We start from the raw sequence: 57,671 nt of genomic DNA on the forward strand, positions 1-57,671 counted from the left end.
TTCTTCGGGGGTCATGCCTATGGTTTAAGTAAGTATTGTGTTCTCCCCATACTACACTCATGAATCAGTATTTCTGCAAAAATGGGATGCTCCCTATGCAACGTCTCTACAGGAGTTTTTACAGATAGCGATCGCCCTATGCAATACCTTATACCAATTGTGTATGAAGATGCACAGAATATTAAACGAACTGCCAAGTACGCCTTCGCGTAGCGTCTCGTTAGAGAAGAGTGCTAAGAATAGAGACTTACTCATTTAGTGCAGCTTCACATTAAATTAGTATTAGATATATTGTATCGGGAGCGTATTATTCATAAAGATATTAAACCCGCTAATATTTTAATTAATCCCGAAACAAAAGAAGTTAAATTAATTGACTTTAGTATTGCATCTTTACTGCCACGGGAAACCCAAACACTAATCAATCCCAATGTCTTAGAAGGGACACTAGCTTATATTTCCCCAGAACAAACCGGCAGAATGAATCGCTTAATTGACTACCGGACTGACTTCTATTCATTAGGTGTGACTTTCTACGAATTACTTACTGGAGAGTTACCATTTCAATCAAACGAGCCAATGGAGTTGGTACATTCTCATATTGCTAAACTTCCACCATCCCTTCGGGAAGTCAAAAGTCAAAAGTCAAAAGGAGCCAGTGTGTTGGGCGGCTCTGCCGACTTGAAGCAACTGGCGTTCAAAAGTGAAGAGATTCCGCAAGTCTTGTCAGATATCGTCATGAAATTGATGACAAAAAATGCCGAATCCAGATATCAAAGTGCATTGGGACTGAAATTTGATTTACAAAATTGTTTACATCAGCTACAACTTTCTGGTATAATTAAAAATTTTGAAATTGCGAGTAGGGATGTGTGTGATCGCTTCATCATCCCCGAAAAACTCTACGGCAGAGAAACCGAAGTTAATCAACTATTAACCGCCTTTGAAAGAGTCAGCATAGGCAGCACAGAAATGATGCTAGTGGCAGGATTTTCAGGAATTGGAAAAACCGCAGTAGTCAATGAAGTTCATAAACCCATTGTCCGACAACGGGGTTACTTCATCAAAGGCAAATATGACCAATTTCAACGCAACATTCCCTTCAGTGCCTTTGTCCAAGCCTTCCGAAATTTGATGGGACAATTGCTCTGTGAAAGTGATGCCCAATTGCAAAGTTGGAAAACCCAGATATTAGCCGCCGTCGGAGACAACGGACAAGTTTTAATTGACGTAATTCCTGAATTAGAAAACATCATCGGCTCACAGCCAAGAGCCACGGAACTATCAGGAAGTGCCGCTCAAAATCGCTTCAATTTGCTCCTGCCAAAATTTGTGCAAATCTTCACAAGTATTGAACATCCCTTAGTGATGTTTTTAGATGACTTACAATGGGCAGATTCGGCATCGCTGAACTTATTGAAATTATTGATGTTAGAGACGGGACATCTGTTAATATTAGGCGCGTATCGAGACAATGAAGTGTCACCGGCTCACCCATTCATCCTCACCGTAGATGAACTTGTCAAAACGGGAGCGAGGGTAAATACAATTACTTTGTCACCGTTAAGCCTGGTGGATATGAATCAGTTAGTAGTAGATACACTCAATTGCAAATTATCCCAGGCTCAACCGTTGACAGAATTGGTGTACAAAAAAACCCAAGGCAACCCATTTTTTGCCACCCAGTTTCTCAAAGCATTGCATGATGACAAGTTAATTAGCTTTAATTGGGAAATTCAACATTGGCAGTGCGATCTGGCTCAAGTCGAAGCCTTGGCAATTACTGATGATGTAGTAGAATTCATGGCTTTGCAATTGGATAAATTGCCAACCCAGACTCAAGAAATGCTCAAACTAGCGGCCTGTATTGGAGCGCAGTTTGATTTGAATACCTTAGTAATTGTCAGTGAGAAATCAGCAGTAAATACGGCTACGGCTTTATGGAAAGCGTTGCAGGAAGGCTTAGTGATTCCTACTACCAAAATCTATAAATTCTTTACCCAATCTGACAGTGAAGAAGCATTGAATGCTTCAGCGAATCCCACTTATCGATTTTTGCACGATCGCGTTCAGCAAGCCGCCTATTCCTTGATTCCCGAACAGCAAAAAATAGCAACTCATCTCAAAATGGGACAGTTACTTCAGGAAAAATTCTCAAACATCGAACAAGAGGAAAAACTGTTTGATATTGTCGGGCATTTGAATCGAGGAATTGAGCTAATTACTCAACCAGAGGAACGGGAAGCCTTAGCACAACTTAACTTAAAAGCCGGAAGTAAAGCCAGAAGTTCTACCGCATACTCCTCTGCCAGAATTTATCTGCAAACCGGGATGGATTTACTGAGATCCGACTGCTGGCAAAGTCAGTATGAACTAACCCTAAATTTCTATGTTGCTGCTACCGAAGCTGCTTATTTGAATGGTAACTTTGACGGCATGGAAGAGATGGCAGCGCTGGTGTTGCAAGAAGCTCAGACAATTTTAGATAAAGTTAAAACTTATGAACTTTTAATCGCCGCACGGTCAGCCCAGAGTAAGCACTTGGAAGCGTTCACAGTGGGGATAAATGCACTGGGACAATTGGGATTAGAATTCCCCAGTGCGCCTGACGAAGCCTCGATTGATCGGGCACTACAAACTCTGGCTAACCTTATGAAAGGCAGAAAGATTGAAGAACTAGTTGACCTGCCTGTTATGACTGATGCCAAAACTCAGGCTACCATGCAATTGTTAAGTATTTTAGATACCCCCATTTTCCAAACAATGGCCGAATTGCTGCCCGTTCTTAGCTCAACGATGGTGAGTTTATCGCTTCAGTTTGGGAATGCACCTGCATCGACTGCGGGGTATAGTCTTCATGGAATGGTACTCTGTGCATTTTTTGGAGAGGTGGAAATAGGCTATAGCTTTGGGCAATTAGCATTAAACTTGCTGGAGCGGTTGAATGCACGCGAATTTAAGTGTTTAGTTCTGGCTCATTTTGGGACTTTTATTCAGCATCAGAAGGAAGCATTAAGAGCAACGATACCGACGCTGAAAGATGGCTACACGGCTGGCATGGAAACTGGCGACTTTCTAAATGGTAGTTATAGTATCCTCGCTTACAGCTATATGAAGTTTTTAGCTGGGGTAGAACTGGACACTTGGGAAATCGAATTAGCAGGTTACAACACTGCCTTGGCTCAGATGAAACAATACTCTGTCCAAGCTGCTTTGGAGATAACGCAGCAGACAGTGCAGAACTTACGGGAAACTGTAAGTCAACCGGATTGCTTAATCGGCCAAGCCTGTGATGAAATAGTGATGATTCCTAAGTATCGTCAGGACAATGAACTTAGTTCGCTCGCCCAAGTCTATATTCTAAAACTACTGCTTGCTTACATATGGGGGAATTACACGGCTGCCCTAGACAACATTACCCAAGCTAAACAGTATTTGATGGGGGTACCGGCAATGGTGTTTGTTCCCATTTTTCATTTCTATGCAGCCTTGACACACTTGGCACTTTTTCCCACGCAGCCAGAACAAGAGCAAGCAGAAATTATCGCCGAAGTAGAAACTCATCAAACCACTTTGCACCAATGGGCGCAAAATGCTCCGATGAATTATGTGCATAAATGCCATTTAGTGGAGGCCCAAAAGCAACGGGTTTTAGGAAATAAAGCAGAGGCAATAGATTTGTACGATCGCGCCATTGCCGGAGCCAAAGCCAACGGTTACATTCAAGAAGAAGCTCTCGCCAACGAACTCGCCGCTAAGTTTTACTTGGCATGGGGTAAACAGCGCATAGCTGAGGACTACATGATCGGAGCCTACTATGGCTATGCTCGTTGGGGTGCAAAAGCCAAAGTCGCCGATCTGGAAATTCGTTATCCCCAACTGCTTGCTCCCATCCTCCAACAAACCCGTTCTCCCCTATCAACTAACGAAACTATCTTCACATTGGGGAGTGTCACCTCCACCAGTGGAGAAACTTCCAGCAGTAGCAGCATCTCTGTGGCTTTAGATTTAGCCGCCATTCTTAAAGCTTCCCAAACTCTTTCCGGCGAAATCGAATTTGAAAAACTGCTTTCATCGTTGCTTTCGATCGTCATCAAAAATGCGGGGGCTGATAAATGCGTGTTCATGCTCTTGCGAGACTCACGCCTGTCGATCGAAGGGTCAATTACTGAGGGGTCAAAGCCAATCGTGTTGCAGCGTCTTCCCATTGAAGACAGTCAGGATATTCCCCTGAGACTAATTTACAAAGTCAAGCACGATCGGCAAACTGTTGTGCTGTTTGATGCGGCCACCGATCGGACTTTAGCCAATGACCCGTATATTATTCGTCAGCAGCCTCATAGTATCTTGTGTAGCCCGATTTTGCATCAAGGGAAGTTGCTGGGTATTTTATATCTGGAGAATAATTTAGCGACGGGGGCATTCACGAGCGATCGCGTTGAACTGCTAAACTTACTTTGCGCTCAAGCGGCAATTTCTTTAGAAAATGCCCGACTTTATGCCCAAGAACAGAAAAAATCACTCTTACTAGAACAAGCGCTAACTGATTTGCAAAACGCCCAATTACAAATGGTGCAAAGTGAGAAAATGTCTGCTTTGGGTAACTTAGTTGCTGGTGTAGCTCACGAAATGAATAATCCCCTTGGTTTTATTTCTGCCAGTCTCGAACAAGCTAAACCAACGTTTACTGATATTATCGAACACTTGAAATTATATCAAGAAATTTTCCCCAATAAGAGTAAGGAAATCAAAGACCACGAGTCAGAAATAGACTTGGAATATAGTTTAGAAGACTTGCCCAATATGCTTGATTCTATGTCTATGGCGTGCAACAGGCTCAAAAATATTAGTACTAGTCTTCGCACTTTCTCCCGTGCCGATAGAGATTACAAAGTTCGATTTGATATTCATGAAGGCATTGATAGCACAATTCTAATTTTAAAACATCGTCTCAAAGCCAATGACAGCCGTCCGGCAATTGAAATAGTGACGGACTACGGTAACTTACCCCAAATTAAGTGTTTTCCAGGACAATTAAATCAAGTATTTATGAATCTAATAGCAAATGCTATAGATGCCTTGGATGAATTAAATATAGGTCGGAGTTTTCAGGAGATTAAAGCAAATCCTAATTTGATTAAAATTACCACCTCATTGAAAGAGAAACAGGTAGAAGTGAAGATTGCTGACAATGGTCAAGGGATGAGTGAATCAGTTAGACAAAAAGTATTTGACCACTTGTTTACCACCAAAGGTGTTGGTAAAGGAACGGGATTAGGATTAGCGATCGCTCAGTCTATTGTTGTAGAAAAACATGGTGGAACTTTGAATGTGAATTCTACCCCAGGCGTTGGAACAGAATTTGTAATTACCTTATCGATTCTGGTTTAAGTAGGGCTTGCTGAAAAAGTCATATTTAAGGCAGATCGAGAATCTATAAACATTGCTTGTAAGTGGAAACAATAAATTATTATATGAATCATTTTGACTCATATAATATTTTCTAATCACCCAAGCCTGAAAATAGGGTAAATACAGTATTTCCTAAAATAAATACAAAAAAAGTCATAATAATCCGCCGTAGTAATGCGAAAAGATTCATGACTAGAAAAGTTATAGCAATGGCTGTTTCTGAAGTATTAGAAAGTTTGGTCATCATTCGGTCAAGACTATATCTTCTTTTAGCCTCTCCAAATTTTCCTTCAATACAATTACGGTCTCTCTCGTCTAATTGTGTCTGTTTTTTTGTTGATTTACTGATATTTTTTGGAGGTCGTCCTAATGGTATACCACTAATTCTAATTCCTCTTTCTTTACACCATTTTCTATTGTCTTTAGTTCGATAAATCTGGTCTACGTGTACAGATTCTGGGTAGTACCCTGTTGCTAGTTTAAAAGCTTCTATCTGCGCTTTTAAGTCACTTGATTCATTAAAATTATCCCAACTAATTCGGTCTAAAAATACATAACCTTCATAACAACTCGCTGATAATTTGGCTCCAAATTCTACTGATGAACCAGCTTTCCCTCTAACGATTGGACGGACGTGAGGTTGTGTTAAACTCACTATTCTATCGTCAACACGAGAAAGACTATTTTTAATTTACCTTGATTTCTTTGTTCATTTATTTTTTCTTCTCCTCCACTGCTAATAACTTTTTTTCATTTACTTCTTCACTTTCTTCCTCTCGACTATTTTTGACCATACTTCGATTCATTCTATTAACTAATTCCATATCTATTCTTTGTCTAAAATGGACGAGCATTGATGCTTCAAATGGGGCTTCGTTACTATACTTATTCAACCCTATAAATTACTGTAAATAAGGATTATCTCTGATTTGTTCTACTGTCTCTCTATCACTTAATCCCAATCTTTCCTTAATTATTAAAGCTCCGATAGCTGTCCGAAAGGACTTTGTAGGCGCCCCCATTTCAATCGTAAATTGTTGAGCATATTCATCTTCAAATTCTGACCAAGGAATTAAGTTAGCCATCATGACCCATCTATTATCCTCTGCCAATTTCCCCTCAAATGGCAGTTCAAACTTTTCTATTGGGGTGGGTGGGGTCTCAATTTTTCTATACATTTTTTCTACTGATGTTAGGGTTTTGAGCCATTTTACCTGATTTTCTTGCACTTTTACCCAACCTATAGAGCTCAATTAATGTTTGTACAAGGGTTTCAGCTTTAATCAGCAAGCCCTACTTAAAGCGCGATAACGGAAAATTAGAAAAACGCTTTGTTTTGTCTACTAGACCGATTAAAACTTCTACCCTCAAATGGTGGGGTAAACGTCGATGGCAGATTGAAGGATGGTTTAAAACTGCAAAGGATCGTTTTGGTTTGCATCGTTTTGGGCAGGGGACTCTGCTTGGGATGTATCACTGGCTGATCCTTTCTCTAGGCTTGTGGAGATTTGTCCACAAAGACGGCACACCGTACTAATTTTGTCAGAGCCAGTAGGGTGATATCAATATCTATGTAATACGGATCGTGCTGACTTCCTCAGTCAGTGCTTGGTTTGCGGTCTTCTATCACACGCTCTATGCTGCCAGCAAAGCAGCAGTTTCAGCAATGGTACTCAACTTGGCTCCTGAGTTAGGAGAACGTGGAATCACCATCAATGCGATCGCCCCTGGCGGCACAGCAACGGACATGGCGCAAGAGAATGCCAAGTGCTACACCCACCCGGCTCTACAAAACGTATCGCCCGATGCTTTGCTCAAGAGTCAGGTAATATTGCAGCGTCTGGCTCAACCAGAAGAGATCGCCGCTGCGGTGGCATTTCTAGTCTCCGATGACGCCTCATACATCACAGGCAGCACGCTCGCGGTTAATGGCGGCATGTTCTAAGGCTAATCCATCCGGACGCAGAAGGTGTCTTGTGCCAAATGCAGGCAAGGTGGCGATCAGCATTACCCCATCCCCAGTCCAGGGCGAACGCATCTAAATTATACCTGCTTATCACCGAGGTTAAGAATCAATCGATTTAATCAGCATTTCTCGTTTGATTTGTTTTCCAACCCTCGAAGCGATCGCTTAATCCTTTGTCAATAAACCAGGACTTACGCAACTGGCACATTTAGCTTCCAACTGTCACATTAAATTAATTTGGCTATAACGTTTATCAATCAATGCTTGCAAGCATTTACCTCAAATTGAAAGATATGTGCCAGTTGAGCTTATATTTTGGACTTTGGACAAAAAGTTTAAAACGCGACCCTTACGAGTCGTCTGCTGTGTTTGTGTTGTTTCGTCGGCCTCGTGCCAAGTTTCAGGATCAGCAAAATCAAACCGCTTACCGTATTTTTTTGGACAACCACGTTTTTTCTTTGACTCGTCAACAAGTAGAGATTGGTAGAGAATCCGATTACTACGAACTCTGGCTACCACTACTAAATTTTTGTGAATGGAAAAGCTCAAACATATTCATAACGTTGGCTATAAGCAGTATCTACTACTAATACGCAAAATTGTTCATGCCAATGAGGCGATGAATCACACATTACTGCTTTGATTTGTTCGCTTCCTACTTCAACGCCACTTTTATTAAGGGATACCCTTTCTCCTGATATTGGTATCGACCAAGGCGCAGCATTCTCTATCTCTTTTTCTGGTAAGATTGATAGAAGAAGCGTAAATTTATAAACAAGATTAATCATTCGTTTTGTTCGCATATTCTTAGTAATCACATATAAAGTTGCATAGGCATAATGTTATGCGATACATAAATTCCTAGAATGGACGGAAATAGCTTATAAATTTTCCCGAAAACTTGTCGAACTATTAGTAAATCGATAGATGAGATTCTCGGTTATTTTGAGCGCCGAACTACTCAAGGTATTGTTGAAGGAATTAATCAGAAAACTAAGTTCATTAAAAGAAGGGCTTATGGCTTATGTATGCTCAAACTCAGACATTTTGCACAATCATTCTGTCAATAGGGTTTGAGACGCGATAACCCTGGAATAATTTTATTATTAGTATTTTTTTATTTGCATTTTGGTTAAATGCTTAAATTCTAAAAATGTCAAGACTAGTGCAATTAAAAGAATTACAAAATTTGTTATTAAAATCCCGCAATATACACCCATAACACCCATCATTTTTGATAAAACTAGTACTATAGGAATGAATATAAATATACTATCTAAAAGAATTATACTTGTAACTATTTTACCTTTTCCTATAGATTGAAATAGGGTTGCTCCAAAAGCAGTAATGGGTATGACTAGTATTATTAAACTAAGAATACGAAAATTTAGGAAATCATTGTAATTAAAAATAACGTCTGGCAACAGCCAAACTAGAAATGTTTTTGGGGATAATTGTAGAGGTATCCAAAGTAATGTTAATAACGTAGTTCCACCAATAGCAAAAGTTAAATAAGCTTTTTTGAGTCTATCATAATTTTGAGATCCATAATTTATACCAATCACAGGTTGTAAGGCTTGCGTAAAACCATTTAAAGGAACGTGTGCCAATGAAGTTAATCTTAGTGTTGCTCCGTAAAAGGCTATATCATTATGTGTTCCGTAATGAGAAATTGATTTCAAAACCACAAAACTATCAACTAAACCCATAACTTGAGTAAGTAGCGCTGGTATTCCCACTGATAAAATAGCAGGTAGTAAATCTATTGCCAGAACAAACTTTTTGGGATCAACTGGGATAGAACTTTTACCAAAAAGAAAATAAGTTAAATTTATAATACTATAAATAACCATTGCAATAACACTAGCAAGGGCTAATCCTTGAATACCCCAGTGAAAGACACTGAGAAATATGATATCTAAGGTAATATTAACGATCACAAAAATGCCTGAAAAGATGGTGGCTAGTCTGATTTTGCCTTCTGATTTGATAATCTGACTAGAAGCTACCGCTAGGATAAAAAATCCTGAACCAAGCATATAAGTCTTAAAATATTTTGACCCCGCAGAGGCAACTTCACCATTTCCTCCCATGAATCTAATGAATTCTTCACCAAATGTGTAGCTAATAGTTGTGACAAAAAAACAGATAATCACACTCATGACGATTAAATTGCCAAAGATTTTGGACTGGGTTTTGATATCTCCAGAACCAATAGCTCGACTGAGAACAGAAGCAGAACCTACCCCAACTAACAGAGCAAATCCAATTAATATATTTGTGAGGGGTAATGCAAGCGAGATCCCTGCAACGGCAGTTTCACCAATAAATTGCCCTGCAAATAAAACATCGGTAAAAGTATTCAAGCCTAGTAGTAGCATTCCGAAAATACCAGGAAATGATAACTTGAACATCAGTTTAATGAGATTACCTTGGAGGATCTCATTTGTCAGTTGAGATTGTTTTTGTGCAGTCATTTTAAAGTTTTCAAATTGTTACTGTTTAATCAACCTTCACTAAACGGCTAACGCGATATTGCTTTACCGCTTCTAACTCCATTTCTTTCCCTGAGTTCAATGTACTCATAACCTCACCATTGACTTCAACTCTGGCTTCATAAGTACCTGATATGCTGCCATCGGCCGCGGCAAAATGAATGCGTACATCAGCCCAGTTAGCATGATCCTCTTCATGAACTTCCTCTTTTGCCAGCACTTCACCAGCTTTCAAATAATCGAGCCAAGTCCAACCCAACTGCATCCAAATTTCGCGTTCAGCAATTTGCTCAAACTTGGTTAAACCCGCCCATCCTCGGTAGAACTGACGCAGGTCAGAGACTGAACCATTCCGCAGTATCAGTAAATCCAGCACTTCTGGCACTAAGTGTCCCCATAAGCATCCTTGGGGTAAATCAACTAGAGTCGGGGCAAACTGATGACCGCCAAAATGGGTTGTTTGCCACACTCTTAACTTCCCGTTGGAAGCAGGAGCATATTCTTTACGTAATCGCCGATACATAGGAGTGCCAAATCTGCCACAAGCAAGGTCAACTTGAGCATGAGTGCAAACCATGAGTTCTCGGATGTGATTGGTTTGTTGCTGATACTGCTGAAACTTTGATAAATCGTTAGGCTGTTGCATCAACTGCTTCAGTATTGCCGTTACCAAAGCAGTTGTTTCCTCCTCTGGGACAACAAACTCTTGTTTTTCAAACCGAGAAAACATCTCCGTAGAACGATAGTAGTAGAGTAAGCGGCTGAAGCCAGGGTGGGAGTACTCGCGATCGGGAGCAATTAACATTGGTCGCAGCTTGACCCCATGTTTGACCACTAACTCTTGGAACAGACCCAACAGTGGTTTTATTCTCGGATGTTCCTCAAAGATGTTTTCCGGCCAAGGTTGTGGAAGTTCCATAATTAACCAATGGTCACAAGTCCCTGCTGTACCAATTGGATCTTCTCCGTTAGCTTGAGAAACCAGTGAGCAAAAACGACAATCTGTCAAGGGAAGTTGATCGGTTTGTTGGGTTTGCATATTTATGAGTTAGTTGCATATTTAAGTCAAATTATTAACCAGCTGTGGCGATCGCTCTTGAGATGCACGCCGACTGAGCATTAACATTTTCAAGCCACTAGCCGGGGGATAATTAACACCTCTAGCCCGGGGTTTTTCTACTTTTTCTGGATGCGCTAGGGCTAGTTGGTAGTGTGAGAGAATTGTTGCTAAAACTAGCTTCATTTCAAAAAGCGCTAATACCTCACCTGGACAGCGACGAGCGCCACCACCAAATGGTAAAAATTCATACTGAGAGTATTGTCGCTCCAGAAAGCGCTCTGGCTGGAATTGCTTCGGTTGTGGATATAAGTCCTCACGCTGATGCGTCAGATAAATACAGCCGATGACTACTGTCCCTGGACTCAATTCGTAGCCCATCACCTGAATTGGTGATTCTACTAATCGGGGAAATGTGACTACCTGAGTCGGATAAATTCGTAGTGCTTCATTACACACAGCACTGAGGTAGGGTAGTGCAACAATCTCCATCGGATCTGGGGATTCACCTAGCGTATCGAGTTCTTGAAGTAATCGATCGCGAACAGTAGGTAAACGGTGAATCCAGTACAATGACCAAGTTATGGCAGTGGCTGATGCATCCTGACCACCGAATAACAATGATGGGAATATATCGCGTATATCCCGATCAGTCATTGCTTCACCTGTTTCATCGTGAGCAAGTATTAGTTCAGAGAGGACATCGGTGCGGGAAGGGTCAGGTTGCGATCGCCGTTCTGCAATTTCAGTGTAGAGGAGTTTGTCAAATTGCCGTTGCAGGTCAAGCCAATATCCCCACGGACTCCACCGACCTAAATCCTGTCGGAGGAAGGGATATGACAGGGCTAATTTTAGCCAGCGAGAACGGGCGAAACTTAATAAATTAGAAAGGAGTTGCCTAAATTGTTCATAACGCTCTCCCTCATCCAAACCAAACAAAGCTTGTAATATTACCTCAAGGGTAATTTTTTGCACAGTCGGATAAGCGAACAAAGGTTTGCCGATAGCCAGATTGTTCATGACTTTATCTGTAACTTGACAGATACGCTGCCCGTATGCTTTTACCCTAGTTCCGTGCAGGGGAGGCATCAATAATTGACGCCGATGTTTATGGCGCAAGCCATCAAGCATAAGTAATCCGTTATTTCCCACGAGGAGAGCGCCACCTTGGTTCAACTTACCAGAAGCTGTAATTTCTTTGGCACTAGTAAAAATCTGCTTTATCCCCTGTGGGTTGCTGACATAAACTATTGGTGTAGAATCAGCCATAACAGTGAAAATATCACCATAGCGATCGCTCATAGCATCCATTAATCCGAGGGGATTAGTCTTAAATTGACGACTCAGCCACCGGGGGGAAGCTTTTGGCCCTTCAGGTAATTTCATTAGTATTTTTTAATTGTTTATTAAACTGAACTAACAACCGATGGCTGCGACTGTCCTTGATGCTGACGACGACCATGCATGAACATTTTTACGCCACTAGCCGGGTAACAAATCAGACCCCCAAATTGTGGTTTTTCTGGTCGCTTGTCAACCAGCGCTAATTGATAACGTGAAAGAATTGTCGCCAGTACAAGTTTCATTTCAAACAAAGCAAAAGCCCCACCAATACAATTACGCGCACCGCCGCCAAAGGGCAGAAATTCATAGGGAGAAAATTGTTTTTCGAGAAAACGCTCTGGCTGAAATTGCTTTGGTTGTGGATATAAATCTTCCCGCTGATGCGTCAAATAAATATTACCAATGAGTACTGTCCCCGGACTCAATTCATGGCCCATTACCTCAACTGGTGACTCTACCAAGCGGGGAAATGTAAATAACTGGGTTGGGTAAATTCGCAAAGCCTCGTTACAAACAGCACTGAGATAGGGCAATGCCACAATACTCATGGGATCTGGATCTTCACCAAGGGTATCAAGTTCCTCAAGAAGGCGATCGCGAACTGCTCTTAAACGGTGAATCCAGTACATTGCCCAAGCAATGGCAGTTGCTGAAGCATCCTGAGCTGCAAATATGGGCGATAGTAGGAGATCGCGCACTTCTTCATCACTTAATAATTCACCTGATTCATCATGAGCAAAGATCAGATCCGAGAGGATATCGTTGCCTGAAGCATCTGGTTGTTGGCGACGTTCTTGGACTTGGGCGTAGAGTAATTGGAAAATTTCCTCTCGCAGGTGCAGACGGTATCCCCACGGACTCCACCGACCTAAATCCTTTTGCCCAAAGGGTAATTTTGTGGCAAGTTTAAAAAGACGAGATTGGGATTGTTTGTTTGCACTAGCAAATAGATGGTTAACTTTGTCATAGTGTTCTCCCTCATCTAAGCCCAAGACGACCTCTACACCCACCCGCAGGGTGATATCTTCAATGATAGGGTAAGCAAGAAAACGTTTACCAACCACCTGTTGACTCATGATTTTTTTTGTGAGTTCGCAAATACGTCGCCCACAAGCTTGCATCCGCGCACCATGAAAGGCAGGCATTAAAAGTTTCCGCCGATGTTTGTGACGTGAGCCATCGAGTTGAAGTACTCCTTGGTTCCCTGTCATAAAGGCAAAACTTCGGTTCAACATACCCCTAGCTGTAATTTCTTTGGTGTTAGTAAAAATCTGCTTTATCCCCAAGGGATTGCTGACGTGTACCGTTGGTGTAAAACCAGACATGATGGTGATCGTGTCGCCATAACGTTGAGAAATTGCATCCATATAGCCAAAGGGGTCAGCTTGGAATTGCTGATTCAGCAGCCAATTGGGAGTTTTCGGCCCTGCTGGTAGTTTCATTAGTCTTATTTACTCGCGTTTTCTATACAAAAGTGAGCACGATCAATACAAATTCTCAACTGTCTGGTTAATACCTGAATATGAGGTTCAACTAACATCGAGAAATGATCTCCTGAAACTTCAATAACCTGAATAGGTTGGCTACAACATTTGCCCCAACCTAGGAAAGGGTCATCAGTATGGAATTCTGGACTTTCAAAATCATGAATAATTTTCTCAGTAGCTCGTAAAAGAGTCATGGAGTGAGGATAAATCTGCGGGACATAATCTCGCATGGCTTGGACGTGAACTTTAAAAAGTTTGTAATAACTGAGAAAATCCTGAATCTCTGTGTCGCTAAAAATGAAATTTGCTTTTTCATTCACCAAATGAAATTGCTCATCTACTGGTAAATTTTGCAGTTCCTCAAAAGGAAGAGAAAAGTCTATATTATTGCTAGTTTTTATCGATTCAGCCATCCGGAGTAAGAATTTGGCATCGTCGTCTTCTCCTGGTTTGATGGTGATTTCTGGCAATATAGCATCGATCACAACTAACAAACCTACAGTTTGACCTTGCCTTTGCAATTGTTGCGCCATTTCAAAGGCAATGACACCACCGTAACAATGACCACCCAAAAAATAAGGTCCATTCGGTTGTACCTGACGAATTTCTTGGAGATAGCGAGCGGCTGTTTCCTCCACTGAAATGATTTCGGGTTCTTCTTCTTTAGGGATATCTTCTAAAGCATAAAAGGGATAGTCTTCACCCAATCTTCGAGACAAGTTGAAATAATTACGAATTCCTCCACCAGCGCCATGCATACAAAAGAAAGGCGTTCTGGAACCGGAAGCCTGAATTGCGACTAGAGGAGAGTTCGATTTCTCACGGGACGGCTCACTAATAATAGTTGCTAGTTTTTCAATTGTCGGTTTTTCAAAAAGAGTAGATAGGGGAAGATTATGTCCAAATCGGTCATAAATTTGCGCCATTAAGCGAACAGCTAAAAAGGAGTGACCACCGATGTCAAAAAAGTTATCTGTAACCCCAATTGGGTGATTATTCAGGAGATTTTCCCAAATCTTCACCAAAGCCAATTCTGTAAAATTCCGGGGAGCAACAAAAGATAGAATGGCATTGGCTCGGATAACCTCAGTGGTTGGAAGCGATGACTTGTCCACTTTGCCATTGGGTGTTAGGGGTATTGCATCCAATACAACAAAAGCAGCCGGGATCATATAATTCGGCAGCTTTTGTTGTAAGTAGGGCAACAACTCTTGCCCTATCTCTTGCAGGGGAGTCACTATATATGCAATCAGACGCTTTGAGCCTTGAGCATCATCGTGGGCAATGACAACACATTCTCGCACATTTGGATGTTGAGCGATCGCTGCGGCAATTTCCCCCAGTTCTACTCGAAAGCCACGAATTTTTACTTGGTCATCACGGCGACCTAAATACTCAAGATTGCCATCGTTAAGATAACGTACCAAGTCGCCAGTTTTGTAAAGTTTGCTTTCTGGGACAAAGGGATTATTAATAAAACGTTCTTGAGTTAATTCAGCACGATGTAAATATCCCCTTGCTAATCCATCGCCACCAACATAAAGTTCACCAAAAACTCCTACAGGAGTTGGTTTTAAATAACTATCTAGTACATAAACTTGAGTATTATCAATAGGGCGACCAATAGGAACGCTAGTTAATTTTTCTGGCAATAAGCTGGCGTCGTAGGAAGTGACATTAGCAGAAATTTCTGATGAGCCATAAAGGTTAATTAATTTGGCAGATGGCAGCAGTTTTCGGAAATTTTTAGCCAAATCAACAGATAGTGCTTCACCACTGGTTATCCAAAGTTTTAGATGCGATAAATTTTTAATCAGATGACTGTAGTTATCTAGAAGTAAGCGCAGTAGTGAGGGTACTAGTACTATCCGCGTAACTTTTTGATGTGTCAAACTTTCTATAAACAATTGTGGGTCTTTGACAATTGCATCCGGAATAATTACAGTCGGAATTCCTTGAAGTAATGGTGCAAAAATCTCCCATACTGAATCTACAAAACTAATAGCTGTTTTCTGGCAACAAATCTCCCCTTTGGTGAAGAGATAAGTTTTCCATAGCCAGTGCAAGCCATTGACTGTACCACGATGAGTTCCAAGAACACCTTTAGGATTGCCAGTAGAACCAGAAGTATAGATAATATAAGCTAAGTTATCAGCTTTCGACGTGTTAATGGGGTTTTCCTGGCTTTCTTGAATAATTTCGCCTTTGTGGATGTCTAGGGAAAGAGTTTTGACTAAAGATGCAGGTAGCCTTTCTAATATCTTTTGTTGACTGATTAACAGCGATGCTTGAGAATCAAAAAGCATGAAACTAAGGCGTTCCACTGGATAACTTGGATCGAGGGGAATGTAAGCACCACCAGCTTTGAGAATAGCCAGAATCCCCACAACCATTTCTACAGATCGTTCTAGACAAATTGCAACAAGACTTTCTTGAGTTATCCCCTGTTTTTGTAAATAATGGGCTAGCTGATTAACCCGATGATTAAGTTGCCGATAAGTTAGTTGTTCTGATTGACTAATTAATGCTAATTCATCAGGTGTTAACTTTACTTGCTGCTCAAATAATTGATGGAGAGACGCATTTTGAGGATAATCTGTGTGAGTTTGATTCCACTCGAATAATAGTTGCGATCGCTCTTTAGCAGTTAATGGTGATAATTCGGAAATCCGCTGCTCTGGATTGGCAACAATGCTTTCTAATAAAGTTTGAAAATTACTGATAAATCGGGTGATTGTTACTGAATCAAAAATGTCCGTATTGTACTCCAAAAACCCTGTTAATCCCTGTTGGGATTCGGACATCGATACAAAAATATCCAACTGAGCCGTACCGCTATCGAACTGCAAAGTACGCAAGGTTAAACCAGAAACTTCCTGTACAGACATTGGTGTATTTTGCAGGACAAACATCACTTCATAAAGTGGATTCCGGCTTAAGTCGCGCTCTGGTTGCAATTCTTCTACAAGTTTCTCAAAAGGCAAATCTTGATGTGCATAAGCATTAAGAGTCACCTCACGGACTCGATGTAAGAATTCACGGAAGCTAGGATTACCACTAAGGTTATTACGCAACACCAAAGTATTGACAAATAAACCCAGCATTCCTTCTAATTCCGTTCGGTTGCGATTAGCAATTGGAGAACCAACTAGGATGTCTTTTTGATTTGTATAGCAGTACAGTAATGTATTAAATCCTGCCACCAAAGTCATAAATAAAGTTACATCTTCGCGCTGGCTGATTTGATTAAGCGCATCTGTTAAGGTTTTAGAAAACGTGAAGTATTGCTTGGCACCAGTAAAAGTAGCAACGGCAGGATGCGGACGATCTGTAGGCAATTGTAGTAAAGGTAATTCGCCGCTTAGTAGTTGTTTCCAGTAATTGAATTGGGTTTCTAGTAATTCACCTTGTAAGCGATCGCGCTGCCAAACTGCAAAATCTGCATACTGAATAGGAAGTTCAGGTAAAGGAGACGGCTGATTTGTGGAAAAAGCTGCATACAGCGTCGCCAACTCTTGTAAGAATACACCAACAGACCATCCATCCGTAATAATGTGGTGCATCGTCAAAAGGAAAATGTGTTCTTCCTTACCCAAGCGCAGTAAAGTTGCTCTGACTAAAGGCCCTTTAGCTAAATTGAAGGGTTTCTTGCTCTCAATAGCTGCAAGTTGTTTAACCTCTCCTTCCCAATCTTTGCCAGATAAATGCTCAAGGTTAATACTTGGCAAGTCCCAATTTAATTCCGGTGCAATCTCCTGCACTGGTTGTCCATTGACAGTTGTAAAATTTGTGCGCCAGACTTCATGACGCTTGAGGATTTCATTAAGACTTTGCTGAAGTGCTGTTATATTCAGTAGTCCCTTTAAATGAAATGCACTCGAAATGTTGTAGAAGGAACTACCTTGATAAAGTTGGTCAATAAACCACAATCTTTGTTGAGAGAAAGACAAGGGAATATTCTGGTAGGTTTGATGTCTAGGAATTGTATCACCTGAAAATTTTCCCTTCTTCCATTTCTCTAAGAGAGCTTTTTTTTTCGTTGATAAATTAGAGTATTGTTTATCCATTGTTAAGAGTCATTTAATATTTTTTCAGTTGATAGTTATGCTGTTTAATATCAAATTCTATGAAATGTAATGTAACGCCGAGTCGCAGATAATTATTAAAATTGATTAGGGAATATCATTACCTAAAAGAAGTGCCACCTCATCTTCTGATAATTCTTCGATTTTTTCAAAGAGAAGTTGCTCGATCATTTCTGCTTGTTTAGCTGGGATCATCGCTTGCAGTAAAAGGTCGCGTAGAGGTAACTCTACAGGAAACTTTGCTCGTAATCGAGAAACTAATTGGGTAGCGATGAGGGAATCTCCTCCCAATTCATAGAAATTGTCATAAATACCAACTTCTGTAATCGCCAAAACTTCTTGCCAGATTTCCACAATTTGTTTTTCTAACTCGTTAGTCGGAGCAACATAGGAATTACTGAGGTTAGGTCTAGAATAGCGTGAGGATGAGTCTAATTGATTGGAAAATTTTGCGTTTGTGATCGAGTCGCCGTTAAATGTGCGATCAGGAAGCATACGCGATGCGTATTCGTACCTGGCTTTAATATCTAAAGTAGAAACAACAACCTGAGTTCCCTCTGCTAAAGAAAATACCCTTTTAAAGACTTCTATACTTTCTGTCTCGGTGATTGCTAATTCTACCCCAGATGTCTGTGTGAGTATTTTTTCTTCTTGGGTTGCATTCAGTTGCAATTTATCCAAATTTATGATTTTCCAGGGCAAATAGCTAGTTTGGTTATGTCTTTGAGTAAAAGTATCTATTAGTTGGTTAACTCCTGAATATAATGCTAACCCGAATCCTCCAATAACGGAAGATAAAGAAGAAAGAATAATACAAAAATCTAATTTTTGATTTTGTAATACTTTTTCTAAAATAGTTATTTTATGAATTTGAGTGTCAAGTAACTTTTCTAACTCTGTTTTCTGAATTTGTGCTATTGAGCAAGATATATTTTCGCGCGTTATTCCAACTGAAGAGATTACTCCATGAATTTGACCAATATTGTCTAATCCTAAAATCCGGTGCATTTGTTCATAGTTAGTTGGATCTGTACGCATGACCACAACTTTTGCACCTAATTCTTCTAATGCTAATATTTTTTGAATTTTTCGACTTACTTCATCTTTCTGACCGTGAGTTTCAAGCCATTGCAAGTATTCATCATTTTCAGGGAAAGTAGAATCTTCAATGAATATAAGTTTCGCTTGGAGAGTTTTTGCCAAATACTCAGCCAGCACAACTGCAAAACTTTCGAGTCCACCTGGAAACAGGTAAACACCTTCTTTTCTCAATATATTTTTGTCTGCAACTGCTGATAAATGTACTGAATCAAATGTTTGTATCCAACGGTAGCGATCGCGATAAGCAACAACCAAATCAGGCGACAAAGCTATAAACTCATTTATAATCTGGTCTACAATATGACTATCAAAATCTCCTCCTCCTCTCTCTGCGTTCTCTGCGCCTCTGCGGTTCGTTAAAACAAAATCTAAATTTCGGCAACTAATATTAGGATATTCTTGAGGAATAACCTTACATAACCCTAACACCGTTGCTTTCTCTGGGTCGAGAGTTTCGTTACCGTTAACTTCTTGGATTTGGTTCGATATAACCCAGATTTGCAAGCGATGCTTTTGGCAAGCCGCTAAGGCGTCTACGCTAATTTTCTCCTTACCAATAGTTTGAGTTAAAAACAACAAACTTTGAAATACTAAATATTTACTTAATTGACGATTTCCAAAAGTATTCAGACTCCATAAATAAGCAATGTTTTGGGGAATCCTACCCAGTAAAATCAGTTCTTTAAATAAAACATCATAGTCATCGCGGTTTTGCGGATTAATAGTGTATACACCCTCACGCAATTTGCGAAACTCTTGTCCCTTCTCTACAACAATTACATTTTTGTCATGCTGTTCCAGTCTGTTAATTAACTGGACACCTACTCCACAGTCATCAACAAATAGTAGCCATTCCTTGTCAAAAGACTCTGCACGAGATGGGGAGGTTAAATGAGGTAGCAAAGAACGTTTCCATGAGGGGATATAAAACCAGTCAGCAATGTCTTGTTTTTTATCTAAAGTTATATTGCTACTTGAAGAAAGTGATGGTGATTTTGCATCAATCCAATATCGTTGACGTTCAAAAGGATAAGTAGGTAAAGGCAGACGATGGCGGCGTTCGTGAGTATAAAATCCTGACCAATCTATTTCTACACCAGCCAACCACACCCGACCTAATGTCTGCAACAAAAAGCTAACATCGGATTGTTGTTCTTTAGCATGGCGTAAACAAGTCAGCACAAGTTGTTTGGCATCAGGTTTGAGATGCTGGGTTGTTAATGTACTTAACGTTCGTCCCGGTCCCACCTCCAAGAAAACACCTTCAAATTGCTCTAAGAGTTGCGATATCCCAGCAGAAAATTGCACAGTTTGCCGCAGATGTTGACTCCAATAGTTAGGACTTGTGGCTTGTTGGTCAGTAATCCAACTACCAGTGACATTGGATATGAAGCGAATCTGCGGCGGGTTGAGTTTGACTTTGTTCACAGCCTGGACAAATGCTTCTAACATCGGTTGCATCATCAGAGAATGAAATCCATGAGATGTATGCAACAGGCGAGATTCTATTCCTTTGGAGGATAATTGGTTTTGGAATGTAGCGATCGCTTCTACACTACCAGAAACCACACACGCAGATGGACTGTTAATCGCTGCGAGTTCCACCAATGGCTGTGCATCTAAAAGAAATTGTACATCTGTTGCTGGTAACGCAATTGCCAGCATACTCCCTTGAGGCAACTGTTGCATCAGTTTTCCTCTAGCTGCCACCACTTCTATTGCATCTTTTAGGGAAAACACACCTGCAATTGTGGCTGCAACATATTCTCCGATGCTGTGACCAATCATCGCTATCGGTTGCACTCCCCATTCCATCCACAATTGGGCAAGAGCATACTCTATAACAAATAGTGCTGGTTGGGTAATTGCTGTTTGTTGCAGTTGTTGTGTAGCAACTTCAATTTCTTGTTCTTTAGGGAAGAGTATTTGGCGAATATCAAGATTGAGCAATGGTTGGAGAATCTGGGCACAGATATCAACATATTTCCGGAATGTCGGTTCTACCTCATACAGTTCTCGTCCCATATGCACATATTGCGCCCCTTGCCCCGAAAACATGAAGATGACAGACTGTTCTCTATGCTCTTGGTGTACAGTAAAAACCCGTTTTTGATCCTGTATTTCCAAGGTAGTTACTGCATCCATAATATCTCGACATACCAACATTCGGCGATAGTTAAAAGCCTTGCGACCTACTTGTAATGTGTGAGCCACATTAGCTAAATTTATATCCAAATGCTGTTTTAAATATGCGACCATATTTGTAGTTGCAGTTTCAAGTGCCGAACTAGTTTTAGCTGATAATAACAGCACTTGCCAAGGTCTAGATTCTTCAAAATGTTTAATTTCAGGGGCTTCTTCCAGAATTACGTGGGCATTAGTTCCACCAAATCCCAAAGAACTAACTCCAGCCCGACGTGGAGTGTTTTTAGTTTTCCATTCGGTAAGTTTAGTGTTGACATAGAAGGGACTGTTAACAAAATCAATCTGAGGATTCGGAACTTCAAAATTTATGCTCGGAGGTATTTTTTTGTATTTTAATGCTAAGACAGTCTTGATGAGACTTGCTACACCAGATGCTGTATCTATATGTCCGATATTTGGTTTTACTGAACCGATAGAGCAGAAGCCATTTTTGTTAGTGAAGTTACGAAAAGCCTTAGTTAGCGCTGCGATTTCTACCGGATCGCCAGTAGCTGTTCCTGTTCCATGAGTTTCTATATACGAGATATCATCAGCATCTATTCCAGCATTTGCTAAAGCCTCTACGACTACTTCTGCTTGACCATCTACACTAGGTGCTGTATAACTAACTTTTAAAGAACCGTCGTTGTTGATTGCTGAACCTTTAATAACTGCATAAATGTAGTCTCTATCTGCGATCGCATTTTTTAATCTTTTTAAAACGACAATTCCCACCCCACTGCCAAAAATAGTACCTTGCGCTTTAGCATCAAAAGCTCGACAATGACCATCAGGCGAAAAAATTCCCCCTTCTTGATAAAAATAGCCTGACTTTTGTGGAACTTTGACTGTTACCCCACCCGCTAAAGCAATATCACACTCTTCATCCAGTAAACTTTTGCAGGCTAAATGTACAGCAACTAATGAAGTAGAGCAGTAAGTTTGGATACCGATACTTGGCCCTTTGAGATTTAATTTATATGAAATATTTGTAGTCAAAAAATCTTTGTTAAGAGAATATAAATTTGTTAAATTCGTTAAATTATAATTTTGATAAATATTGTGTAAAAAATAAGAGTTTGTGCTTATACCAGCATAAACACCAATCAATCCTTGATAAATTTCTGAGTCATATCCAGCCTTTTCCAGAGCTTCCCAAGCACACTCCATGAAAAGCCGATGTTGGGGGTCCATTATTTCAGCTTCTTTAGGGCTAAAACCAAAGAATCTAGCATCAAAACTCTCAATATCTTCCAGTACAGGTGCGGCTTTAACATAATTTGGGTTATTTAAAACAGTCTCTTCAAGATTTAAATCTAGTAAATCGTCATTGGATAAAAATGAAACAGACTCAACTCCATTTTGTAAATTATGCCAAAAATCATCAATATTTTTTGCCCCAGGAAACCGACCTGACATTCCAACTAATGCTATGTCTAAATCTATATTTTGTTCAATCTTTGCATTAATAGTCATATTTTTGTTAAATTAATTTAAAATTTAAATTATTTTAATCTTCTAGATTATTTTGTAGTTTTATCTGTCTTCTTTTTTGCCCTCGATTTAGCCTTTGTTCAAAATTATTTTTCTGAGATTCTTCAGGAAATAAAGTTTTGGACATAGAGTAGATATTCGGACATTCATAAAGTTTGGTTATAGAAACATTTAAATTAAATGCTTTATTTAGGTGAGAAATAACTTTAATACCGATAAGTGAATCACCACCTAATTCAAAGAAATTATCATAGGTTCCTATGCGTTCAATTCCCAAAATTGCTTGCCAAATGTCAACAAGCTTTTTCTCAATTTTATTGCTGGGTGCAACATAATCATTACTCAAATCTGGTCGGGGATATTTTGAATTTGATTCACTGAGATTTTCTAAAAATTCTAGTCCGTGTGTTTTGCGATCAAAACTATCCTGTTCTAGTGAATTGAGAAAATCAGACGGAGATACTAAAACTTGGGGTATTGTACTTCCTAGAATACGTGTCAATGCATTTATGCCCTCATCAGGTAATATTCCTTGTTTAAGATGTTCTGTACGCAACTCTTGAATTCGTTGTCCTACTGTTGTATTCACTGCCATCCCAACTTCTTGCCAAGCACCCCAATTTATACTTGTGATTAATCTGCCATCTTTTGAAGTATTACATTGAGCAAAGGCATCAAGAAAAGCATTCGCTCCACAATAATCTACCTGTCCAAATCCTCCGAGAATTGAATTCATGGATGATGCTAGGATAAAGAAATCCAATTGGATATCTTTAATAACAGAATCAAGAATTAATGTACCTTTGACTTTAGGTGCCAGAATACTTTCAGCTTCTTTGTAAGTTTTTCGCTGAATCACACCGCCTCCAGGAACTCCAGCAGTGTGGATAACACCATTTAGCTGACCAAATTTTGAATGAGTTTGAGCGATTGCATTTTGCATTTGTTCACTGTTAGTCACATCAGCACTCACTACCAACACTTCAGCACCCAACTGTTCCAGTGCTTGCACTTTCTGAATCTTGCGGCTGGTATTATTATTTTCATCGTGAGTCAGCAACCATTGTTCCCAATCGTCTCGGTTAGGCAAACCTGAACGTCCTATTAACAAAAGTTTTGCTTGTACAGTTCGAGCCAAGTATTCTGCTATAACAAGTCCAATACCTCCAAGTCCACCTGTAATTAGATAAACTCCCCTTTGCTTTAATCGTGGTTTTCCTATCTTTGCTGCATCAAAGCGCACTGGTTCAAAAGTTTGCACCCACCGATTAATCCCTCGGTAGGCAATTATTTTGTCAGAGGTGGCAACTGTCAATTCTGTTAGTAATTGTTCTATGATTTTTTCGGCTTGCCAACTTTCACTGATAGGAAGAATAATATCAATACTACGACAACTAATATTTGAGTATTCTTGAGATATAACTTTAATCGGACCAAGTAAAGTTGCTTTCTCTGGACAAAGTATTTCAGTTCCTGTGACTGATTGTAAGTTGTTAGAAATGACTGTGATTTCTAATTGCTCGATAGTTTCCTGTCTTCCTAAAGCTTGGGCAAGAAATAACAGACTATAAAATCCTGTTATTTGAGCTTGCTCAACTTTTTCCATTTCTAATTTTTGTTCATATATAGGTGTGACATTCCATATATGAACAATATTTTTGGGTAACTTCTGTTGTCCGATTAATTCCTTGATTAATGCATCATAATTATCAGGTTTTTCAGGATTAAGGATATATTCATACTCGTTTAACTTTGTGAATTCTGCACCAATATTTACAGTTATGACATAATGGTTTTGTTGTTCCAGTTGTTTGACTAAGTTACTACCTAAACCACACTCATCGATAAACACCAAAGTCCAAGATTTGTTAACTGCTAATTCTTCATGTGAGAACTGTACTGGTGGTAAAGATGGTTTCCAGAAAGGGATGTAGAACCAGTCAGCAATATCGGTTTTTTTGCTAGGTGATATTGGAGTAGGATGATCGTCAATTACCTGTTTCTTGGGTTCAATCCAATATCGTTGACGTTCAAAAGGATAAGTAGGCAAAGGCAGACGATGGCGGCGTTCGTGAGTATAAAATCCTGACCAATCTATTTCTACACCAGCCAACCACACCCGACCTAATGTCTGCAACAAAAAGCTAACATCGGATTGTTGTTCTTTAGCATGGCGTAAACAAGTCAGCACAAGTTGTTTGGCATCAGGTTTGAGATGCTGGGTTGTTAATGTACTTAACGTTCGTCCCGGTCCCACCTCCAAGAAAACACCTTCAAATTGCTCTAAGAGTTGCGATATCCCAGCAGAAAATTGCACAGTTTGCCGCAGATGTTGACTCCAATAGTTAGGACTTGTGGCTTGTTGGTCAGTAATCCAACTACCAGTGACATTGGATATGAAGCGAATCTGCGGCGGGTTGAGTTTGACTTTGTTCACAGCCTGGACAAATGCTTCTAACATCGGTTGCATCATCAGAGAATGAAATCCATGAGATGTATGCAACAGGCGAGATTCTATTCCTTTGGAGGATAATTGGTTTTGGAATGTAGCGATCGCTTCTACACTACCAGAAACCACACACGCAGATGGACTGTTAATCGCTGCGAGTTCCACCAATGGCTGTGCATCTAAAAGAAATTGTACATCTGTTGCTGGTAACGCAATTGCCAGCATACTCCCTTGAGGCAACTGTTGCATCAGTTTTCCTCTAGCTGCCACCACTTCTATTGCATCTTTTAGGGAAAACACACCTGCAATTGTGGCTGCAACATATTCTCCGATGCTGTGACCAATCATCGCTATCGGTTGCACTCCCCATTCCATCCACAATTGGGCAAGAGCATACTCTATAACAAATAGTGCTGGTTGGGTAATTGCTGTTTGTTGCAGTTGTTGTGTAGCAACTTCAATTTCTTGTTCTTTAGGGAAGAGTATTTGGCGAATATCAAGATTAAGCAATGGTTGGAGAATCTCGGCACAGATATCAACATATTTCCGGAATGTCGGTTCTACCTCGTACAGTTCTCGTCCCATATGCACATATTGCGCCCCTTGCCCAGAAAACATGAAGATGACGGGACGACGATTAGGTTTTTGGTAATGGGTGAAAACTTTTTGTGGATCTAAAGTAGTCAGCGCTTTTACTGCATCATTTAAATCACGACAAACTATCATCCGCCTCTGGTCAAAATCTCGACGACCTACTTGTAAAGTGTAAGCGACATCTGGCAGGATAATATCAGGATGTTGCTGGAAATAAGCAGCAAGATTAGCTGTGGTAGTTTCCAGCGCTGTACTAGTTTTGGCTGAAAGCAGCAACAACTGCCAAGGGCGGGAATCGCTTGCGGGCGTAACAACTGGAGCTTCTTCTAGAACAACATGGGCATTAGTCCCACCAATACCAAAAGAACTCACACCTGCGCGGCGAGGAGTTCCGTTGCTATTCCACTCTGATAACTTAGTATTGACGTAGAAGGGGCTGTTGGCGAAATCTATTTGGGGATTAGGCTGCTGAAAGTGCAAACTGGGGGGTATTTGTTTATCCTTCAGGGCTTGGACGGTTTTTATTAAGCCAGTTACACCAGCAGCAGTATTCAAATGTCCAATGTTGGTTTTCACTGATGCGATCGCACAAAAGCCTTTTTTGTTTGTGCTAGCACGAAAAGCCTGTGTTAAAGCTGCAATCTCAATAGGATCTCCTAAGGGAGTTCCAGTCCCATGTGTTTCTATATATGTAATAGTTTCCGGTTCAACTCCAGCTAAGGCCAGCGCCTCTAAAATGACTTCTTTTTGACCTTCAAGACTGGGAGCTGTGTAACCAACCTTCAGAGAACCATCGTTATTGACAGCCGAACCTTTAATTACCGCATGAATAAAGTCGCGATCGGCTATAGCATCCTCTAGCCGCTTCAGCACTACCACACCTAAACCATTACCGAAAACAGTTCCCTGTGCATCAGCATCAAAAGCTCTACAATGCCCATCAGGAGAGTTAATCCCTCCTTGTTGATATTGATACCCAACTTTTTGTGGCACTTTTATTGCTACGCCACCAGCTAGAACAATATCACTTTCACCATTCAGCAAACTTTGACAAGCCAAATGAACAGCTACCAACGATGTAGAACAGGTAGTTTGCACATTGATGCTTGGCCCTTTAAGATTCAATTTGTAGGAAATTTGTGTAGATAGGTGATCTTTATCATTTCCAATAGAAATTTGAAAATTGTCAACTGATTCTGACAAATTGCTGTGAGAATATAAATTAGATAATAAATAAGTACTTACAGCGACACCACCGAAAAGACCAATTCGACCACTGTAACTTTCCGAGTCATAGCCGGCATTTTCTAGAGCTTCCCAAACACATTCTAAGAAAAGACGATGTTGGGGATCTGTGATTTCTACTTCTGTAGGAGTAAAGCCAAAGAATGCAGCATCAAATAATTCTATGTCTTCTATGACAGCGCTTGCTTTAATATAATTGGGATCATTCAACACCTTAGAGTCGATGCCAGCAGATACTAGTTCTTCATTAGTGAAAAAAGAAATAGACTCTACACCATTTCTGATGTTTTGCCAAAATACATCCACGTTTTTCGCTCCCGGAAAACGTCCTGCCATACCGATAATAGCTATTTCGTCTTGCTCATTTAAGCTGTTAAAATTATCTAGCATTTTTCGTCAGCCCTGAATCTAAAAAGCTACCAATTCAATTTCCTAAAACTGGTTTATTTTCTCAATCAAATCTCTAAATATTTACCGTTGATATTTCGGTAGCAATCTGAATTTGATCGCTTAAAACTGCGTCAATATCTTCTTTAGTAGTGAGCGGATTAGCGATGACTGCACGCAGAGCAATAATCGGAATTTCCCGATCAAAACAGATAGTAGTTTTTGTTGTCCGTGAGATAAAAGTTCGACCAATTTGCCGCTGAATCTTCTGGATTTTTTCATTAAATTGACTAATTAGCTGATTATCGGTTTCGGTCAAATTATTTTTAACTACGATATCTCTTAATGACTCTGGAATATAGCGATATATAAGTAAATTAGTATCAGGTTTTGCTAACAACTCAAATTCCGGCATAGTACAAATCCTATCTGCCATATATTGAGTTTTCCGAATTCCTTCATCAATCAAAAATTCATATCCCTTAAGTCCGATCAGATTTAGCCCAGCATGTAAGAATAAAGCCATACCTGGCCGAGAACCTTCTAAAGCACGTTTCCCTAAATCAAATGACCCTTTACGCATGGTGTAAGCTGCTTGCTTTTCGATTGCTTTCGCCAGATCGGGATCGCGGAAAAAAACCATCCCAATGCCCATCGGCAGATACATTTGTTTATGTCCATCAATGGTTACTGAATCAGCCCATTCGATACCAGCAAGTTTATGTCGATGTTGTTCAGAAAAAATGAGTGGCCCACCCCAGGCAGCATCTACATGAAAATGAACTTTAGCGGCTTGTGCAATCTCTGCAATCTCCGCGATCGAATCTACTCCACCTGAGTCTGTGGTGCCGGCAACGCCTATAATACCAATAATCAGCAATTTCTGAGCATGACATTTCACAACAGCTTCGCGTAGTGCTTGTATGTCAACTTGATTGTTAGAGTTAGTAGGAATTCTAATCAAACCTTGTATACCAATGCCCATCAAATCCGCAGCTTTATCAAAAGAGAAATGCATCAACTCAGAGCCAATAATTACTGCTCCTTTATAGCCGTAGAAATCTAGGGCTGCTGTTAAGCCTTCTTTTTCTACGCCACCAAACCCATCTTTTGCTCCTAAAGAATTGTTTCTGGCACACCAGAGGGCTGTAATGTTAGCAGTTGTACCACCAGAAAGCAAGATTCCTAAAGTACTCTGGCTATTTTGAATATGTTGAGCATAGAAATTATCAGAAAAGTTGTAAATCAGTCGATGCATCATTGCTAAAGCCTCTCGTTCACAGAAGCTGAGGGATTTAGCTGTCTCTATTTTAACGGCATTTTGATTCATTGCCGTCATCAGTTTGGCAAGAGGAAGTACAAAGCTGGGAAGTGCAGAGGTCATATGACCAATAAATCGAGGCGAAGATGTATGTATTGAATGATCAATAACATTGTTAGTTAAGTATTTGAGATAGCTTTGAATATTACCAGGTTTAACAGGTATTTTACTATTAGAAAACCTACCTAATAAAGAATCTATTTCAATATCCGTGTTGGCATCATTTGTGCTTAAAAAGTTTTGCGATATGTTATCAACCAAACCATCTATATCGTAAGGATTTGCTTTCCCAGAGGAAGTAAATAATTCGATTATTTCTTCTTCAATTCCAGGTTGCAAAGATTGCTCGGCTTCAAAAAAGTAATTTTGTTTTTGGATATCTTGTTTGCTTATTGTCATTATTTTAGTTAGATTATTTTGGTCTTTTATGGCATTTTTTAGGGAATACTGCCATTGATTTTTTTAACAATCAATTGTCTTTTGGCTTTGTAACTGTTCGATGTTGTTGCCTAACTTGTTTTCGGCGATGTATGGAAGCTTGCCTACTTTCAGGTCGATGAGAATGTTCTGCAAGAGACAGTTGTTCACTTGACTGCTGACTAAGATATTGAGCTAAGTAGCTAATGGTTGGATAGTGAAACATTTCAAACAAGGGAAATTCTTGCTGAAATATTTTTTGTAATTTGTTATGAACCTGAACTAAAAGTAATGAATGACCACCGAGTTCAAAGAAATTGTCATTAATTCCTACCTCCTCGATGTGAAGAACTTCTTGCCAAATACTAGCAATGCTTTGTTCAATCTCCGTTTGGGGTGGCTGATAAGTAGCTGCCAATTCGGGACGTATTTGGTCAGGTAATGGCAATCCCCGACGATTAATTTTACCATTTGGCAGTAGTGGTAAAGCTTCTAACATCACAAAGGATTTTGGCATCATATAATCAGGTAGTTTCTCTTTCAGCAAGTGATTAAGTTCACTAACGGTGAGTGTTTGCTGTAGATCAGAAACTATATATGCCACTAGTTGCTGGTTTCCGGGATCATCTTCCCTACATATAACTACGGCTTCTTGTACCCCTGGATGTTGACCGAGTACTGCTTCAATCTCTCCTAATTCAATGCGGAAACCACGAATCTTAACTTGGTCGTCGATTCGTCCTAGAAACTCAATGTTGCCATCGGGGAGATAACGAGCTAAATCCCCAGTCTTGTAAAGGCGAGAGTACTTTGTACACGCTTTGCGATCGCAATTCCAGGATTGGTCTTCTTTCGCCTTTGCGAAGGGATTGGCGATAAATCGCTGTGCTGTCATCTCTGGTTGGTTCAAATAACCTCTAGCTAGTCCAGCACCACTGATATACAATTCACCAGGCACTCCCATCGGCACAGGTTCTAGATATTGATCTAGCACATAGATTTTTGTATTAGCGATCGCCCGACCAATCGCAACACGCAAAGGTATTGGCGTTTGCGGCTCAATACAGTAGCAACTAACATCAGCAGCAACTTCTGACGAACCATAAAGATTTAACAAAGTACTTGTCGGCAAATTCTGACGGAATTGCTGCAACAGTTCAATCGAAAGTGCCTCGCCACTAGTTACCCACAGCTTTAACTTAGGTAGTCGTAGCTGTAAATCGTTGTACGTATCTAATAATATACGCAGCAATGAAGGTACAACTACCAACCTTGTGACGTGATTATTAGCAAGAGTGGTGACAAATTCTTTTGGGGCTTTGACGACTTGATCGGGGATAATTACTGTCTTTATTCCTTGCAGTAAGCCTCCAAAAATTTCCCACACTGAATCTACAAAGTTTAAGGATGTTTTCTGGCAACAAATATCTTCAGAGGTAAATGGATAAGTCTGCCACATCCAGTAAAAACGATTAATTGCACCTTGATGAGAAGCACAAACTCCTTTGGGTTTGCCAGTCGAACCAGAGGTGTAGATAATATATGCTAGGTCATTGGCTTGAGAGTTTACGACAGGGTTCTCTGGGCTATTTTGGGCAATATTATCCCAGTCAGTGTCCAAGCAAACGACTTGTGCTTGATGTTCTGGAAGTTTCTCTACCAAATGTTGTTGAGTCAGAATTATTGGTACTTGAGTATCCTGCAACATGAAAGCTAAACGCTCTTGGGGATAAACTGGGTCAAGGGGTATATATGCACCACCTGATTTTAGAATACCCAACAGTCCGATGATCGTGTGGAGCGATGCCTTCGGCAACGTCTTCGACGATCGCTCCACACAAATTCCCACCAACACTTCTGTTCCTACACCTAGCTTTTGCAGGTGATGTGCTAGTTGATTCGCTCTAGCGTTGAGTTCTTTGTAGGTTAACTGCTCATTTTCACACACTACTGCTACAGCTTCCGGTGTGCGCTTCACCTGAGTTGCAAACAACTGATGAATACATATTTGCGGATATTCAACCTCAGTATTATTCCACTCTACAAGTAATTTCTGTTGCTCTGTTGCTGTTAAGAGCGACAACTCTGAAACTCTATATTCTGGGTGAACGACAACGCCCTCCAGTAAAGTCTGAAAATGTTCCACCATCCGCATAATGGTGGCGATATCGAATAAATCAGTACTGTACTCAACTTTTCCCGTTAGTCCTTGATCTGTTTCCAACAAGTTGAAGCGTAGCTCAAACTTTGCTGTTCCATTGTTAAAATTCAAGGTACTCACAGTTAAATTTGAAAGCTCCAATGGTTCTACACGCGCCAGTTGCAGATCAAATTTGACTTGCAACAAAGGTACCATTTGGGCTATATTTCGCTCTGGATTTAGAATATCTACTAGCTTATCAAACGAGAGGTCTTGATGGTCATAAGCCCCCAGAGTTACCTCACGCACCCGATGGAGTAAAGAGCGAAAAGAAGGATTTCCCGATAAGTCAGTACGCAACACTAAAGTATTGATTAAAAAACCAATTAGCCCTTCTGTTTCAACTCGATTACGGTTAGCAATATCGGTGCCAACAACAACATCACTCTGATTAGTATACTTATGCAGTAAAACTTTAAATACTGCTAGTAGTAACATAAACAAAGTCACTCCTTCTTTCGCACTCATGGTTTTGAGTGCATCAGATAGAGTTTTAGATAACTCAAAGGACTGAATAGCACCTTGATAAGTTGGAATAGATGGCCGAGGTCTGTCGGTGGGTAGTTCTAACACAGCAAGATCAGCAAGCTGTTTTTTCCAGTAAGCTATTTGGGTTGCTAATACTTCTCCTTGCAAATATTCTTGCTGCCAAATTGCCCAGTCTGCGTACTGAATTGGTAGTTCTGCTAGTGGTGAAGGTTGCTCATTAGCAAAAGCCTCATAAAGAACTTTCATTTCCCGCACGAATACGCCGTCAGACCAACGATCAGAAATAATGTGATGCATTATAAAAAACAGCACATACTCTGTCTGTGCCAACTTGAGAAGAGTTATCCGCAATAATGGTTTAGTGAGGTCAAAGGGTTCCTGAATTTGTACACTAGCTAGTCTTTGAACTTCCTCTTCTTGATTAGGCACTCCCTGAAGATCAATTATTGGTAATATAATCGGCTGGGTGGAAGCAATTACCTGAATTGGTTGTCCTTGGGAATTGGTAATAAAAGTTGTCCTTAAAGTTTCATGGCGTCTGACAATTTCAGTAAACACTTTTTCTAACAGTGCCACATTCATCTGACCTTTAAGACCCAAGGCACTCATACCATTGTAAGCACTATTATCAGGGTTTAATTGCTGAAAAAACCATAGTCGCTGTTGAGCAAAGGACAAAGGCAACTCATTATAATCTTTTCTTTTAGATATTTCGATTTTAGATATTTCTGGATTTGTTAGAGGACTCAAACCTCTCTGCTTGAGCCGCTTCTCAAGTACTACTCTTTGTTCGGGAGAAAGAGCCGCAATTTGTTGATAAAAATTACTCATTAGTACATATCCACAATAACTAATACTCAATAAACCGACTATTTAGAACAATTAAGCATTTATCTCAACGATACCATTTTTTCTTGATTGCACATATCTTTTAACTCTTTCAGGTGAGGTAAACTCGCCATAACAGAGTCAAAATTTGGATTAAAGTCAATCAGACAAGCAACTTCATCAACACCAGCTTGCTCTATTTGTTTGATCATTTGCATACAGCTTGTTTTTGACCCAATTAGAGTTTTTCCTTTGAGTAGACCTTCATAAGCAAATCGTAAAAGGCTATTAATATCTGCTTCAGTAAACTTTTCTAAGTTGATTTGCAAACCAGCATTTTTGGCAAGATTTTCTAGCAGATCAATATGTACTTTCAAGTAATTGTAAAAATGTTCTCTCACTTCTTCTTTTACGATATTATAGTCTTCTCCTACAAAAGTATGTAACATCATTGCTACTTTCCCAGCTTGAGGATCGTGACCATGTTTAGCTAAAGATTGACGATATAAAGATATTTGTAGGGCTACTTCTTCTAAAGTCCCTTCCAACAAATAGGTTAATATGTTAGCACCTATTTTGCCAGCTTCAACAAATGTCGCCTTTGATTTACATACAATCCAAATAGGTAGCTTCTGCTGTATTGGTCGGGGAAATGTCTTCACTTTGAAAAGTTTGCCAGTAATATCTTTGAGTTCGACTTGTTCACCTTCCCAAAGCTGCTGGACTGTTTGAATTCCCCGCCACATTGCTTCTCTGCGGTTTGCATGGCTCTCACCAGAAAGCACAAAGTCGTCTACTGTCCAACCAGAAGCAAAACCAAGAGCAACTCTACCATTTGAAAGATTATCAACTACAGACCACTCTTCTGCAACTCGTGCTGGATTATGCAGTGGCATTACAAGACTACCAGAGCGTAATTGAATTCGCTTAGTAATCATTGCCAAAGCTGTACTGGTTAGTGAAGGGTTGGGGTAAAGTCCTCCAAATGAATGAAAATGACGTTCAGGAGTCCAAATTGCTGAAAACCCATTTTGATCTGCATATTTGGCACTTTCTATTAATAAGTTATATTTATTCTTTTGAGTGGTTAAACCATCACCAGAAAAATAAAATAAGCTAAAATCCATGATTGAAATCCTCAATTGATGTAAAAAAATTATTTAACTTTTGATTGTATTATTCAGTAATATTCAATATAGCAATCCTAAATGAGCAATAAATATTGGGTTTTAGTCATTGACAGTCAACAGACTCGACTAATTTATTACAACTCAAATAGGGTTGCTATACTAGATAATGCTAAAAGACAGAAAGGATACTGTTGATTTCATCAGCTTTTCAAGTTTATTCAACTGGATACCTATACTAATTCTTGTTGAATTTCTTCTGGTGATAGGCTTCTAACTTCTTGTAATAAAGCTGCCATTTCTGATAATTCTTCTTGTTGGGGTTGCTTTGTGGCAATGAGTACAGCGAGTCCAGCTACAGTTGGAGCATCAAAAAGAATACTTTGTAAGGGCAATTCTACTTGAAAAATTTCTCGCAAACGTGAAGTCACCTGAACCGCTAGTAAGGAATGTCCTCCCAATTCAAAAAAGTTATCGTTAACACCAACTTTTTCGATACCAAGTAGCTCTTGCCAAATACTAACAATCTTTTGCTCAATCTCGTTACTAGAATCTATGTATGCTGTTTGCAGATTTGGTCTTGAATGCTGCGATAGTATACCTTGGGAATTGTCTGAATGCTTTAGAGATTCTCGCTTCAGCCATGTGTTGAGCCTAATTTGTAAATCTCCTGGCGAAACAATGAATTGACCTGCTGAACCCATTGATAAAACGCGCAGAGAAACATCCCACGCTTCTTTGGGGGTCATTACCAATTCATTCAAATCTGCTCCAAATGCAATATTTGTTTCTGCTTTCTGTTCATACTTTACAGCATCCCAGTTGACACTGAACCACGGAACAAAGCTTTTCTGATTAAGTTTGTTAACAAAGGCATCTGTGAAGAGATTAGTAGCAGAGTAAGCAACAAGTCCTAGTCCTCCCACCACAGAAGATAATGAGGATTGCACTAGACAAAAATCTAGTTCTTTCCCTTGCAAAGCTTTTTCTAGTACATAGAGTGCGTCAACTTTAGAGTGAAATAGCGATTCAGTTTCAGTTTGACTAATCTCTTGAATAGAGAAAGTTGACTTTTCGTTCCCCATTGGTGTTACATAAAACACTCCATTAATTTGATTAAAGTAGTCATAAGATTGATTAATTGCTGCTTGCATTTTTTCAACATTGGCAACATCAGCCTCAACAATTAGCAATTCTGTACCTAACTCTTCTAACGCTAGGATTTTTTTGATGTAATTACTAATTGCATCTTCTTCATCGTGAGTTACTAACCACTCAGACCATTCATTTCTTTGGGGCAGCCCTATATTCCCAATCAGGATCAGTTTAGCTTGTACTGTTTGAGCTAGATACTCTGTAAAGGTTAACCCAAGATTTCCGGCGAAGTCACCCGCAATCAAGTAAATTCCTCCTGTTTTAAGTCTAGTTGTTTCTTCGACAACTTCTGGAATTTGGGTAGACTCAAAAATTTGTATCCATCGATGACTACTACGGTAAGCAACAACTAAGTCATTTGACTGGGCTGTGAACTCTACCATGAGTTGCTCTATGATTTGGTTTTCTTTGAAGTTTTTTGATTCAGGAATGATGATATCAATGTTACGACAGGTAAGATTTGGATACTCTTGGGGAATGACTTTACAAGGTCCTAGTACTGTCCCTTTTTCTGGAATCAATTTCTCTTGTCCGATGGTATCATACAGATTATTGGTCACGACCATGATTTCAACAGAGGTCGTAATGTTCTGTTTACTGAGTGCTTGTGCTATATATAGTAGACTGTAAAAACCGATTTGATGCTGTTCAAAGCTGGAAATTTCTAATTCAATGTTAGCGGTAATGCCCCAAAAATGAGCAATGGTTTGTGGAATTTTTTCTATTGCACGCAGTGCCTGAAATAAGGCATCATAGTTATGTCGGCATTGAGGATTAATTGCGAAGGCGCGATCGCTCAGTTGGCTAAATTCTTCTCCTACCGTTACAGTAATCACTTCTTGACCCTGTTGCTCTAACTGTTGGGCAATTTGTGAACCCAATTGACATGAGTCCATAAAAATTAGCCAGCACTGCTTTTGCTTTGTTGACTTTGTTTTGTGGAAAGGTTCAAGTAATTTTACTTGTTTCCAGGTAGGAAGATAGAACCAGTCGGAAATATTTGGTTTTTTGCTGAGTTTAGTTGGACGATGATTGATATCGTTGGTTTTGTTTGGCTCAATCCAATAACGTTGGCGTTCAAAAGGGTATGTCGGTAATGGAATTCGCTGCCTTTGCTCAAACGCATAAATCCTATCCCAATCTACCTGTACCCCTGCTAACCAAAGACGCCCCAAGGTGTTGAGTAAAAATGCCACATCTGATTGTTGGTCTTTTGGATGGCGCATTGAACTCAGGACAATTGACTGATGAGTTTGTTGTTTGGCAAAAGTATTTAAAGTTCTCCCAGGCCCAACTTCCAACAATATTTGCTCTGGTTCTTTAATTAACTCAGCAATGCCTGTAGCAAAGCGCACGGTGTATCGCAGATGTTTTGTCCAGTAGGTAGGATTGGTTGCTTCAGCAGCAGTAATCCAAGTTCCTGTCAGGTTTGAGATGAAAGGAATTTGCGGAGGATTTAAATTAACTTTATCCACAAGCTTGGTGAATGGTTCCACGATCGCATCCATCATTGGAGAATGAAAAGCGTGGGAAGTATGCAATGGACGACACTCTATAGCTTGTTGTGTTAAACGACTTTGCAATTTAGCGATCGCTTCTACACCACCTGATACAACACACAATGATGATGCGTTAATTCCGGCAAGAGTTAGTTCCTGATTCAGCCAAGGTTGTATTTCCTCCTCAGAAAGCGCAACGGAAAGCATAGCGCCAGGTGGAAGTTGTTGCATTAGTTGTCCACGAGCTGCAACCAGTGCCAAAGCATCTTCTAAAGAAAATACACCCGCCAGTGTTGCTGCTACATACTCGCCTATACTATGACCAATCATTCCCGCCGCAGATATACCCCAGTCTATCCACAATTGCGCTAGGGCATACTCAATAACAAATAACGCTGGCTGGGCAATATGAGTTTGTTGTAATTGCTGTGCAGCTACTCCAACCTGTTCTTTGTCTGGATATAAAATAGTACGTAAATCAACGCCTAAATGAGATTTGAGTATCTTACAGCACTCATCGATATGTTTCCGAAATACTGTTTCAGTCTCGTATAATTCTCGACCCATATCTACATACTGTGAACCTTGACCGGGAAACATAAATATAATCTGTCGGTTACAAGGTTCTTGATAGTGAGTAAACAGCCGTTGTGAATCTAAGGTTTCTAAAACTTCTACTGCATCATCAAAATTCTGACATATCAACATTCGGCGATGGTCAAATGCTCGCCGACCTACCTGAAGAGTATAGGCTACATCAGCTAGATTTAAATCAGGATGTTGCTTGAGGTGGCTAACAAGATTTGTCGTTGCAGTTTCCAGTGCCGAGCTGGTTTTCGCAGACAACAACAACAACTGCCAAGACGTAGAAGGAGTAGAAAATTCAGCTATTGGGGCTTCTTCCAGAATTACATGGGCATTCGTCCCACCAAAACCGAAAGAACTGACTCCTGCTCGACGAGGAGTGCCGTTGGTATCCCACTTAGACAGTTTTGTATTAACGTAAAAAGGACTGTTGGCAAAATCAATCTGAGGATTTGGTTGTTCAAAGTTCAAGCTAGGAGGTATCTGTTTATGCTTCAGCGCTAGGACAGTTTTAATCAGACCTGTCACCCCAGCCGCAGCATCTAAATGCCCAATATTAGTCTTGACCGAACCAATACCACAGAATCCTTTTTTCTGAGTACTAGCGCGAAAAGCCTGTGTTAGGGCGGCAATTTCAATGGGATCTCCCAAAGAAGTTCCAGTTCCATGAGCTTCAATATAGGTAATTGTCTCAGAATCAACCTCAGCCATAGCCTGAGCCGCTCTAATCACCTTTGCCTGACCATCTATGCTAGGAGCTGTATAGCTAACTTTTGACGAGCCATCGTTATTAATTGCAGAACCTTTAATGATTGCATGGATCGTATCTCGATCTGCGATCGCTTCCTCTAATCGCTTCAAAACTACAATACCTAGACCCTTACCTTTTAAAGTTCCCTGCGCCTTAGCATCAAAGGCACGGCAACGTCCATCAGGAGATTCAATCCCTCCCTCTTGATACAAATAACCACCAGCTTTTGATATTGAATTTCCTCCAGCTAGAGCAATATCACATTCACCACTCAACAAACTTTGGCAGGCCAAATGTACAGCAACTAAAGAACTTGAGCAAGTGGTTTGCACCGCATAACTTGGCCCTTGCAAGTTTAATTTGTAAGAAACAAATGTAGTGATATAGTCAGGAGAATTTCCTTTTTCTATTTGTTTATCACCCGCAGAGGCGACAATTTCGGAATTAGAATAAATGTTTAATAAATAACTACCTGCACTAGTACCAGCGTAAACTCCAATCGGCTTATTGTAGACCTCTGAGTTATAACCCGCATTTTCTAGAGCTTTCCACGCATACTCTAAAAAAAAGCGGTGTGAGGGACTCATGATTTCAGCTTCTCTAGGATTGATGCCAAAAAATGAGGCATCAAACAAGTCTATGTCTTCGACTATACACTCTGCCTTGACATAATTAGGATTGCTGATTAAATCTGGATCTACACCTAAATCTTTTAGTTCTTCATCATTATATAAATGAACTGACTCTATTCCGTCTCGAAGGTTTTGCCAAAATTGCTCAATATTTTGAGCATTTGGGAAACAACCACTCATGCCTATAATAGCTATTTCTAGCCCTGTTTCTTGACTCAACAAATTTACAGATTTATCCATTCTTTTTATCCTTTTATTAAAATAGTATTTTATGTATTCTGTTTTTTTCTTTGTGCTAGGCGTTGTTTTAAGCGACCTTTACCAGCTTCTAGTTTTTCCTTTTGTTCATTACTATCGTCAGCAAAAAAATCATCTTTTGCTTCTTGACTTAAATACTGTGATAAAGAACTGATGCTCGGATACTTAAACAGGTCAACTATTGCCAAATCCACTTTCAAGATTTCCCGTAATTTGCTCAAAACCTGAATCATAATTAAAGAATGACCACCAAGATCAAAGAAATTATCTTGGATACCTACCTTCTCTAGATTAAGTGCCTGCTGCCAAATACTAGCAATTAAACGTTCCGCCTCATTTCGAGGCATCACATAAGTAGTTTCTAATTCTGAGCGCATATCTGGTTTAGGCAACGCCTTACGGTCTACTTTGCCGCTAGGTGCTAATGGTAAATTTTCCAGAATCACCAAGGCAGAAGGTAGCATATAATCAGGTAACTTTTCTGTCAAAAAGCTACGTAATTCATTCATGGTCAGGGTAAGTCCTGTATTGGCAACTACGTAAGCAACTAATTGATGATTACCCCATTCTTCCTTGTAAGCTATAACCACTGCTTCCCGTACAGATGAATGTTGTGCGATTTGTGCCTCAATTTCTCCCAGTTCGATGCGGAAACCGCGAATTTTTACCTGGTGGTCAATACGTCCTAAAAACTCGATGTTGCCATCGGGTAGCCACCTTCCTAAATCTCCAGTTTTGTAGATTAAATCTTTGCGGTTTCCTGGCAATACCTTTATAGCAATTGCAAATGGATTGGGAACAAAGCTTAAGTTGGTTTTTTCTTCATTTTTCCAATATCCATCACCTACGCCAATTCCAGAGACGCAAATCTCACCAGGAATACCAATTGGCACTAAATTCATTTCTGAATCAACAATATAAATATTTAAATTTGCTAAGGGCTTACCAATAGAAACTGTTCTTTGATTATCCGGTAGAGGCTTGTCAACTATAAACTGAGTAATATCATCCGCAGCCTCAGTCGGGCCATAAGCATTAGCAACTCTGATTGATGGATACAAATTCAACCACTGATTTACCTGCCTGACTGGTACTGGTTCTCCAACTATCATCATCCACTTAAGGTCAGCTAATACTCTCTGATAATTCGACAATTGAGAAGTATAGTCTAATAATCCTTTAAATAAGGCTGGTACTAACTCAACAACAGTAATTTTTTGTTCTTGAAGCACTTTAAACAGTTTCTCAGGAAGCGCAACCGTTTCAATATCTACGATTACTGTCCTACCACCAATTAAAAGTGGTGCTAAAAATTGCCATACAGAAATATCTGTTGAAGAAGGGGCACTTTGTAGAAAAGCAAATTCTTCAGTTAATTCTAACTCATCGAATTGAGCATATATATGATTAATTGCTCCATCATGTCTCACAATTGCCCCTTTAGGAAATCCAGTTGAGCCGGAAGTATAGAGCATATAAGCTGGATCGGTTGCTACATTACTATCTCCTAAGTTTTCTTTCAATAAATCATCAAAATTGCGCCGATCAAAAATGTTAAATTTGACTTCCTTAACGAATTCTTGGTGCTGAAGTTTAATGTCTAAACAAATTAAACTTTCTAAGTGCGGACAATTTTCAATTAAACCTGCCAAACTGCTGAAACAGGAAGAGTCTGTTAAAACAACTCTGACTTCGCTGTTAGCTATCATGTATTCAATTCTATTTAGCGGATAAGTACTATCAATCGGAACATAGGCTCCACCAGCTTTATATATAGCAAGTATACCTATAACAAAATTGATATCCCGGTCTTTTAGAATTCCAATAAACTCTCCTTTTTTCACTCCTAAAGTTCGCAAAAATCTAGCAAGTTGATTGGCTTTTTCATTGAGTTGTCGATACGTGAATTGAGTGCGCTCAAAAACAACAGCAATATTATCAGGTGTTTGTTCTACTTGTTTTTCAAATAAAGTATGAATTGTCTGATTTACTGGGTAGTTTTTACCATTATCGTTAAAATGTTCTAATAGTTCTTGTCTGTCAAATTTATTTAAAATCGGGATCTCAGATATTTTTAGATATAAATTTTTAGCTGTGCTTTCAATTATATTGGTCAAATAATTTATAATTTTTCTAATATTATCTTCTCTAAACAACTCTGTATTATAATGCAATTGGCCTTTAATTAAATCTCCTTTAATTTCAAAAGCAAATGTTAAATCATTTTTTAACTCTGCTATGTTTTGGAAAGAATGTATATTTTTTAGTAAAACTACTATATCAAAAATAGGGCAGCGATTTTGATTATTTGGGATATTTAACAATTGCATTAAGTCATCTAAAGGATAATTTTGATGAATGTATGCTTCTATTGTTTTTTCTTTAACTTGGAGTAGACAATCTTTAAATAGAAGTTGATTAATCACATTCAAGCGCAGAGGAATCAGTTTATTAATTAAAGATTCATCACTAGCTTCTGGTTGATAAATCGGAGAGCCGACAATTACATCATTATTCCTGGTAGACTTTTGTAGCAATATACTAAGTGCCGTGAGCAATACTAAATAGGTAGAGAAATTAGAGTTTTTAGTCAAACTCAAAATGGCTTGAGACAAGTCACTTGATAATTCAAAACTGAGCGAATTTTTATTATCTGCGTAAATAGGAGGTCTGACATAATCTGTAATAAAATTTGTCTCTGGTAATTCTCCAGATAATTGATTTAACCAAAAAATCTTCTCAGCAAATAAATCTTCAGCTATCAAGTTCTCTCTAATTTGAGTTGAAATCATCACTTTATCACCTTAGACTTTTTGGAATTGCCACATCTAATTAGTTATCAAAAATTCATTTGGACAAACAGTCTTCAAAAGCTTGCTTAATGATTAAACATCCTTTTTGTAAGGTCGCCATTTCAATTGTCAAAGGTGGCAGAATTTTGATAACAGTATCATTCCTACCTACTGTCTCAATTATTAAACCTAGCTCAAAGCAACGTGATGTCAACTCTTTAGCAAAACTACAATCACCAAAATTAGCAACATCAATACCCCAAATCATTCCAATTCCTCGGATTTTTATATTTTCATTGATTGGTGCTATGTTCTCTATTAAAAAATGTTTTAAAAATGACTCTTTAACTTTGACATCCTGTTCAAGATTGCTACTTTCTCTATACTCTAAAGCTGCTGTTCCCCCCACAAATGCCAATTGATTGCCTCTAAAAGTGCCAGTGTGCTCACCAGGCTCCCAGATATCTAATTCTGGCTTAATTAATAATAGAGACATTGGAAACCCGTAACCACTGATAGATTTTGAAAGTACAATCATATCAGGGACTATATCTGCTCGTTCAAAAGAGAAGAAAGACCCAGTTCGACCACAGCCGACTTGAATATCATCACAAATTAATAAAATTTCATGTTTGTCACACAACCTTCTTAATCGTTGTATCCATTCAATTGGTGCGACAATAATTCCTCCCTCAGCTTGCACAGTTTCAAATATTATGGCTGCTGGTTTTTCAATCCCAGAGTTTACGTCATTCAATACCGATTCCATAAATTCTATGGTGTCAAAGCTTTCCATAAATCCATAAGGATAAGGCATAAACGTGACACTATTGGATGTACCAATTGCCCCAGAGCGAATGGCGGTATTGCCGGTAATCGATAAGCTACCTAATGTCATGCCATGATAAGCTCCCATAAAGGAGAAGATTCCTGGCCTTTTTTTGATTTTTCTAGCTAATTTTAAAGCAGCTTCAACGGCATTTGTTCCAGTCGGGCCACAGAACTGGATGCGATAATCTAGCTGTTTTGTATTTAGTATTATCTCGTTAAACTTAACTAAAAACTTCTCTTTAGCTGAAGTATACATATCTAAGCCATGAGCTATTCCATCAGCATCTAAATATGACATGACTTTTTGCTTTATATAGTCATGATTATGTCCATAGTTTAAAGCGCCAGCACCAGCGAAAAAATCTATGTATTCTTCACCTGATTCAGAATAAATAATAGAACCTTTAGCCCGATGCAGTACGGCTGGGAAATTACGGCAATAGCTTCTGACCTTTGATTCACACTTTTCAAAAATATTCATTGAATTAACGGAGTTACTTGGCGGCAATAATACCTTTGTTCTGATAATTTTCACATCTTGTGAGTATGGATGCGAAAATGATTGGAAAAGAATTCAGAAGTCAGAATTCAGGCGTCAGAATCAATCATTCACAGGTCTTAAACCCGATTATTCATCCGCCCTTATCTTATGGGAGAGGCTGCGCGAACAAGTCGAGAAACCTTCTGTTAGCGCTTGGCTCACCAGTCGTACAGAATACCTAGCTGAATTCTGACTCTTGAATTCTGTTCGATAAAATCGAGCTTATCTAATGAGTGGTTTCCGGCAAGAAAAAGCAATACCAGGTTGTCGTTCTTTTGAAGGTGTTAACTCTTTTTCATAGTCATAATAACTAATTTCTATAAAACCTACATTTTTCAAAGCAGACTGAATTTCTGCTATTGTAAAATGTTTGTTAGAAATAATATAATTTGAACGCTGCCATTCCCCATCTATCAATCTAAACAAACTAGTGTGATATTCAACTACTCTTTCTTCTGGGTGAGTAGATGCTATTGTAGCTCTGACATACTCATCTTTGATCTCAGCATGTTCTCCTATCCTTTTCTCGTAAGGATATGACTCTTCCACGAATACATTAAATACGAAAAGACCATTTTCTAGCAGTGCATTATACACATTCTGGAAGACGCTTGTTAGTTCTTTAACCGTTAATATCTGGTTTAATGACATCTGTGAAAAGACACCATCAAAGGTAGGTGGTAATTTAAATGACCGGGCATCCTCAAGGAGCAATTGACTATTAGGGGCGTTTTCGCGAGCGTAGTTTAATAGCGCTTCTATTACATCAATCCCAGTTGTTTTGTAACCTCTGGTTTCAAGCTCTTTTAAAAAGCATCCAGTTCCACAACAAAGATCAAGAATATGCGCTTTTTCTGGAAGATATTGGAGAAATAATTGTTCTAAAAACCTCATCGTTAATTGAATATCTTCTGGACTTTTACGCTGGTTTTGTATTGCAGCAAAAACATTATAAAAATCTGCTGGAGTAGGACTGACAAAAGACATAAAATATTTCTCCTGATTTCAAAAAAATTAAACTGAGGTGGTGACAAGCAAGCTAAAAACCTAGATGATTTTTAAGAAATATAATTAAGATAGCTTTTATAAAATTTAAAAACCATCTGAGGAGGTATTTTCATGACTAATCCCATCGCTAATAAAAAGTTATAATATGAATTTTGAATCGGCATACCCTTTCTAAAAGCGGCTAGAGCATTCAACGAGCTTTTGCTAGTGTGCCAATCAATATTAAAAGAAATTGATGTATCCAAACTTCTAACATGATGCAGTGTACCAGGAGGCATATATAAAATATCACCAGGATTGACGATAAATTTAATTGGTCTTGCATATTTGTATTGAGGATATTTATTATAATCTGGCTTTTCTGGATCAATCAGAAACCATCGCCAACCTTGACGATAACAATATTTTGCATCTTCAGGCTGTAATATAGTAAATTGTTTTCGTCCAACAATTTGAAAAAAAATATTGTTAGTCAGAAGGCAATCAAAATGTAGTGGGGTAATGCTTTGAGAGGAACCGATAAAAAATTGACAGTAACGCCACCATTTGTAATGATACCATTTTGGCAAATAATCTAGAGGAAACGGTTGAACATCTTCTATTAGTGCAGGTATTAAACTAAATAATGGCAGGTCATGACAATAAGGTGGTAAGTCATTATCATGAGGATTTTTTTCAAAGTCATTTATTATTTTTGCATATTCTTCGATAGTGACGCTAGATAATTGTATTCCTTGAGTACTACTAAACTTTTTAGCATAAATTTTAACATGGGAAGATAGATTTTTGAAATATTCTATTGACCATTTATCAAAACTATTCCAACTTGGAATGACACCTGAGATAATAACTGGTTTTCTCTTTTGGACATATTCTATTTGAAATTCATCGTTTGAAAGTTTATATCGACGTTCTATTTCGGTGGAAACGAGCATAATTTTATTTATCTTTTTTTGATTGATATATGTGCTTGCTTGCTTGTTTAGGCAGGCTAGGTACTTAATTATTCTAAACAAAGCTAAAGGTAATCTCTTTTTCTAACATTGACGCTAACTTCTGCTGATTTGCTGTCAATAAAGATAAGTCCTGAAGGCGTATATGAGGATTATTTGCTATACTTTGGAGTAATATTTCAATATCCTGAAGAATTCCGGTGATTGTGGCAGCATCGAAAAGCTGACAATCGTAATTAATTCCAATCACTAGTTCTGATCCTGGATACCCAATAACATTGAGGGGATAGTTTGTTTTGTAAAAACCAGTCAGTTCAAGCAACTCTAAATCTTCCTCATTGTTCTGTAAAACCTTAGTCATTGGGTAGTTTTCAAACACCACAATGCTCTTGAATAAGGGCATGCCTCGTGGCACTTCACTCCACCCTTGAATCTCTACTAGTGGACTGTACTCATACTGACGCATCTTAACCTGTTGAGCCTGAAGTTCCTTTAGAAATGCCAGTAAATACTGCTCAGAGTTAAACTTGACACAAACTGGCAAAGTGTTAATGAACACCCCTACCATCGACTCTACTCCCTCTAGCTCTACTGGACGACCAGAAACACCGCAGCCATAGACCACTTGGTTTTGACAACTGTAACGACTCAAGAGGATAGCCCAAGCTCCTTGAAATAGTGTGTTCAGCGTCAGTTGATGCTGCCGTGCCAAAGACTGTAGTATTTCTGTAGTTACTGCTGATATCTTGATTTGTTGCTCATCATATTTCTCTTCTTGGCTAGACAAGTTTTCGAGTTCTAGATAAGTAAGAGGAGTTGGAGCTTTTATACCATTGAGCATCTGCCGCCAGAACACTTCAGCTTTAGATAAGTTTTGTTTTCGTAACCAAGCAATGTAGTCTTTGAAGGGACGACAGGGTGCTAAAAATATATGTTGACTCTGAGAAAGCTTTTTGTATATTTGAAAGACTTCTTCAAGCAGCAACGAGCCTGACCACCCGTCCAATATCAAATGGTGTTTGCTCCACACAAATTGGTGAGTATCTTCTGCCAGACGAATCACAGTTAAACGCATCAGTGGGGCTTGAGAAATATCAAAACCCTTTTGGCGATCGTTTACAAGAAAACTACTTAAAGTCTTTTCTTGTTCTACTGGATCTATTCCCCGCCAATCGTACTGCTCTAGCGGCACTTTGACTTGTTGATGTACAACTTGTAGTGGTTTGTCAATTTCTTGCCAATAGAAGCTAGTACGTAAAATTGTATGTCTAGCTGTTACTTCTTGCCAAGCACGATCAAAAGCAACAATATCGAGATGACCACGCAGAGTAAAGCTAAACTGGATCAAATAAAGTCCTGTTTCAGGCGCGTACAAACTGTGGAATAGAATACCATTCTGCACCGGAGAGAGTTCGTAGATATCTTGAACATTTTCTGTTTTCATTTGCTTGTCTTCCCGCTCCCTCGGTTGATTTTTGTTAGGAACTGTTCCAGGTCTTTTTGACTCAAGTTTGCTTCTGGAAAGTCAGAAGGTGTGTAACCTCCCGCTTCAGGAGATTGACAATGGGTAATAAGCGATCGCAATGCCTTGATAAACTCTTGAGCTAGTTGTTCAATGGTAGTTCGTCGATGTATCTGTTCACAGTACGTCCACTCTAGTTGCAGCTGACCCCCAAGTACAAATCCGTTAATATCTATCAAATAGCGTCGGTTATCTTGCAGGCTGCGGCTAATACCTACAGTTTGGTTGACCAGCTTGAACTGTGATGATTTAGGTAGAACTTGATCAAACTGACCCAGGTAATTAAATCTCACCTCTGGTTGGGGAAGATTTTGCAATTGTGTAGTTATCGAAGAATCCATATTTAGATAACGCAGTACCCCATAGCCAATGCCATGATTTGGGATACTCCTGAGTTGTTCTTTGATAGCTTTTAGCGCTTCTCCTGGTTGAGAAATTCCTTCTAAGGTGAGTAGCACTGGGAAAATAGTGGTAAACCAGCCAACTGTTCGCGATAAGTTGATATTGTCAGTTATAGATTCTCTTCCATGTCCCTCTAAATCTATTAGCACCAAGCTGCTTCCGATCCATTGAGCAAAAGCTTGTACTAATGCTGTCAGCAGTACATCGTTGATTTGGGTGTGATAAACAGCTGGCACATCCTGCAATAATGCTTGAGTTTCTTCAATGCTAAGAGAGACTAATACACTACGACTCAATGCCACCGTGTTAGCACCGTCAGGAGCATCTACAGGTAGAGGTAAAATGGACTGATGGGATGTTTGTAACCAATAGCCTAACTCTTGCTGAAGTTGGGCTGTCTGGGCATACTCCTGAAGAAAATTAGACCACTGTTTGAAGGAAGTTGTTTTTGCGGGTAGCTTAACTTTTTCTCCCTGACTGAGCTGTTGATAGACTTGCTGAAAATCTTCCAGCAAAATTCGCCAAGAAATACCATCCACCGCTAGATGATGAATTACCCACAGCAGGCGTTGTGGCTGGTTGTCACCGAAATTAAACCGCGCCATACTCATGAGCAAACCTTCTGTGATGTTCAGGCTTGTCTGTAGTTGAGTAGCAGAGGTTTCAAAGGCGATCGCTTGTTGCGTGACTGACAATGCTGATAAGTCTGCATAGGAACAAGGTATGGCTTTAACATCCTCTCCCGCGTTCATTTGCTGCCAACCTGATTCTTCAGGGACAAACCTCAAGCGTAGGGCATCATGGTGCGATCGCAATTGCTGTATTGTTTGCTCCAGTATATCTGGGGCAATTTCTGATGCTACTTCCAGTAGTAATGCCTGGTTCCAGTGATGTGAATTGCCCAACTTTTGCTCAAAGAACCAGTGCTGAATTGGCGTCAGAGGGAATGAACCTGTTACAGCCTCTTGTTCAGCCTTTATAGTTAAAATAGTACCAGCTATTGCAGCCAATCCAGCAATAGTCGGGTTCTCAAATAACTGCTTCGGGGTTAGTTGTAAACCTGCTTGGTTAAGTCTGGCGATGATTTGAATACTAATAATCGAATCTCCACCCAGTTCAAAGAAGTTGTCATAAATTCCTACCCGCTCAAGTTCCAACACCCCAGACCAAATCTTCGCGATCATTTCTTCAATGGGATTGCGAGGAGCAACAAATTTCCCGGCTAACTCTGGTTTAACACTCTCAGGATTAGGTAATGCTTGACGGTCTACTTTACCGTTGGGGGTTAGAGGTAATGTTTTCATCTGCACAAAAGCAGCCGGTAGCATATATTCCGGCAGTTTCTCCTTGAGGAAGTTTCGCAGGTCGCTAACCACAGATTCAGATTGCTGCTTTGAGACAAAATAAGCGATGAGACGCTTATTACCAAGATTGTCTGGCCGTGCTAATACAATGCTTTCTTGGATGGCAGCATGTTGTCTTAATACTGACTCAATCTCGGCAAGTTCGATGCGGAAACCACGAATTTTAACTTGGTCGTCGATTCGTCCCAAGAATGCAATGTTGCCGTCGGGGAGATAACGAGCTAAATCTCCAGTCTTGTAGAGGCGAGAGTGCTTCGTACACGCTTCGCGATCGCAATTGTCTTCTTTGGCTCCTTTGCTTCTTTGGAAGGGGTTGGGAATAAACCGCTCCCTCGTCAGTTCTGGATGGTTAAGATAGCCCCGCACTAAACTATTTCCGCCAATATAAAGTTCTCCAGCCACTCCCAGAGGTACGGGTTGCAGATAATTGTCCAGAATGTAGACTTGAGTATTTGTGAGTGGACGACCGATGGGCACATAATCAGATTTATTTTCCATTGGCTCACCTTCAAACATGAAGGTTAAAACCCCCACAGTTGCTTCTGATGGCCCATAGTGGTTGAAGATTTGACACTCTGGTGCGTATTGCTGGAGTTTTACAGCTAATTTCCAATTTAGCGCCTCCCCACCTAGTATCAAGCGCTTTTTAGGTAGGATTTTTTCAGGTTGGGAGGCACTTAACAAAGCATCTAAGTGAGATGGAACAATTTTAAGACAGTCAATGGTGTGGCGATCGCTATAATCTGCTAAAGCCTCTGGACTAGTTGCTCGTTCCTGGGAGATGACGTGAAGACATCCCCCTGTACATAAAGCGGGAAATATCGCTGTATTACCTAAATCAGCAGCAAAGGTGGAAACGGTTGCAAAGCTAGCATTAGCAGGCAAATCTAATTTCTCTTGAATACTATATAAATAGTTGAGGAGTTGCTGATGCTCAACAGCCACACCCTTGGGCTTGCCGGTGGAGCCGGAAGTGTAAACTACATAAACCAAATTTTCTGGAGTTGCAACTTTTTGCAAATTCTCATCTGATTGTTGATTAATTACACCCCAATCGGTGTCTAGACAGATGATCGGTGCTTGTGTTTTAGAGAACAGTTGAGTTAAGTGCTGTTGGGTCAAAATTAAGCAGGAATCAGCATCTTGCAACATGAAAGCTAGACGCTCAGATGGGAGTAAAGGGTCTAAAGCAAGATAGGCTCCACCGGCTTTCAAAATTCCCAAAAGACCAACGATCATTTCCAGGGAGCGCTCAACACACAGTGCCACAACTGTTTCGCAACCAACGCCTACGGTTTGTAGATGGTGGGCAAGTTGATTGGCACGGGTATTAAGCTGGGCGTAAGTTAGTTGCTGATTTTCATAAACAACAGCTACCTGCTCTGGATAACGCTCTACCTGCTGTTCAAATAGCTCGTGGATGCATTGATGTAGGAAGGGCTTGGTTTGGGTTTTGTTAAATTCAAATAGAAGTTGCTGGCGCTCATCAGGGCTGAGAATGTCTAACTGGGCGATTTTATTTGTGGGATTATTAATCGCACTAGTTAACACAGAGTTGAATTGTACTGCCAAGTAATCGATATCTTGGCGAGTAAATAAGTTGGCATCATAGTGTAACTCTGCTGTTAGAGAATCATCGACCTGCAAACAGGAGAGTTTGACTTTGAATCGCTCAAGACAACCGTACTGCTTGTCAATAGAAAATGTGACATTATCAGCCAAATACTTCGTAGGCTGCGATCCAAAATCAAATGCAAATGGGAAAAATGACAATTCTTGACTCTTCCCATTACTAGGGACGATTTCTTCCCAACTAAAACTCTCTTGCCATTTATAAACATCGCTAATATTTTTCTCTATTTGTGGCAATATTTCCGCAAATATAGTATTTTCATCGAAATCGGCAGCTACAGGGAGATATTTCGCCAGTAATCCAATTGCTGGTTTTAATTCTTCATAATTTCTGCCGTCACAGCAAATTGCGATCGCCATCTCCGATTTATCGAGCAGACGCCAAATTAATATCTGCCAGCAAGACATTAAGACTGTCGCTACACTCACAGCATTTGTCTTTGCCAGTGCTTGAATCTTATCTAATATATCTAGATGGAAATGAATATCAATAAATTGGGGTTGAAAGCCGATGTTGCTAGGCAGGGATTTTTCTCTAGGTAACTTTCCTTTCAACAGATTTAAGACATTTTGTTTGCACCAATACTCTCTAGCAATTTCCGTATCTTCCCCTTCAAATAATTCAATTTGCCATGCGGAAATATCTGCATATTGCAAAGGTTCATTTACTAATTCTTTTTGATGCAAACAAGTAGTATAAGTATCACTTATTTGTTGCACCAAATTATTAATTGATATTATATCTGCACAAAAAGATGGCAGACCCAGCATTAAAATATTTTTAATTGGACAGAAACTAATTAAACTTATATCTAAAACACTACCATTCTGCCAATCAAAATTTATCTGTTTATATAGCTGAAATAAACTAGTAATTTCACCTTGTTGTTTTTCTGACTCTAGATCGTGAAAATTATAGTAATTAATAGATACTGAACTATTTTCATGAATAACCTGTAAAGGAATGTTCATTTCCTTTAATGCCTGCAAGTTAGTTCGGAGAATTTCGTATCTATCAACAATTTTTTGTAAGGCAACTTCGAGAATTGAATATTTGATATCTCCTTCAATTAAAACTGCACACTGAACACGATAAGGTTGGCGATCGCCTTCTTGTGCCAAGAGCCATAAACGCTTTTGTTGAGGTGAAATTTGGAACCCTTCTATAGCAGAATTTTGCATATTTCCCATCCATCACTAATTTTTATGACGCACAATACGGCTCTGCCATACCTACAAGCACTTTTCTATCTCCAATAAACGGCTTACGTCCATGAGCAGTTAGCATATTGTCGAGCATTAAAATATCTCCTTCCTGCCAGGAGAATGTTACTGATTCTTGTTGATATATTTGATTAATTTCTTCGATTACTGATGTTTCAATTTTAGAACCATCACCATATAAAGCGTTGCGTGGCAAGTCTTCTTCTTTTAGCACCGAAAGTAGAGAGTCGCGGATTTCTGTTTTTAAGTTGGAAATATGAAATAAATGTGCTTGGTTGAACCACACCATTTCACCAGTTCGCGGATGAGTAGCAATAGCTTGACAGACTTGACGTGTTTTGAGATTAGTTTCATCTTGCCACTCAAACTCGATATTAGCATGACGGCAATAACTTTCTACCTCAAGTTTATTAGTGGTTTGAAAAACATTTTGCCACTGTAAATCAAGTCCTTGTCCGTAATTACGGACATACATAACTTTTTTGAGAATGAATTGCTCTTTGATTTTTTGATCGAGCTGTTGAAATACTCTTCGACTATCAGCAATTGGTGTTTCCCCGCCTTCTGTTGCTGCTTTTACACAAAAAAAACATATTTTTTTTGGCCAGCTTCGGGCGTATGCCATTTCATTGTGTAAAGGAATTGATTCTTCTGCGGGGTATTCAGTTGATGTATATATATTACCACTTACTTGGCTGCGAGGAGTTGACCGATAAGAATATTCAATTAATTCTCCAGAAATAGTTTTAATTAACTGTTCAAATTCCTCAACTGCTTTGATATTAAAGTTACGAAAAAGAATTCCTCCATATTGGAATAATTGAGTTTCTAGCCAATCCCGATTGTTGTTTACCCAAGTTATCAAGTTTAGGTCATTGACATGAGGTTTAATAATTAATGGTAAATGCTGTTCTGGCAGAATAAACTCTGTTTTTATGAGTTCTTCTGGCGACACAATGATTGGTTTTCGTCTCCCGAATTTTAAATTCATTATTCTTTTTATAAGTTTTACTGAAGAATTATTTTTCTAACACTGCTCAATAACTATTAACCAGTACTAGTAATTCCTTTGCGCTTAACTTTACCTAATTTCTGAGAACGCGCTGCTTGAAAATTTTGGTGTTTGAGAAATTGATCTTGTTTTTCAGCCTCATTTAAGATTGATCTCAACTGGTTCAGCTTAATATCAGGCTGTTCAACAATAATGCCTAGAAGTTTTACAAAAAGCTCTGCCATCCGAGCAATTGTACTAGCATCAAATAAGTCTGTTTTATACTCAAAAAAACCTTTGATTCCTTCTGGTGTTTCTAAAAGGTCAAGCTTCAAATCGTGCTTAACCATTACAGTTTCAGCCTCTAAAAAGCTAAGTTTAAGTCCTGCAAGTTCAAGATTGGATATGGGGGCATTCTGAAGCACAAACCATACCTGAAACAAAGGCGTATAATTGAGGTTACGTTCTAGCTGTAGTTCAGCTACCAGCTTCTCAAAAGGTAAATCTTGATGGGTGTATGCGCCTAAGGTTACTTCCTTGACTCTTTGCAGCAAATATCTAAAGCTGGGATTATTTGAGAGATTGGTACGCAATACTAAGGTGTTGATAAAGAAGCCAATTAATTGCTCAATTTCGCTACGGTTGCGGTTAGCAATGGCAGAACCTATAAGAATGTCTTCCTGATTAGTATAGTAGTAAAGCAAGGTATTGAATGCTGCCAGCAGGGTCATAAAGAGGGTGACTCCTTCTTGCTGGCTTAGAGATTTGAGAGACTTGGATAGTGTCACCGGAAGTGAGAAAGAGTGCTTTTTCCCAATGGAAGTTTGAAGGTGCGATCGCGGTCTATCTGTTGGCAATTCCAGAACTGTTTTCGCATTTGCTAACTGCTCTTTCCAGTAGACTAGCTGAGTATCAAGGATTTTCCCTTGTAACCACTCTCGCTGCCAAAGAGCAAAGTCTGCATATTGGATAGTTAATTCCGGGAGTAAAGAGTGTTTTCCAGTGGAGAAGGCTTCGTACAATGCTGCCAACTCTTGAACTAACAAACCAATCGACCAGCCATCTGAGACAATATGGTGGATTGTAAACAATAATATATGCTCTTGCTCGCCAACGCGCAAGAGAGTACATCTGAGTAGCGGTCCTTGGGTAAGGTCAAAGGTACGTTGAGATTCTTCTACAATTAGTCGTTGTACATCAGTATTCCGTTGTGCTTCTGGCAACTCATACACATTTATTACTTTGATTGTAACATTTGCAGTCGCAATAGGATGAATGACTTGAACTGGTTGATCCTCGATTATTTCAAAAGTAGTACGTAAAGCTTCATGGCGTCTCACAATCTCATTGAAACTCTGCTCCAGAGCCACGATGTGAAGCGTACCTATCATCTGTATAATTATTAGTTCATTATAACAAAGATTCCCAGGATCAATTTGATGGAGAAACCACAACCGTTGTTGAGCAAAAGATAGGGGAACAAGACTTGTTTGGGAACGTCTGGAAATAATTTCTAATGGAGAGCAAGAGTCAACTTGACCCCGCAGCCGCTTTTCGAGAAGTTCTCGCTGAGTGGGTGAAAGCTTCGACCGTCGTTTCAAAATTTCATCTGTTTTGTTGTCCATAATCCCCCCTATCAAACAATGAAAATTTAGTTTTTAGACAATTGTTCTAATTCTTCTAGTTCTTCTATGAAAATTTCTTCAACAACTAAAGCTAACTTAGTTATAGTAGGTTCATCGAAGAAGCGTTTATAAGGCACTTCTATTTTGAGGGTTTTACGGAGTTGAGAAATAACAATAGTGGCAAGTAAAGAGTCTCCTCCCAACTCAAAAAAATTATCGTAAATTCCTACCTGTTCAATACTAAAGATTTCCTGCCAGATTTCAGTCAGAGTGCGCTCAATCTCGGTGCGTGGAGCGATATATGCATTTCTTAGGTCGGGGCGGGAGTGAGTTTTTTTGACTCGATTAACCTTGCTAGATTCTTCTTCTAAGGAATTAAGAGTGTCTTTTAGGTTAATCAGGTTCTGATTAATCAGGTTATTAAAATCGCTTTTTGATACAACTATCTGAGGCATTGTGCTACAAAACAGAATACGCTCAAAGGACTCCATACCTTCTTCAAGGGTTAATCCTGTTTCTTCAAGTTTTAATCCTGACACACGGTATAACTTTGTCTTAGCGATCCATTCTGGAGTATTCCATATATCCCAATTTATAGATTCAATGAACTTGCCATGTTTAGAGACACTATAGTAAGCAAACGCATCAAGAAAAGCATTTTTAGCAGTATATTCTACTAACCCAATTCCACCTATAACTGAAGCTTGTGATGAAGTCAGGACAAAGAAATCCAACTCGGCATCTTTGAAGAGATTATCGAGTATTATTGTTCCTATTATTTTCGGCGTAAAAACAATTCTTCCTATTTCTAAAGTTTTTTGTGCAATTAATTCTTTTTTGTCTTCTAGAGCATTATGAATTACCCCATTAATTTGACCAAATCGATTATTTGCCTGAGTGATTGCTGCTTCCATTTCTTCTCGATTGGTAACGTCAGCTTGAACTACTAAAACTTCTGCACCCAACGCCTCAAGTTCTTGCAATTTAAGGATCTTACGGCTGACGCTATCTTGAACGCCATAATCTGATAGCCATTGTGACCACTCATCTCGGTTAGGAAAACCTGAACGTCCTATCAGTATGAGTTTTGCTTGTACAGTCTTCGCTAGATATTCTGCATTAAAAAGACCAACTCCTCCTAATCCGCCCGTAATCAGATAAACTCCCCTTTCCCTGAACTGGGGTTTTGCTTCGACGACTCTATCCAGGCGGACGGGTTCAAAAGTTTGCACCCAACGATAATTTCCACGGTACGCCACAACACGGTCAGACAATTGAGCCGTGAATTCCGCGAGTAACTGATCTATAAGTTTTTCTTGTTGCCAATTTTCTGTTTCAGGAATAACGATATCAATACTACAACAGGCAATATTCGAGTACTCTTGTTGAATGACTTTACACGGCCCTAATATAAAAGCCTTACCTGGGTCTAACACCTCTGAGCCTGTCACCTCCTGCAAATTGTTTGACACGATTCCAATTTGCATCGGATTTGTCATACTTTGCTGCTCTGCAAGTGCTTGTGCTAGAAATACCAGACTGTAGAAGCCCAGAGTTTCACACCTTTCAAGGGACTCAATTGTTAATTCTGCGCCACTGTTCAATGTAAGATTCCACAAATGTAAAATCCTGCTTGGAGTCAGTTCCAGTCTATTAAGTTCTTTGATTAAGGCGTAGTAGTCATCCTGTCGTCGAGGGTTGATGGTATATACGCGTTGATCAGATGCTATTTCGCTACTAAATTGCTCTCCTCTTCTGACAATAATTGCATTGTTACCCTCAAGGGTAAGTCGTTGCACGATTTGCTCACCCAAGCCGCACTCATCAATAAATATTAACCAACACCCGACCTGAGTCGCTTGAAGCTTTGAGCTAAACGGCTGAGGCGGCATTAAGCGTTTCCAAGATGGAATATAAAACCAGTCGGAAATGTCTAGTCTTCGTTGGAGGTGTCTTTTTGTTAAAGGTGAAAGTTTTTCGGGTTCAATCCAGTAACGCTGTCGCTCAAATGGATATGTTGGTAGGGGAAGACGATGACGGTACTCATTGGTGTAAAATCTTGACCAATCTACTTGTACTCCATACAACCAGAGTTTACCTAATGTGTTCAATAAGAATGTAATATCCGACTGTTTTTCTTTCGGATGCCGTAATGAAGATAGTCCTGGAGAATTTAAATGCTTTTTAGTAAAGCTACACAAAGTGCGTCCTGGCCCCACTTCTAGTAAGATGTGATTTGGCTCTTGCAACAATGTATAAATGCCTGCTGCAAACCGCACTGTTTGCCGTAAATGTTTTGCCCAGTAATTTGAATCTGTGGCTTGCTCTGCTGTAATCCAGGTTCCTGTGACATTAGAAACAAAGGGAATTTTTGGAGGATGTAATTTGACTTTGCTTACTTCCTGCTGGAATGCCTCTAATATGGGTTCCATCATTGGGGAATGAAAGGCATGGGAAGTATGGAGACGACGGCAGTCTATACCTTGATCTTGGAGCTTGTTTTGAAATGCATCTATAGCATCATGGGTTCCCGAAACCACACACAAGGCTGGTGCATTGCTGGCAGCGAGGGATAATTTTTCATTCAATAGAGCTATAACTTCTTCCTCTGGCAGTGGTACGGAGAGCATAGCACCAGATGGTAGTTGTTGCATTAATCGCCCACGAGCCGCCACCAGCGCCAAAGCATCGCCAAGAGACATAACACCAGCTAAACAAGCGGCGACATATTCCCCAATACTATGTCCGATCATCGCCTGGGGAGAAATGCCCCATGATATCCACAACTGAGCCAGAGCATATTCAATCACAAATAGTGCTGGCTGAGTAATATCAGTTTGTTGTAGTTTTTCTGCTGTGCCTTTTGACTCAGACTCGCTCGGATAAATGAGCGATCGCAAATCCAAACCCAAATCAGGTTGAAGCAATTCACAACACAGATCGACCTGTTCTTGAAAAACCGGCTCAGTCTGGTATAGTTCTTTACCCATATCCACATATTGAGCGCCCTGTCCAGGAAACATAAACGCGATGGAGCGATCGCCATTTTCGAGTAAGTGAGTGAAAACTCTTTGAGGATCTGGCTGCTGTAAGGCGCTGGTTGCATCTTCGATATCCGCGCACACCAATATGCAACGATGATTGAATTCCCTGCGTCCTACTTGCAATGTATGCGCCACATCCGCCAAGCTAATATGGGGATGTTGCTTGAGGTATTGAACCAGATTTGTTGTTGCAGTTTCTAAAGCTGAGTCTGTTTTGGCAGAAAGTACCAATAACTGCCAAGGGCGAGAGGAACTGGAAGCTGGTAACGCTGGAGCCTCTTCCAGAATTACATGAGCATTAGTCCCACCAATACCTAAAGAACTGACTCCAGCCCGACGAGGGGTAAGTCCGGTTTTCCATTCTCTGAGCGTTGTATTAACGTAAAAAGGACTATTGGCGAAATCTATTTGAGGATTAGGTTGCTCAAAATTTAAGCTGGGTGGTATCTGCTGATGTTTAAGGGCTAGAACTGTTTTAATCAGTCCTGCAATTCCAGCAGCTGCGTCCAAATGACCGATATTTGTTTTTACTGAACCGATGGCACAAAAGCCCTTTCTATTTGTACTTTCACGAAAAACCTTTGTTAAAGCAGAAATTTCAATGGGATCGCCTAAGATAGTTCCTGTTCCGTGAGCTTCTACATAGCTAATTGTTTCAGGTTCTAGCCCAGCTAAAGCAAGTGCTTCTGCGATCGCATCTGCTTGTCCGTTAACGCTGGGTGCTGTGTAACCAACTTTACCAGAACCATCATTATTGATGGCGCTACCTTTAATTACAGCATAGATATTGTCACCATCAGCGATCGCCTCAGCCAACCGCTTTAAAACCACAATTCCTACACCATTACCAATAATTGTTCCCCTGGCTTTGGCATCAAAGGCGCGACAGTGACCGTCGGGTGATAAAATACCCCCTTCTTCATACAAATACCCGGTTTTTTGGGGAATGTGAATAGATACTCCACCTGCTAAAGCAATATCGGATTGGTAATTTAATAGACTTTGACAAGCTAAAGAAATAGCTACTAAGGAAGTAGAACAGGCAGTTTGTACTGTTAGACTTGGGCCTGTGAGATTTAATTTATAAGAAACGCGAGTCGCGAGGAAATCTTTATCGTTGCCAATTCCCTCTTGGAAAATGCTACCCAATCCAGTGCGCTCGCTATTTAAATCCAATGAT

26 protein-coding genes and 2 pseudogenes (1 of these 28 running past the window's edge) are annotated in these 57,671 nt (G+C 39.7%); 4 read left to right on the top strand and 24 right to left on the bottom strand.

Features of this window, described 5'->3' with window-relative positions; translation table 11 throughout:
* Positions 1-258 precede the first annotated feature (258 nt).
* Positions 259-5,391 (top strand): trifunctional serine/threonine-protein kinase/ATP-binding protein/sensor histidine kinase, encoded by a 5,133-nt coding sequence (locus V7K25_RS30170; protein ID WP_335163376.1) that lies wholly within the window; start codon positions 259-261, stop codon positions 5,389-5,391.
* Between the two features lie 112 nt (positions 5,392-5,503).
* Here the strand turns inward: V7K25_RS30170 and V7K25_RS30175 are convergent.
* Positions 5,504-6,590 (bottom strand): annotated as a pseudogene (locus tag V7K25_RS30175) (transposase).
* Positions 6,591-6,706: 116 nt separating this feature from the next.
* Between V7K25_RS30175 and V7K25_RS30180 the strand changes: the two are divergent.
* Together V7K25_RS30180 and V7K25_RS31745 are read left to right on the top strand one after the other, a co-directional pair.
* Positions 6,707-6,928 (top strand): annotated as a pseudogene (locus V7K25_RS30180) (IS701 family transposase); the annotation flags it as partial.
* Positions 6,929-6,997: 69 nt separating this feature from the next.
* The gene (locus V7K25_RS31745) at positions 6,998-7,357 is read left to right on the top strand and encodes an SDR family NAD(P)-dependent oxidoreductase (protein ID WP_442948134.1); all 360 of its coding nucleotides are present in this window, start codon (positions 6,998-7,000) and stop codon (positions 7,355-7,357) included.
* On the opposite strand, the gene V7K25_RS30190 is transcribed toward V7K25_RS31745, so the two are convergent.
* The 3 genes from V7K25_RS30190 to V7K25_RS30200 form a co-directional block, all read right to left on the bottom strand.
* The gene (locus V7K25_RS30190; protein WP_335163379.1) at positions 7,310-7,450 is read right to left on the bottom strand and encodes a hypothetical protein; all 141 of its coding nucleotides are present in this window, start codon (positions 7,448-7,450) and stop codon (positions 7,310-7,312) included. The genes V7K25_RS31745 and V7K25_RS30190 overlap by 48 nt on opposite strands.
* Before the next feature lie 207 nt (positions 7,451-7,657).
* Positions 7,658-7,897, bottom strand: a complete 240-nt coding sequence (locus tag V7K25_RS30195) for a transposase (protein WP_335163381.1) — start codon at positions 7,895-7,897, stop codon at positions 7,658-7,660.
* A gap of 26 nt (positions 7,898-7,923) precedes the next feature.
* Positions 7,924-8,166 carry a hypothetical protein gene (locus V7K25_RS30200; protein ID WP_335163383.1) on the bottom strand — a complete coding sequence of 81 codons (243 nt, stop codon included), beginning with the start codon at positions 8,164-8,166 and terminating at the stop codon, positions 7,924-7,926.
* A 144-nt stretch (positions 8,167-8,310) separates the two neighbouring features.
* Here V7K25_RS30200 and V7K25_RS30205 point away from each other — a divergent pair, with 144 nt between their 5' ends.
* Positions 8,311-8,448 (top strand): transposase, encoded by a 138-nt coding sequence (locus V7K25_RS30205; RefSeq protein WP_442948135.1) that lies wholly within the window; start codon positions 8,311-8,313, stop codon positions 8,446-8,448.
* 36 nt (positions 8,449-8,484) lie between these two features.
* Here V7K25_RS30205 and V7K25_RS30210 read toward each other — a convergent pair whose 3' ends face one another.
* The 20 genes from V7K25_RS30210 to V7K25_RS30305 all read right to left on the bottom strand — a co-directional run.
* Positions 8,485-9,855 (bottom strand): MATE family efflux transporter, encoded by a 1,371-nt coding sequence (locus V7K25_RS30210; RefSeq protein WP_335163385.1) that lies wholly within the window; start codon positions 9,853-9,855, stop codon positions 8,485-8,487.
* Between the two features lie 25 nt (positions 9,856-9,880).
* Positions 9,881-10,912 carry a sucrase ferredoxin gene (locus tag V7K25_RS30215; RefSeq protein ID WP_335163387.1) on the bottom strand — a complete coding sequence of 344 codons (1,032 nt, stop codon included), beginning with the start codon at positions 10,910-10,912 and terminating at the stop codon, positions 9,881-9,883.
* Positions 10,913-10,933: 21 nt separating this feature from the next.
* Complete coding sequence (locus V7K25_RS30220; RefSeq protein ID WP_335163389.1) at positions 10,934-12,316, bottom strand: cytochrome P450; 1,383 nt, start codon at positions 12,314-12,316, stop codon at positions 10,934-10,936.
* 20 nt (positions 12,317-12,336) lie between these two features.
* Complete coding sequence (locus V7K25_RS30225; protein WP_335163391.1) at positions 12,337-13,716, bottom strand: cytochrome P450; 1,380 nt, start codon at positions 13,714-13,716, stop codon at positions 12,337-12,339.
* 5 nt (positions 13,717-13,721) lie between these two features.
* Positions 13,722-17,828, bottom strand: coding sequence for a non-ribosomal peptide synthetase (locus V7K25_RS30230; RefSeq protein ID WP_335163393.1), 4,107 nt, complete (start codon positions 17,826-17,828; stop codon positions 13,722-13,724).
* Between the two features lie 105 nt (positions 17,829-17,933).
* A complete protein-coding gene (locus V7K25_RS30235; protein ID WP_335163395.1) occupies positions 17,934-22,607 on the bottom strand; it encodes a type I polyketide synthase in 4,674 nt (1,557 codons plus the stop codon).
* Between the two features lie 34 nt (positions 22,608-22,641).
* On the bottom strand, positions 22,642-27,303 hold the full coding sequence (locus tag V7K25_RS30240) for a type I polyketide synthase (protein WP_335163396.1): 4,662 nt from the start codon (positions 27,301-27,303) through the stop codon (positions 22,642-22,644).
* Between the two features lie 73 nt (positions 27,304-27,376).
* Positions 27,377-29,020: an aminotransferase class V-fold PLP-dependent enzyme gene (locus V7K25_RS30245; RefSeq protein WP_335163398.1), complete on the bottom strand. Its 1,644-nt coding sequence runs from the start codon at positions 29,018-29,020 to the stop codon at positions 27,377-27,379.
* A 70-nt stretch (positions 29,021-29,090) separates the two neighbouring features.
* Positions 29,091-32,558 (bottom strand): non-ribosomal peptide synthetase, encoded by a 3,468-nt coding sequence (locus V7K25_RS30250; protein WP_335163400.1) that lies wholly within the window; start codon positions 32,556-32,558, stop codon positions 29,091-29,093.
* Positions 32,559-32,617: 59 nt separating this feature from the next.
* Positions 32,618-33,682 carry an LLM class flavin-dependent oxidoreductase gene (locus V7K25_RS30255; RefSeq protein WP_334921259.1) on the bottom strand — a complete coding sequence of 355 codons (1,065 nt, stop codon included), beginning with the start codon at positions 33,680-33,682 and terminating at the stop codon, positions 32,618-32,620.
* A 233-nt stretch (positions 33,683-33,915) separates the two neighbouring features.
* On the bottom strand, positions 33,916-38,544 hold the full coding sequence (locus tag V7K25_RS30260; protein ID WP_335163402.1) for a type I polyketide synthase: 4,629 nt from the start codon (positions 38,542-38,544) through the stop codon (positions 33,916-33,918).
* Positions 38,545-38,573: 29 nt separating this feature from the next.
* Entirely contained in the window at positions 38,574-41,354 is a 2,781-nt protein-coding gene (locus V7K25_RS30265) for a non-ribosomal peptide synthetase (protein ID WP_335163404.1), read from the bottom strand.
* 55 nt (positions 41,355-41,409) lie between these two features.
* Positions 41,410-42,666 (bottom strand): diaminobutyrate--2-oxoglutarate transaminase, encoded by a 1,257-nt coding sequence (ectB, locus tag V7K25_RS30270; protein WP_335163566.1) that lies wholly within the window; start codon positions 42,664-42,666, stop codon positions 41,410-41,412.
* A 282-nt stretch (positions 42,667-42,948) separates the two neighbouring features.
* Positions 42,949-43,713 (bottom strand): class I SAM-dependent DNA methyltransferase, encoded by a 765-nt coding sequence (locus V7K25_RS30275; RefSeq protein ID WP_335163406.1) that lies wholly within the window; start codon positions 43,711-43,713, stop codon positions 42,949-42,951.
* Between the two features lie 71 nt (positions 43,714-43,784).
* Positions 43,785-44,669 (bottom strand): cupin-like domain-containing protein, encoded by an 885-nt coding sequence (locus V7K25_RS30280; RefSeq protein WP_335163408.1) that lies wholly within the window; start codon positions 44,667-44,669, stop codon positions 43,785-43,787.
* A 73-nt stretch (positions 44,670-44,742) separates the two neighbouring features.
* A complete protein-coding gene (locus V7K25_RS30285; RefSeq protein ID WP_335163410.1) occupies positions 44,743-46,131 on the bottom strand; it encodes a condensation domain-containing protein in 1,389 nt (462 codons plus the stop codon).
* Positions 46,128-50,789: an amino acid adenylation domain-containing protein gene (locus tag V7K25_RS30290; protein WP_335163412.1), complete on the bottom strand. Its 4,662-nt coding sequence runs from the start codon at positions 50,787-50,789 to the stop codon at positions 46,128-46,130. The genes V7K25_RS30285 and V7K25_RS30290 overlap by 4 nt, the downstream gene beginning before the upstream one ends.
* A 22-nt stretch (positions 50,790-50,811) precedes the next feature.
* The gene (locus tag V7K25_RS30295) at positions 50,812-51,822 is read right to left on the bottom strand and encodes a TauD/TfdA family dioxygenase (protein WP_335163414.1); all 1,011 of its coding nucleotides are present in this window, start codon (positions 51,820-51,822) and stop codon (positions 50,812-50,814) included.
* 56 nt (positions 51,823-51,878) lie between these two features.
* The gene (locus tag V7K25_RS30300) at positions 51,879-53,447 is read right to left on the bottom strand and encodes a condensation domain-containing protein (protein WP_335163416.1); all 1,569 of its coding nucleotides are present in this window, start codon (positions 53,445-53,447) and stop codon (positions 51,879-51,881) included.
* Between the two features lie 26 nt (positions 53,448-53,473).
* On the bottom strand, positions 53,474-57,671 hold the 3' portion of the coding sequence (locus V7K25_RS30305; RefSeq protein ID WP_335163418.1) for a type I polyketide synthase. 392 nt of this gene lie beyond the right edge of the window; only the last 4,198 of its 4,590 coding nucleotides appear in the window; the start codon falls outside the window, past its right edge — the gene reads right to left on this strand; the stop codon is at positions 53,474-53,476.

Origin of the sequence: Nostoc sp. (assembly GCF_036919495.1) — a bacterium.
In the GTDB taxonomy this organism is placed as follows: Bacteria; Cyanobacteriota; Cyanobacteriia; order Cyanobacteriales; family Nostocaceae; genus Nostoc.

Excerpts from the sequence above, each read along its gene's own strand:
- V7K25_RS30190 (WP_335163379.1), bottom strand. The coding sequence starts at position 7,450 with ATGCGTTCGCCCTGGACTGGGGATGGGGTAATGCTGATCGCCACCTTG.
- V7K25_RS30200 (WP_335163383.1), bottom strand. The coding sequence starts at position 8,166 with ATGATTAATCTTGTTTATAAATTTACGCTTCTTCTATCAATCTTACCA.
- V7K25_RS30210 (WP_335163385.1), bottom strand. The coding sequence starts at position 9,855 with ATGACTGCACAAAAACAATCTCAACTGACAAATGAGATCCTCCAAGGT.
- V7K25_RS30215 (WP_335163387.1), bottom strand. The coding sequence starts at position 10,912 with ATGCAAACCCAACAAACCGATCAACTTCCCTTGACAGATTGTCGTTTT.
- V7K25_RS30220 (WP_335163389.1), bottom strand. The coding sequence starts at position 12,316 with ATGAAATTACCTGAAGGGCCAAAAGCTTCCCCCCGGTGGCTGAGTCGT.
- V7K25_RS30225 (WP_335163391.1), bottom strand. The coding sequence starts at position 13,716 with ATGAAACTACCAGCAGGGCCGAAAACTCCCAATTGGCTGCTGAATCAG.
- V7K25_RS30230 (WP_335163393.1), bottom strand. The coding sequence starts at position 17,828 with ATGGATAAACAATACTCTAATTTATCAACGAAAAAAAAAGCTCTCTTA.
- V7K25_RS30235 (WP_335163395.1), bottom strand. The coding sequence starts at position 22,607 with ATGACTATTAATGCAAAGATTGAACAAAATATAGATTTAGACATAGCA.
- V7K25_RS30240 (WP_335163396.1), bottom strand. The coding sequence starts at position 27,303 with ATGCTAGATAATTTTAACAGCTTAAATGAGCAAGACGAAATAGCTATT.
- V7K25_RS30245 (WP_335163398.1), bottom strand. The coding sequence starts at position 29,020 with ATGACAATAAGCAAACAAGATATCCAAAAACAAAATTACTTTTTTGAA.
- V7K25_RS30250 (WP_335163400.1), bottom strand. The coding sequence starts at position 32,558 with ATGAGTAATTTTTATCAACAAATTGCGGCTCTTTCTCCCGAACAAAGA.
- V7K25_RS30255 (WP_334921259.1), bottom strand. The coding sequence starts at position 33,682 with ATGGATTTTAGCTTATTTTATTTTTCTGGTGATGGTTTAACCACTCAA.
- V7K25_RS30260 (WP_335163402.1), bottom strand. The coding sequence starts at position 38,544 with ATGGATAAATCTGTAAATTTGTTGAGTCAAGAAACAGGGCTAGAAATA.
- V7K25_RS30265 (WP_335163404.1), bottom strand. The coding sequence starts at position 41,354 with ATGATTTCAACTCAAATTAGAGAGAACTTGATAGCTGAAGATTTATTT.
- ectB (WP_335163566.1), bottom strand. The coding sequence starts at position 42,666 with ATGAATATTTTTGAAAAGTGTGAATCAAAGGTCAGAAGCTATTGCCGT.
- V7K25_RS30275 (WP_335163406.1), bottom strand. The coding sequence starts at position 43,713 with ATGTCTTTTGTCAGTCCTACTCCAGCAGATTTTTATAATGTTTTTGCT.
- V7K25_RS30280 (WP_335163408.1), bottom strand. The coding sequence starts at position 44,669 with ATGCTCGTTTCCACCGAAATAGAACGTCGATATAAACTTTCAAACGAT.
- V7K25_RS30285 (WP_335163410.1), bottom strand. The coding sequence starts at position 46,131 with ATGAAAACAGAAAATGTTCAAGATATCTACGAACTCTCTCCGGTGCAG.
- V7K25_RS30290 (WP_335163412.1), bottom strand. The coding sequence starts at position 50,789 with ATGCAAAATTCTGCTATAGAAGGGTTCCAAATTTCACCTCAACAAAAG.
- V7K25_RS30295 (WP_335163414.1), bottom strand. The coding sequence starts at position 51,822 with ATGAATTTAAAATTCGGGAGACGAAAACCAATCATTGTGTCGCCAGAA.
- V7K25_RS30300 (WP_335163416.1), bottom strand. The coding sequence starts at position 53,447 with ATGGACAACAAAACAGATGAAATTTTGAAACGACGGTCGAAGCTTTCA.